Origin of the sequence: Citrobacter sp. Cc139 (assembly GCF_030334645.1) — a bacterium.
In the GTDB taxonomy this organism is placed as follows: domain Bacteria; phylum Pseudomonadota; class Gammaproteobacteria; order Enterobacterales; family Enterobacteriaceae; genus Citrobacter; species Citrobacter werkmanii.
The window spans coordinates 1-53,767 of sequence record NZ_JAOWDM010000084.1 but is presented as its reverse complement, the minus strand read 5'-3'; the positions used below and the strand labels follow the sequence as shown (position 1 = coordinate 53,767).

General features: G+C 52.2%; 67 protein-coding genes and 1 pseudogene (1 of these 68 cut by a window edge). 44 read left to right on the top strand and 24 right to left on the bottom strand.

Going from position 1 to position 53,767, the window contains the following annotated elements; genetic code table 11:
- Window positions 1-314 carry the 3' portion of a D-aminoacyl-tRNA deacylase gene (dtd, locus tag OGV69_RS15325; protein ID WP_003825289.1) on the top strand. It extends 124 nt beyond the left edge of the window, so the window shows 314 of its 438 coding nt (coding positions 125-438); its start codon lies beyond the left edge, outside the window; it ends in the stop codon at window positions 312-314.
- Between the two features lie 44 nt (window positions 315-358).
- Window positions 359-1,300, top strand: coding sequence for a fatty acid biosynthesis protein FabY (fabY, locus tag OGV69_RS15320; RefSeq protein ID WP_032940213.1), 942 nt, complete (start codon window positions 359-361; stop codon window positions 1,298-1,300).
- Between the two features lie 5 nt (window positions 1,301-1,305).
- Here fabY and OGV69_RS15315 read toward each other — a convergent pair.
- From OGV69_RS15315 to OGV69_RS15305, 3 genes and pseudogenes are all read right to left on the bottom strand, one after another.
- A pseudogene (locus OGV69_RS15315) lies at window positions 1,306-1,593 on the bottom strand (type II toxin-antitoxin system RelE/ParE family toxin).
- A complete protein-coding gene (locus tag OGV69_RS15310; RefSeq protein WP_069324888.1) occupies window positions 1,586-1,828 on the bottom strand; it encodes a type II toxin-antitoxin system ParD family antitoxin in 243 nt (80 codons plus the stop codon). The pseudogene OGV69_RS15315 and the gene OGV69_RS15310 overlap by 8 nt, the downstream one beginning before the upstream one ends.
- 64 nt (window positions 1,829-1,892) lie before the next feature.
- A complete protein-coding gene (locus tag OGV69_RS15305; RefSeq protein WP_069324887.1) occupies window positions 1,893-2,801 on the bottom strand; it encodes an alpha/beta hydrolase in 909 nt (302 codons plus the stop codon).
- 203 nt (window positions 2,802-3,004) lie between these two features.
- Between OGV69_RS15305 and OGV69_RS15300 the strand changes: the two genes are divergently transcribed.
- Window positions 3,005-3,247, top strand: coding sequence for a ribbon-helix-helix domain-containing protein (locus OGV69_RS15300; RefSeq protein ID WP_176722618.1), 243 nt, complete (start codon window positions 3,005-3,007; stop codon window positions 3,245-3,247).
- Entirely contained in the window at window positions 3,247-3,621 is a 375-nt protein-coding gene (locus OGV69_RS15295; protein WP_069324885.1) for a type II toxin-antitoxin system VapC family toxin, read from the top strand. The genes OGV69_RS15300 and OGV69_RS15295 overlap by 1 nt, the downstream gene beginning before the upstream one ends.
- 36 nt (window positions 3,622-3,657) lie before the next feature.
- On the opposite strand, the gene fdhE is transcribed toward OGV69_RS15295, so the two are convergent.
- The 4 genes from fdhE to fdnG are packed head-to-tail and all read right to left on the bottom strand — an operon-like array spanning window position 3,658 to window position 9,181.
- Complete coding sequence (fdhE, locus tag OGV69_RS15290; protein ID WP_006686145.1) at window positions 3,658-4,587, bottom strand: formate dehydrogenase accessory protein FdhE; 930 nt, start codon at window positions 4,585-4,587, stop codon at window positions 3,658-3,660.
- Window positions 4,584-5,219 (bottom strand): formate dehydrogenase cytochrome b556 subunit, encoded by a 636-nt coding sequence (fdoI, locus tag OGV69_RS15285; protein WP_038635897.1) that lies wholly within the window; start codon window positions 5,217-5,219, stop codon window positions 4,584-4,586. The genes fdhE and fdoI overlap by 4 nt, the downstream gene beginning before the upstream one ends.
- Complete coding sequence (fdoH, locus tag OGV69_RS15280) at window positions 5,216-6,118, bottom strand: formate dehydrogenase O subunit beta (protein WP_042313505.1); 903 nt, start codon at window positions 6,116-6,118, stop codon at window positions 5,216-5,218. Before fdoH ends, fdoI begins: the two co-directional genes overlap by 4 nt.
- 12 nt (window positions 6,119-6,130) lie before the next feature.
- On the bottom strand, window positions 6,131-9,181 hold the full coding sequence (gene fdnG, locus OGV69_RS15275; RefSeq protein WP_137350704.1) for a formate dehydrogenase-N subunit alpha: 3,051 nt from the start codon (window positions 9,179-9,181) through the stop codon (window positions 6,131-6,133).
- A 194-nt stretch (window positions 9,182-9,375) separates the two neighbouring features.
- Here fdnG and fdhD point away from each other — a divergent pair, with 194 nt between their 5' ends.
- A complete protein-coding gene (gene fdhD / locus OGV69_RS15270) occupies window positions 9,376-10,212 on the top strand; it encodes a formate dehydrogenase accessory sulfurtransferase FdhD (protein WP_074458536.1) in 837 nt (278 codons plus the stop codon).
- Here fdhD and OGV69_RS15265 read toward each other — a convergent pair.
- On the bottom strand, window positions 10,179-10,685 hold the full coding sequence (locus OGV69_RS15265) for a YgjV family protein (protein WP_069324882.1): 507 nt from the start codon (window positions 10,683-10,685) through the stop codon (window positions 10,179-10,181). The two genes, fdhD and OGV69_RS15265, sit on opposite strands and share 34 nt — an antisense overlap.
- Window positions 10,686-10,743: 58 nt before the next feature.
- A complete protein-coding gene (locus tag OGV69_RS15260; protein ID WP_069324881.1) occupies window positions 10,744-11,265 on the bottom strand; it encodes a Crp/Fnr family transcriptional regulator in 522 nt (173 codons plus the stop codon).
- 129 nt (window positions 11,266-11,394) lie between these two features.
- On the opposite strand from OGV69_RS15260, the gene OGV69_RS15255 reads away from it, so the two are divergent.
- Window positions 11,395-11,607 carry a YdgH/BhsA/McbA family protein gene (locus OGV69_RS15255; RefSeq protein ID WP_042313485.1) on the top strand — a complete coding sequence of 71 codons (213 nt, stop codon included), beginning with the start codon at window positions 11,395-11,397 and terminating at the stop codon, window positions 11,605-11,607.
- A gap of 42 nt (window positions 11,608-11,649) precedes the next feature.
- Here the strand turns inward: OGV69_RS15255 and OGV69_RS15250 are convergent, their stop codons facing one another.
- Window positions 11,650-11,973 (bottom strand): AzlD domain-containing protein, encoded by a 324-nt coding sequence (locus tag OGV69_RS15250; RefSeq protein ID WP_069324880.1) that lies wholly within the window; start codon window positions 11,971-11,973, stop codon window positions 11,650-11,652.
- Window positions 11,973-12,626: an AzlC family ABC transporter permease gene (locus tag OGV69_RS15245; RefSeq protein WP_069324879.1), complete on the bottom strand. Its 654-nt coding sequence runs from the start codon at window positions 12,624-12,626 to the stop codon at window positions 11,973-11,975. The genes OGV69_RS15250 and OGV69_RS15245 overlap by 1 nt, the downstream gene beginning before the upstream one ends.
- 101 nt (window positions 12,627-12,727) lie before the next feature.
- Between OGV69_RS15245 and OGV69_RS15240 the strand changes: the two genes are divergently transcribed.
- From OGV69_RS15240 to OGV69_RS15220, 5 genes are all read left to right on the top strand, one after another.
- Window positions 12,728-13,276: a helix-turn-helix domain-containing protein gene (locus OGV69_RS15240; protein WP_038635914.1), complete on the top strand. Its 549-nt coding sequence runs from the start codon at window positions 12,728-12,730 to the stop codon at window positions 13,274-13,276.
- A gap of 216 nt (window positions 13,277-13,492) precedes the next feature.
- Complete coding sequence (locus tag OGV69_RS15235) at window positions 13,493-14,704, top strand: PfkB family carbohydrate kinase (RefSeq protein ID WP_069324905.1); 1,212 nt, start codon at window positions 13,493-13,495, stop codon at window positions 14,702-14,704.
- A gap of 14 nt (window positions 14,705-14,718) precedes the next feature.
- The gene (locus OGV69_RS15230; protein WP_069324878.1) at window positions 14,719-15,642 is read left to right on the top strand and encodes a dihydrodipicolinate synthase family protein; all 924 of its coding nucleotides are present in this window, start codon (window positions 14,719-14,721) and stop codon (window positions 15,640-15,642) included.
- Between the two features lie 15 nt (window positions 15,643-15,657).
- Window positions 15,658-16,155, top strand: a complete 498-nt coding sequence (locus OGV69_RS15225; RefSeq protein WP_069324877.1) for a NanQ anomerase/TabA/YiaL family protein — start codon at window positions 15,658-15,660, stop codon at window positions 16,153-16,155.
- Window positions 16,152-17,417 (top strand): MFS transporter, encoded by a 1,266-nt coding sequence (locus OGV69_RS15220; RefSeq protein ID WP_069324876.1) that lies wholly within the window; start codon window positions 16,152-16,154, stop codon window positions 17,415-17,417. Before OGV69_RS15225 ends, OGV69_RS15220 begins: the two co-directional genes overlap by 4 nt.
- 61 nt (window positions 17,418-17,478) lie before the next feature.
- Here OGV69_RS15220 and rhaM read toward each other — a convergent pair whose 3' ends face one another.
- The 5 genes from rhaM to rhaB all read right to left on the bottom strand — a co-directional run bounded on the left by rhaM (window position 17,479) and on the right by rhaB (window position 22,643).
- The gene (rhaM, locus tag OGV69_RS15215) at window positions 17,479-17,793 is read right to left on the bottom strand and encodes an L-rhamnose mutarotase (protein WP_069324875.1); all 315 of its coding nucleotides are present in this window, start codon (window positions 17,791-17,793) and stop codon (window positions 17,479-17,481) included.
- Entirely contained in the window at window positions 17,790-18,938 is a 1,149-nt protein-coding gene (gene fucO, locus OGV69_RS15210) for a lactaldehyde reductase (protein WP_038635920.1), read from the bottom strand. Before fucO ends, rhaM begins: the two co-directional genes overlap by 4 nt.
- An 11-nt stretch (window positions 18,939-18,949) precedes the next feature.
- Window positions 18,950-19,774, bottom strand: a complete 825-nt coding sequence (gene rhaD / locus OGV69_RS15205; protein ID WP_069324874.1) for a rhamnulose-1-phosphate aldolase — start codon at window positions 19,772-19,774, stop codon at window positions 18,950-18,952.
- A gap of 143 nt (window positions 19,775-19,917) precedes the next feature.
- Entirely contained in the window at window positions 19,918-21,177 is a 1,260-nt protein-coding gene (gene rhaA / locus OGV69_RS15200; RefSeq protein ID WP_069324873.1) for an L-rhamnose isomerase, read from the bottom strand.
- Entirely contained in the window at window positions 21,174-22,643 is a 1,470-nt protein-coding gene (rhaB, locus tag OGV69_RS15195; protein WP_069324872.1) for a rhamnulokinase, read from the bottom strand. Before rhaB ends, rhaA begins: the two co-directional genes overlap by 4 nt.
- A 300-nt stretch (window positions 22,644-22,943) precedes the next feature.
- Here rhaB and rhaS point away from each other — a divergent pair, with 300 nt between their 5' ends.
- Window positions 22,944-23,792 (top strand): HTH-type transcriptional activator RhaS, encoded by an 849-nt coding sequence (gene rhaS / locus OGV69_RS15190; protein WP_038635932.1) that lies wholly within the window; start codon window positions 22,944-22,946, stop codon window positions 23,790-23,792.
- 79 nt (window positions 23,793-23,871) lie between these two features.
- A complete protein-coding gene (gene rhaR / locus OGV69_RS15185; RefSeq protein ID WP_069324871.1) occupies window positions 23,872-24,720 on the top strand; it encodes an HTH-type transcriptional activator RhaR in 849 nt (282 codons plus the stop codon).
- Here the strand turns inward: rhaR and rhaT are convergent.
- On the bottom strand, window positions 24,717-25,751 hold the full coding sequence (gene rhaT, locus OGV69_RS15180) for an L-rhamnose/proton symporter RhaT (RefSeq protein WP_069324870.1): 1,035 nt from the start codon (window positions 25,749-25,751) through the stop codon (window positions 24,717-24,719). The two genes, rhaR and rhaT, sit on opposite strands and share 4 nt — an antisense overlap.
- A 288-nt stretch (window positions 25,752-26,039) precedes the next feature.
- Between rhaT and sodA the strand changes: the two genes are divergently transcribed.
- Together sodA and kdgT are read left to right on the top strand one after the other, a co-directional pair.
- Complete coding sequence (gene sodA, locus OGV69_RS15175) at window positions 26,040-26,660, top strand: superoxide dismutase [Mn] (protein WP_038635943.1); 621 nt, start codon at window positions 26,040-26,042, stop codon at window positions 26,658-26,660.
- 236 nt (window positions 26,661-26,896) lie between these two features.
- The gene (gene kdgT / locus OGV69_RS15170) at window positions 26,897-27,880 is read left to right on the top strand and encodes a 2-keto-3-deoxygluconate transporter (RefSeq protein WP_038635946.1); all 984 of its coding nucleotides are present in this window, start codon (window positions 26,897-26,899) and stop codon (window positions 27,878-27,880) included.
- Between the two features lie 41 nt (window positions 27,881-27,921).
- Here the strand turns inward: kdgT and OGV69_RS15165 are convergent, their stop codons facing one another.
- Window positions 27,922-28,818 (bottom strand): dihydrodipicolinate synthase family protein, encoded by an 897-nt coding sequence (locus OGV69_RS15165; RefSeq protein ID WP_042313435.1) that lies wholly within the window; start codon window positions 28,816-28,818, stop codon window positions 27,922-27,924.
- A 152-nt stretch (window positions 28,819-28,970) separates the two neighbouring features.
- Between OGV69_RS15165 and yiiM the strand changes: the two genes are divergently transcribed.
- Both yiiM and OGV69_RS15155 read left to right on the top strand, forming a co-directional pair.
- Window positions 28,971-29,672: a 6-hydroxyaminopurine reductase gene (gene yiiM, locus OGV69_RS15160; RefSeq protein ID WP_069324869.1), complete on the top strand. Its 702-nt coding sequence runs from the start codon at window positions 28,971-28,973 to the stop codon at window positions 29,670-29,672.
- Window positions 29,672-30,073, top strand: a complete 402-nt coding sequence (locus OGV69_RS15155; RefSeq protein ID WP_069324868.1) for a nuclear transport factor 2 family protein — start codon at window positions 29,672-29,674, stop codon at window positions 30,071-30,073. Before yiiM ends, OGV69_RS15155 begins: the two co-directional genes overlap by 1 nt.
- A 64-nt stretch (window positions 30,074-30,137) precedes the next feature.
- Here OGV69_RS15155 and cpxA read toward each other — a convergent pair whose 3' ends face one another.
- Window positions 30,138-31,511 carry an envelope stress sensor histidine kinase CpxA gene (cpxA, locus tag OGV69_RS15150; RefSeq protein ID WP_038635957.1) on the bottom strand — a complete coding sequence of 458 codons (1,374 nt, stop codon included), beginning with the start codon at window positions 31,509-31,511 and terminating at the stop codon, window positions 30,138-30,140.
- Complete coding sequence (gene cpxR / locus OGV69_RS15145; protein WP_038635960.1) at window positions 31,508-32,206, bottom strand: envelope stress response regulator transcription factor CpxR; 699 nt, start codon at window positions 32,204-32,206, stop codon at window positions 31,508-31,510. Before cpxR ends, cpxA begins: the two co-directional genes overlap by 4 nt.
- Window positions 32,207-32,356: 150 nt before the next feature.
- Here cpxR and cpxP point away from each other — a divergent pair, with 150 nt between their 5' ends.
- Window positions 32,357-32,857, top strand: coding sequence for a cell-envelope stress modulator CpxP (gene cpxP / locus OGV69_RS15140; RefSeq protein WP_069324867.1), 501 nt, complete (start codon window positions 32,357-32,359; stop codon window positions 32,855-32,857).
- Between the two features lie 188 nt (window positions 32,858-33,045).
- Here the strand turns inward: cpxP and OGV69_RS15135 are convergent, their stop codons facing one another.
- Complete coding sequence (locus OGV69_RS15135) at window positions 33,046-34,026, bottom strand: phage integrase (RefSeq protein WP_286469392.1); 981 nt, start codon at window positions 34,024-34,026, stop codon at window positions 33,046-33,048.
- A gap of 142 nt (window positions 34,027-34,168) precedes the next feature.
- Window positions 34,169-34,462, bottom strand: coding sequence for a helix-turn-helix domain-containing protein (locus OGV69_RS15130; RefSeq protein WP_239043249.1), 294 nt, complete (start codon window positions 34,460-34,462; stop codon window positions 34,169-34,171).
- A 161-nt stretch (window positions 34,463-34,623) separates the two neighbouring features.
- Here OGV69_RS15130 and OGV69_RS15125 point away from each other — a divergent pair, with 161 nt between their 5' ends.
- The 10 genes from OGV69_RS15125 (at window position 34,624) to OGV69_RS15080 (ending at window position 41,179) form a co-directional block, all read left to right on the top strand.
- The gene (locus OGV69_RS15125) at window positions 34,624-34,896 is read left to right on the top strand and encodes a Cox family DNA-binding protein (RefSeq protein WP_181540194.1); all 273 of its coding nucleotides are present in this window, start codon (window positions 34,624-34,626) and stop codon (window positions 34,894-34,896) included.
- Between the two features lie 20 nt (window positions 34,897-34,916).
- The gene (locus OGV69_RS15120; RefSeq protein WP_233471372.1) at window positions 34,917-35,102 is read left to right on the top strand and encodes a DUF4761 domain-containing protein; all 186 of its coding nucleotides are present in this window, start codon (window positions 34,917-34,919) and stop codon (window positions 35,100-35,102) included.
- Window positions 35,102-35,383, top strand: a complete 282-nt coding sequence (locus tag OGV69_RS15115) for a hypothetical protein (RefSeq protein WP_239043250.1) — start codon at window positions 35,102-35,104, stop codon at window positions 35,381-35,383. The genes OGV69_RS15120 and OGV69_RS15115 overlap by 1 nt, the downstream gene beginning before the upstream one ends.
- Window positions 35,384-35,463: 80 nt before the next feature.
- The gene (locus tag OGV69_RS15110) at window positions 35,464-35,631 is read left to right on the top strand and encodes a hypothetical protein (protein ID WP_286469388.1); all 168 of its coding nucleotides are present in this window, start codon (window positions 35,464-35,466) and stop codon (window positions 35,629-35,631) included.
- A complete protein-coding gene (locus tag OGV69_RS15105; RefSeq protein WP_239043252.1) occupies window positions 35,624-36,607 on the top strand; it encodes a DNA adenine methylase in 984 nt (327 codons plus the stop codon). Before OGV69_RS15110 ends, OGV69_RS15105 begins: the two co-directional genes overlap by 8 nt.
- On the top strand, window positions 36,607-36,780 hold the full coding sequence (locus tag OGV69_RS15100) for a hypothetical protein (RefSeq protein WP_239043253.1): 174 nt from the start codon (window positions 36,607-36,609) through the stop codon (window positions 36,778-36,780). Before OGV69_RS15105 ends, OGV69_RS15100 begins: the two co-directional genes overlap by 1 nt.
- 9 nt (window positions 36,781-36,789) lie before the next feature.
- Window positions 36,790-39,369 carry a replication endonuclease gene (locus OGV69_RS15095; protein ID WP_286469385.1) on the top strand — a complete coding sequence of 860 codons (2,580 nt, stop codon included), beginning with the start codon at window positions 36,790-36,792 and terminating at the stop codon, window positions 39,367-39,369.
- Window positions 39,353-39,646: a hypothetical protein gene (locus OGV69_RS15090; protein ID WP_286469384.1), complete on the top strand. Its 294-nt coding sequence runs from the start codon at window positions 39,353-39,355 to the stop codon at window positions 39,644-39,646. Before OGV69_RS15095 ends, OGV69_RS15090 begins: the two co-directional genes overlap by 17 nt.
- Window positions 39,647-39,796: 150 nt before the next feature.
- Entirely contained in the window at window positions 39,797-40,705 is a 909-nt protein-coding gene (locus OGV69_RS15085) for an endonuclease/exonuclease/phosphatase family protein (protein ID WP_286469382.1), read from the top strand.
- Between the two features lie 3 nt (window positions 40,706-40,708).
- Window positions 40,709-41,179, top strand: coding sequence for a hypothetical protein (locus OGV69_RS15080; protein WP_286469381.1), 471 nt, complete (start codon window positions 40,709-40,711; stop codon window positions 41,177-41,179).
- A gap of 330 nt (window positions 41,180-41,509) precedes the next feature.
- Here OGV69_RS15080 and OGV69_RS15075 read toward each other — a convergent pair whose 3' ends face one another.
- Complete coding sequence (locus tag OGV69_RS15075; RefSeq protein ID WP_050487884.1) at window positions 41,510-42,571, bottom strand: phage portal protein; 1,062 nt, start codon at window positions 42,569-42,571, stop codon at window positions 41,510-41,512.
- Complete coding sequence (locus OGV69_RS15070) at window positions 42,571-44,295, bottom strand: terminase large subunit domain-containing protein (protein WP_032174429.1); 1,725 nt, start codon at window positions 44,293-44,295, stop codon at window positions 42,571-42,573. The genes OGV69_RS15075 and OGV69_RS15070 overlap by 1 nt, the downstream gene beginning before the upstream one ends.
- 156 nt (window positions 44,296-44,451) lie before the next feature.
- On the opposite strand from OGV69_RS15070, the gene OGV69_RS15065 reads away from it, so the two are divergent.
- The 16 genes from OGV69_RS15065 to OGV69_RS14995 all read left to right on the top strand — a co-directional run.
- Window positions 44,452-45,291, top strand: a complete 840-nt coding sequence (locus OGV69_RS15065) for a GPO family capsid scaffolding protein (protein ID WP_286469380.1) — start codon at window positions 44,452-44,454, stop codon at window positions 45,289-45,291.
- A 23-nt stretch (window positions 45,292-45,314) separates the two neighbouring features.
- A complete protein-coding gene (locus OGV69_RS15060; RefSeq protein ID WP_032174431.1) occupies window positions 45,315-46,400 on the top strand; it encodes a phage major capsid protein, P2 family in 1,086 nt (361 codons plus the stop codon).
- Window positions 46,401-46,443: 43 nt separating this feature from the next.
- Window positions 46,444-47,265: a phage terminase small subunit gene (gpM, locus tag OGV69_RS15055; protein ID WP_191226566.1), complete on the top strand. Its 822-nt coding sequence runs from the start codon at window positions 46,444-46,446 to the stop codon at window positions 47,263-47,265.
- Window positions 47,266-47,362: 97 nt separating this feature from the next.
- Entirely contained in the window at window positions 47,363-47,860 is a 498-nt protein-coding gene (locus OGV69_RS15050) for a head completion/stabilization protein (protein ID WP_286469379.1), read from the top strand.
- Window positions 47,860-48,060: a tail protein X gene (locus OGV69_RS15045; RefSeq protein WP_032174435.1), complete on the top strand. Its 201-nt coding sequence runs from the start codon at window positions 47,860-47,862 to the stop codon at window positions 48,058-48,060. The genes OGV69_RS15050 and OGV69_RS15045 overlap by 1 nt, the downstream gene beginning before the upstream one ends.
- Window positions 48,051-48,347 (top strand): hypothetical protein, encoded by a 297-nt coding sequence (locus tag OGV69_RS15040; RefSeq protein ID WP_032174436.1) that lies wholly within the window; start codon window positions 48,051-48,053, stop codon window positions 48,345-48,347. Before OGV69_RS15045 ends, OGV69_RS15040 begins: the two co-directional genes overlap by 10 nt.
- The gene (locus OGV69_RS15035) at window positions 48,331-48,873 is read left to right on the top strand and encodes a lysozyme (RefSeq protein ID WP_032174437.1); all 543 of its coding nucleotides are present in this window, start codon (window positions 48,331-48,333) and stop codon (window positions 48,871-48,873) included. Before OGV69_RS15040 ends, OGV69_RS15035 begins: the two co-directional genes overlap by 17 nt.
- Window positions 48,870-49,244: a DUF2570 domain-containing protein gene (locus OGV69_RS15030; RefSeq protein WP_050487750.1), complete on the top strand. Its 375-nt coding sequence runs from the start codon at window positions 48,870-48,872 to the stop codon at window positions 49,242-49,244. The genes OGV69_RS15035 and OGV69_RS15030 overlap by 4 nt, the downstream gene beginning before the upstream one ends.
- Window positions 49,129-49,416 (top strand): Rz1-like lysis system protein LysC, encoded by a 288-nt coding sequence (lysC, locus tag OGV69_RS25355; RefSeq protein WP_422615054.1) that lies wholly within the window; start codon window positions 49,129-49,131, stop codon window positions 49,414-49,416. The genes OGV69_RS15030 and lysC overlap by 116 nt, the downstream gene beginning before the upstream one ends.
- A complete protein-coding gene (locus OGV69_RS15025) occupies window positions 49,403-49,858 on the top strand; it encodes a phage tail protein (protein ID WP_032174438.1) in 456 nt (151 codons plus the stop codon). The genes lysC and OGV69_RS15025 overlap by 14 nt, the downstream gene beginning before the upstream one ends.
- Window positions 49,855-50,493, top strand: coding sequence for a phage virion morphogenesis protein (locus OGV69_RS15020; protein ID WP_032174439.1), 639 nt, complete (start codon window positions 49,855-49,857; stop codon window positions 50,491-50,493). The genes OGV69_RS15025 and OGV69_RS15020 overlap by 4 nt, the downstream gene beginning before the upstream one ends.
- Window positions 50,490-51,071, top strand: coding sequence for a phage baseplate assembly protein V (locus OGV69_RS15015; protein ID WP_032174440.1), 582 nt, complete (start codon window positions 50,490-50,492; stop codon window positions 51,069-51,071). Before OGV69_RS15020 ends, OGV69_RS15015 begins: the two co-directional genes overlap by 4 nt.
- Complete coding sequence (locus OGV69_RS15010) at window positions 51,068-51,436, top strand: GPW/gp25 family protein (protein WP_032174442.1); 369 nt, start codon at window positions 51,068-51,070, stop codon at window positions 51,434-51,436. The genes OGV69_RS15015 and OGV69_RS15010 overlap by 4 nt, the downstream gene beginning before the upstream one ends.
- Window positions 51,423-52,316 (top strand): baseplate assembly protein, encoded by an 894-nt coding sequence (locus OGV69_RS15005; RefSeq protein ID WP_032174443.1) that lies wholly within the window; start codon window positions 51,423-51,425, stop codon window positions 52,314-52,316. The genes OGV69_RS15010 and OGV69_RS15005 overlap by 14 nt, the downstream gene beginning before the upstream one ends.
- Entirely contained in the window at window positions 52,309-52,923 is a 615-nt protein-coding gene (locus OGV69_RS15000; protein WP_286469378.1) for a phage tail protein I, read from the top strand. The genes OGV69_RS15005 and OGV69_RS15000 overlap by 8 nt, the downstream gene beginning before the upstream one ends.
- Window positions 52,913-53,767: phage tail protein (locus tag OGV69_RS14995; protein WP_286469377.1), on the top strand; the 855-nt coding region annotated here is incomplete at its 3' end. The genes OGV69_RS15000 and OGV69_RS14995, both read left to right, overlap by 11 nt.

Genomic DNA, 53,767 nt, shown 5'->3' with positions numbered 1-53,767 from the left:
CGAACCGCCTGTGCGAACGCGTACTCGGCTATCGAATCTTTAGCGATGCCGAAGGCAAAATGAACCTGAATGTGCAGCAGTCAGGCGGCAGCGTGCTGGTGGTCTCGCAATTTACGTTGGCGGCAGATACTGAGCGCGGTATGCGCCCGGGTTTTTCAAAAGGCGCCGCGCCCGATCGGGCAGAAGCGCTGTATGAGTACTTTGTTGAGCGTTGCCGCCAACAGGAAATGAATACGCAAACCGGTCGATTCGCTGCGGATATGCAGGTTTCGCTGGTTAATGATGGCCCCGTGACGTTCTGGTTACAAGTATGAACCAGCTACCGGTGTGGCCGCGGGCAACAAGAGAGAGTACAGCTATGTATCACCTTCGAGTACCGCAAACAGAAGAAGAGTTGGAGCGTTACTACCAGTTTCGCTGGGAGATGCTGCGTAAACCGTTGCACCAGCCAAAAGGCTCCGAACGGGATGCCTGGGACGCAATGGCGCATCACCAGATGGTGGTGGACGAAGAGGGGAATCTGGTCGCGGTAGGACGTCTGTATATCAATGCGGATAACGAAGCCTCTATACGCTTTATGGCCGTTGACCCTTCCGTGCAGGAGAAAGGACTGGGTACGCTGATGGCGATGACCCTGGAATCTGTAGCGCGTCAGGAAGGGGTAAAGCGCGTAACCTGTAGCGCCCGTGAAGATGCGGTCGAATTTTTCGCCAAACTGGGGTTTGTGAGCCAGGGAGAGATCACCACACCGCAAACCACGCCGGTGCGCCACTTTTTGATGATTAAGCCCATCGCTACACTGGACGATATTCTCCATCGCGGCGACTGGTGCGGACAGTTACAGCAAGCCTGGTACGAACATATTCCCTTGAGTGAGAAAATGGGCGTGCGTATTCAACAGTATACCGGGCAGAAATTTATTACGACGATGCCCGAGACGGGGAATCAGAATCCGCACCATACTCTGTTTGCCGGGAGCCTGTTTTCTCTGGCCACGTTAACGGGGTGGGGGCTGATCTGGCTGATGCTGCGTGAACGTCATCTGGGGGGAACCATTATCCTTGCTGATGCACATATCCGCTACAGCAGGCCGATCACCGGGAAACCTACCGCCATCGCCGACCTGGGCTCGCTGAGTGGCGATCTCGACCGTCTGGCGAGAGGGCGTAAGGCGCGTGTGAAGATGCAGGTCGAGGTATTTGGCGATGACTCGCCAGGCGTCGTGTTTGAAGGCACGTATATTGTCCTACCCGCGAAACCGTTTGGCGCGTATGAAGAGGGCGGGAATGAGGAAGAGTAGCTCCTCTAGCTGAAATGTAATATTGGGTTCATTTGCTGATGTAAAATGCGGATTATGAGAATGCCATAATCCGCATTTTGATAAAAAATCGCATGTTGTCGATGATTGTATTGACGGGTACCTTCCTTAATCTCAGAACGGTTGCGCCCCATCAAAGCGTTTTTCTCTAACAGTAAAAAAAGCTGTTCCATCTCAGTAGTGTATTTATCTGCCTGTTAATAACCGAATTTTCTCCAGGTGTATTCATAGATAGATTCAAAGTCTTCGACTGCCTGATTAGAGAGTTTATACATTCAGACTGCGCTTTTTCCTTTGCGCGACCTCCTGTAGAGTCAGGTCGCTTGTGCCGCTGTGTATCCCATCCTCCAGCGCGTCGCGTAATGCGCTATTTCGCAATTCTTGTTCCTCCAGTAAACGTAATGCCGAACGGACAACTTCGCTGGTGGAACCATAGCGCCCACTTTCAATCATTTCGTTAACAAAACGATCGAGATGCTCGCCAATTGTAATGCTGGTAGTTCTGGGCATAGGTTTGTCCTCTGTGTTATCTATTCACACAAGATAGCACCCGTGGACGAAAATATGAACAAACTTACTGACCAAGCCGCCAGGCCATATCCCGCATGGCGCTTCGTGCCGCCTGGCTCACGCCTCCGAGCTGGAAAAAGCCATGAATGACACCGAGATAGCGCTGGCAAGTGCATTCCACACCCTGTTCCTGGAACCGTTGATACAGGGCCTCGCCTTCATCGCGCAGTGGGTCGAATTCGGCAGTAATGATGTGCGTGGGTGGCAGACCGGTGAAGTCTTCACGCCAGAGCGGACTGGCTTCAGGATGCAGTGGATCGGTTTGCGGCATATACATCTCGTAGCCTGAAAGCAGCGTGTCACGCGTGATAATGTAATCCTGCCCGTTACGGGCGTAGCTCTCAAATCTGGCGGTGGCGTCCAGCATGGGATAGATCAGCATCAGCTGTGCAGGTTGCCATTGACGGGCGGCTTTCAGGCGTAGCGCGGTGACAAGCGCCAGATGCCCGCCCGCGCTGTCACCGGCAAGCGTAATGTTCGCGCGGTCTATCCCCAGTTTATGGGCATATTTCCAGATAGTATTGGCTCCGGCTTCGGCATCGTTATGGGCTGCCGGGAAGGTGTGCTCTGGCGCAAGGCGGTACTGCACCGCAATTACGCGACAGCCGCTGTAAAAAGCTAACTGCCTTAGCTGGTTATCGTGAGTAGCAAAACCACCGCTGACAAAGCAGCCGCCGTGATAATAGATAACACAGGGTAGCTTTCCCATGGTGTCCCGTGGCGAAACCACGCGAAACGTCATGGCATCGAGTTCAATATCTTCAACCTGGACGCGGGTTTCTGTTTCCCCTGCCAGCATCGTACTGGCGATGTAGCCTGCTCTCCGGTCATCAATATTCTGCTTACGAGAAGAGGGGCGCCCCACCGCGATAAATTCCTCCACTAACTGCGCAATCCCGCTTTCCAGTGTCATTTTTATTCCCTTTCTCTGTATGGATATACAGTGTTATAGCCTGGTTTGGTACGAATGGAAATGGGAAAAGTGGGCTGAGTACGATTCTGGAAAGCGGCTCGCAAAAGCAAAAATCGTTCTTGTGAACGCTGTTTTCCCGCTTTTTTCAGGTGTATGTTGTATGGAAATTAATCATCAATGATATACTGGAGGTATATATGAGTATGATGGCTGGGATGGATATGGGCAGAATTTTACTCGATTTATCAGACGACGTGATTAAACGACTTGATGATCTCAAGGTGCAACGCAACCTACCTCGTGCAGAACTCTTGCGGGAGGCCGTTGAGCAGTATCTGGAAAGACAGGAGCGGGCTGAAACCACAATTTCGAAAGCATTGGGGCTCTGGCAAGGCTGTGAGGAAGATGGCGTTGAATACCAACGTAAACTTCGTGAGGAATGGTAATGGTCAAAGGGTCTGCGCTTTTTGATACCAATATCCTCATCGACCTGTTTAGCGGGCGAAGTGAAGCAAAACTGGCGATAGAAACATGGCCGCCACAGAACGCAATCAGTCTCATTACCTGGATGGAGGTGATGGTAGGCGCAAAAAAATACCATCAGGAGGCCCGTACTCGCATTGCGCTAGGCGCTTTTAACATTATTGGTGTTTCAAAGGATATTGCTGAGCGAAGCGTGAATATCAGGCAAGAATACGGGATGAAATTGCCGGATGCCATTATCCTGGCTACTGCGCAGATTCATCATCTGACACTGGTTACGCGTAATACCAAAGATTTTGCACGCATATCCGGTGTGGTCACACCGTATACGTTATAGTCCGGGCGACCAGCGTCGCCCGGCAGTACTGGGGTTTTACTCCCCTTCACCCGGGAATAAGAACGGGTTGATGGAGCTGCGGGCAAAGCCTTCTTGCTCCATGTGGGCGTCCAGCATCAGTGACGCGAGGTCGTCGGCCACGGCCTCGACTTTCGGGTCTTTTTCCTGGTAGAGAATCTTCAGGTAAGTCCCGCAGTCGCCGCAGCTTTCCGCTTTAATTGCCGCCTGCTCGTTATCCAGCGACCAGTAGTTCAAATCGCGGCTCTGTTCGCAGTTGCTGCACTTCACGCGCACCACGTGCCATTCGGTTTCGCACAGGTTGCAGTGCAAATAACGTAGTCCCTGCGTTGTGCCGATTTGCACCACGCTGGAGACCGGCATCGAACCGCATACCGGACAGAACTGGCGTTGTTCGCCGTACTCAGCGCGCGCTTTGCCGGGGATCAGGCTTGCCATCTGTGCCCAGTAGAGCGACAGCGCAGCCCAAATAAACGGGGCTTTGTCGCTGCTGACGGAGGCAAAATCTGAGGCAAACAGCGCGCTGGCCATCAGCTCCAGTTCCTGCTCAGAGGCTTTTTCCAGATTCTCAATTACGGCCAGTGCAGGGCCGCTCATCTCCGGCTTCAGCTCAGCAATTAGCGATTGCAGCAGTTTTTGCCAATGTTTGTCGCGTGGCAGGACGTGGATATCCAGCGGCGGCTTGCCCTGATCGTTCGCTTCTTTGATACGAGCGGTCAGATCCATCTGCAGCGGATGATCGTACAGCACCACTTCTTGTGCGTGGGCGATCAGCGCGGCAAAGCGCAGATAATCGCCCAGCGGGTTGTTTTCGGCCAGCTCGCGCAGACGTTCAGCACGGCGGTTATACAAATTTTTGAGTCTGGGGAACAATAACGGCGGAATCATATCCGCCGTGCGTTTCTCGCTCGAACCCAGCTCATCTTGCGGGATTATGCGAATACTCATTCAGATGATTTTTCCTGTTTCTGGCGGACTTCACGGTACCAGCGTGGATGATGTTTCTTCGCCCACGATTTAGTAACCCATCCCTCCACCATCGCGGTAATGGTGCCTTTCACCCAAAGGGCGGCGTAAATGTGCACCATGATAACCACAATTAACGCTACTGCGGCAAATGAATGCAGCATTAACGCGAATCGGATCACCGGGATTGAGAAAGCAGGCGCAAAATACGGACGCCAGATGATCACTCCGCTCACCAGTAACAGCACCAGGAAGATAATCGCCGCCCAGAATACGCATTTCTGGCCGAAGTTATAACGTCCCGTGTCACCTACTTCCTCGTTGACGACAATCTTACGAATATTCTTCGCCCAAAAGATATCATCCCGATTGATTAGATTGTGGTGCCAGTAACGGAAAAACATGATGATAAACGAGGCAAACATGATCACGCCGACAAACGGGTGCACAATTCGCGCCAGTTGCGGCGTGCCCATGATGTGCATCAGCCAGTTAAAAGACGGGAAGAGAAAACCCATCCCGCTCACTGCCGCCAGAATAAAGCAGAAGGCGGTTACCCAGTGGTTGATGCGTTCCGGCGCCGTGTAGCGCACGATGGTGTCACGTCGTTTCATTTGCGCACCTCGTCTTTCTCTTCATGCAGATTGTCTTCTTCCTCTTCCGCACGGTTTGGACCCACACCGACGTAGTGGAAGATACTGGCCGCAAACGTCGCTGCGAAGCCGACCGCTGCCAACGGTTTCCAGATGCCTTTCCAGAACTTCACGGTGGCGCTGATTTCCGGGTTCTCCGGCAGACCGTGGTACAGATTCGGCTTGTCGGCATGGTGCAATACGTACATTACGTGCGTACCGCCAACGCCTGCCGGATCGTACAGACCCGCGTTATCGTAACCACGCGTTTTCAGTTCCGCCACGCGCTCACCGGCCAGCGTTTTCATCGACTCTTTGGTGCCGAAATGAATCGCCCCGGTTGGGCAAGTTTTCACGCAGGCCGGTTCTTGCCCGACCACCACACGGTCGACGCACAGCGTACATTTGTAGACGCGGTTGTCTTCCGGGTTGAGGCGCGGCACATCGAACGGACAGCCAGCAATGCAGTAGCCGCAGCCGATGCACTGCTCGGACTGGAAGTCGACGATGCCGTTGGCATACTGAATGATTGCGCCTTCAGCCGGGCATGCCTTCAGGCAGCCTGGATCGGCGCAGTGCATACAGCCATCCTTGCGGATCAGCCACTCAAGTTTGTCGTTCTGTTCCACTTCCGAGAAGCGCATCACCGTCCAGGATTTGGCGGTCAAATCAGCCGGGTTATCGTACACCCCAACGTTGTTGCCCACTTCATCACGGATGTCGTTCCACTCGGAACACGCAACCTGACAGGCTTTACAGCCGATACAGGTCGTGACGTCGATAAGTTTCGCCACCTCTTCCTGGTGATCCCGCGCCTGAGGCGCGGGGGTGAAACCGTTAGTGGCGGATCGACGAATGATGTCTTGCGATTGATAAGCCATAGGTCGTCTCCGTTACACCTTTTCCACGTTCACGAGGAAGGACTTAAATTCCGGCGTCTGCGTGTTCGCATCACCGACGAATGGCGTTAACGTGTTAGCGATAAAGCCTTTTTTCGCCACACCTTCGTAGCCCCAGTGAATCGGAATACCGATGGTATCGATATCCTTACCGTTGGCCTGTAGCGTACGAATACGTTTGGTCACCACTGCTTTGGCCTTGATGTAGCCGCGGTTAGAGGAAACTTTAACGGTATCGCCATGGGAGATGCCGAGCTTATTCGCCAGCTTCTCGCCAATTTCCACAAACTGCTCCGGCTGGGCGATGGCGTTCAGCAACGCATGCTTGGTCCAGTAGTGGAAGTGCTCGGTCAGACGATAGGTTGTACCGACATACGGGAACTTATCCGCTTTACCCAGCGCTTCCGCGTCACCTTTAAAGATACGCGCGGCAGGGTTAGAGATAACGTTCGGGTGCAGCGGGTTAGTGCCGAGCGGCGTTTCAAACGGCTCGTAGTGTTCCGGGAACGGTCCTTCCGCCATCTTATCAATAGCAAACAGGCGTCCCATCCCTTCCGGCTGCATGATGAACGGCCCGACGTCAGTACCCGGTGCGGCGGCGCTATAGTCTGGAATATCCATCCCGCTCCATTTCGCGCCATCCCATTTCAGGATCTGACGTTTTGGATCCCACGGATTCCCCTGCGGGTCTGCGGAAGCACGGTTATAAAGAATGCGGCGGTTAAGCGGCCATGCCCAGGCCCAACCCAGCGTATTGCCAAGGCCCGACGGGTCGGCGTTATCGCGTCGCGCCATCATATTACCTTCCGGCGTCCAGCTACCGGCAAAAATCCAGCAGCCGCTGGAGGTCGTGCCGTCATCGCGCAGTTGGGCGAACGAGCTGAGCTGTTGGCCTTTCTTGACGATTACCGCGCCGGTTGCCGGGTCGATAATATCAGCCAGCGCTTTCCCGTTGCTCTCCATCGCCACTTCTTCCGAAGCCGGTTCATGCGGTGTAGAGTAGTTCCAGGTCATGCTCAGCACCTGTTCCGGGTTCGCGCCACCTTGTTCGGCATACATCTTGCGCAGACGCAGGAAGATACCGGCGAGGATTTCGCCATCGGTTGCGGCAATCCCTGGGGCATCCGCGCCTTTCCAGTGCCACTGCAGCCAGCGACCAGAGTTGACGATCGAACCGTTCTCTTCGGCAAAGCAGGTGGACGGCAGACGGAATACTTCGGTCTGGATTTTCGACGGATCAACATCGTTCGACTCACCATGGTTCTGCCAGAAGGTGGAGGTTTCGGTGTTGAGCGGGTCGATAGTGATCAGATACTTCAGTTTGGACAGTGAAGCCACGACCTTGTTTTTGTTCGGGAATGAGGCGACCGGGTTAAAGCCCTGGCAGATATAGCCATTCACTTTGCCCTGGTTCATCATCTCGAAGTACTGCAGGACGTCGTACCCTTTATCCCACTTCGGCAGCCAGTCGAAGCCCCAGCTGTTTTCCGCTGTCGCTTTATCGCCAAAGAAGGCTTTCATCATCGAAACGAAGAATTTCGGGTAATTGCCCCAATAGTTTACCTGGCCTTCCAGCAGCGGTTTTGGCGTGTTGGCGGCAAGGTAGGTTTGCAGGTCGGTCTGTTTTTCGCTTGGCAGCGTCAGATAACCCGGCAGACTCTGTGACAGCAGACCAAGGTCGGTCAGTCCCTGAATGTTGGAGTGACCACGCAGGGCGTTAACGCCGCCGCCGGCCATGCCCATGTTGCCGAGGAGCAACTGGATCATCGCCATCGTACGGATGTTTTGCGCACCCACGGAGTGTTGCGTCCAGCCCAGCGCGTACAGGAACGATGCGGTTTTGTCTTTGGCGCTGGTTTCTGCGATGTATTCACAGACCTTCAGGAAATCGGCCTTCGGCGTACCGCAGATATTCTCTACGACCTCCGGCGTATAGCGGGAGACGTGCTGTTTGAGCAGGTTCCATACACAGCGCGGATGTTGCAGAGTCACATCGCGTTTGGCGAAGCCGTTTTCATCCAGCTCATAGTTCCAACTGGTTTTGTCATACTTGCGTTTGTCCGCGTCGTAGCCGGTAAACAGGCCATCTTCGAAGCCATAATCCTCACGCACGATCAGGCTGGCGTTGGTATAGGCCTCGGTATATTCGCGGTTGAATTTTTCGTTATTCAGCAGGTACAGCATGACGCCTGACAGGAAGGCAATGTCAGTACCGGAACGAATGGGGGCATAGAAATCAGCCACCGCTGCGGTGCGCGTAAAGCGAGGATCAATGACAATCAGCTTGGCGCCGTTGTGAATTTTCGCTTCCATCGCCCAGCGGAACCCGACCGGGTGAGCTTCAGCGGCGTTACCGCCCATCACCACAACGAGGTTGGCGTTTTTAATGTCGACCCAGTGGTTGGTCATCGCACCGCGACCAAATGTTGGAGCAAGACTTGCTACCGTTGGTCCGTGTCAGACACGCGCCTGGTTGTCGACCGCGAGCATACCCAGCGCGCGGGAGAATTTTTGCGTCAAATAGCCGGTTTCGTTACTGGAAGCGGATGCACACAGCATCCCGGTGGAAAGCCAGCGGTTAACGGTTACGCCTTCGGCGTTTTGTGCAACGTAGTTAGCGTCGCGGTCTTCTTTCATCAGCTTAGCGATGCGGTCGAATGCCTCATCCCAGCTAATTTGCTGCCACTTATCTGAGCCTGGTGCGCGGTATTCCGGGAATTTCAAACGGCTTTCAGAGTGGATGAAGTCCACAAGACCTGCGCCTTTCGGGCACAGCGCGCCGCGGTTCACCGGGTGATCCGGGTCCCCTTCAATATGGAAGATGGATGCTTTGGCGTTTTTTGCTCCGTCACCGAGGCTGTACATTAACAGCCCACAGCCAACGGAACAGTAGGTGCAGGTGTTACGGGTTTCGCGGGTGCGCAGCAGTTTATATTGCCGTGTTTCCGCTAGCGCTACACCGGGTGCAAAGCCCAGTGCCGCAGCCGTGGTGCCTGCCATACCGCCAGCGCAGATCTTAAAGAACTGCCTTCTGCTGACCTGCATGGTTTGCTCCTTGTTTCGACATTGTCACATTCCCTTCGCATTTCTGCCATGCCAACGCGTGGGAAGTGGTTGTTATTTTTCTTTGCGGACGGGACCGCAAAGGTCCAGAATTGGGTGAATTTCCCTCCGTCCAGGAGGGATTTGTAAAGAATACCACAATGTTGGTATGCGTGTTCCAATATGGTTAAAAGAAAGTGAATAAGATTATTCAAGAAAACATTAAGAATGTGACATCTCCGACAGGATCGCGCCAATTGATGCTCTGGAAGCGCGAGGATTTGCAACATCCTCAGCCTGATGAGGTCGCTGAAGAAGTGCCTGTTGCGCTGGTCTATAACGGAATTTCACATGTGGTGATGATGGCGTCACCGAAAGATCTTGAGCATTTCGCGATGGGTTTTTCACTTTCTGAAGGCATTATTGAGTCCCCGCAAGATATTTACGGGATGGACGTGGTTCCTTCCTGCAACGGATTAGAAGTTCAGATTGAGCTATCCAGCCGCCGTTTTATGGGGTTGAAGGAGCGTCGTCGCGCACTGGCTGGTCGCACCGGCTGCGGTGTGTGTGGCGTGGAGCAGCTCAATGACATCGGCAAACCGGTCCAGCCTCTGGCATTTACCCAGACATTTGATCTGGCGCTCCTCGATAACGCCTTAAGGCATCTCCATGATTACCAGCCCGTGGGGCAACTGACCGGCTGTACGCACGCGGCGGCATGGGTACAGCTTTCAGGTCATCTGGCAGGTGGACATGAAGACGTTGGGCGTCATGTCGCGCTGGATAAACTGCTGGGGCGTCGGGCGCTCGAAGGGGAAACCTGGCAACAGGGCGCGGTATTAGTTTCCAGCCGCGCCAGCTACGAGATGGTGCAGAAGTCGGCAATGTGCGGCGTGGAGATTTTGTTTGCCGTTTCTGCGGCGACAACGCTTGCTGTGGAAGTTGCCGAACGCTGTAACCTGACGCTGGTAGGTTTTTGTAAACCGGGCAGGGCGACGATCTATACGCATCCGGAGCGTCTGATCGCGAAGTGACGCCACCAGGCGGCCAGGATACTGCCTGAAAATGCCAGTTCCATTATTACGGCAACGGGCGAGCCGACAATCACATTGTTCAGTAGCCAACACAGACTGCCGCACAATGTGTATCCGCGTAGTTTCCCACTGCGTTTTTGAAACGACGCAAAGGTCATCAGCAGGCTTCCCATCAGCGGCAAAATGCTCGACAGGTTTTGCCAAAGATAAACGCTACACAGCAGCGACCCCAGCATAAATCCCCACATAGCCCAGCGGTGAAACGTGACGATGGCCGTCGCGTAGCGGCATGCGGCGATGCCCATTAACCCAGCCGCAGCATCTTGATCCAAAAGGGAGAAATGGATAGCGAGCAGGGAAGTGGAGGTGGTGAGCAGAGATAAGGTGATGGCCCGGCGTTGAAAATGAAAAGCGGAAATATCCAGCAAGAAGCTGATACCGGCCAGAATCTGAGAGAGAAGAAATGCGTTCATAATGTGCGCCAACCGTTGCAGAGTGGCGGGACAATACTCGACGCATTCACATAAGGCGTTAGCTTTTGTTAAGACGCTGGCGAATACGAGACAGGCTAACGGGATTAATACCGATATAGTTGGCGAGATCGCGCTGAGTGAGCTGCGACTCCCAGTCCGGGAAGTGTTTTTGTACATACCGGTAGCGCTGCTCTGGGGTATTGAGCAGCAGCATTTGCTCTTTTTTCTCTTTGTAGATCAATTGCTGAATCAGTAGCTGGGTCTTAATATCCTGATTTTCCGGCGCATCCAGCAAGGCCAAAGAAATTTCGCTGGTTTCTCCTGCGGTAATCATTTGCAGACTGTAATCAGCAGGTGTTTTGGTCAGCCAGTTCAGGTACAGAAAGCAGTACTCCCCGGCAAAGTAGAACTCTTTAACCCGTTCTGAGCCATGTGGAGAGTGGTAAACCGCGCGAGCAACGCCTTGATGCAGAACGTATATCTTGTTTTGAGGCTCACCCTGGCGATGCAACCAGGCACCCGCGGGTTGTCGCTTTTTTCGATGGCCTGGCAACAATGTTTGCTTGTGTTCAATTGACATTTTATCACTCAAATAATTTGAATAAGACAGGCAAATCCTTCCGCTTTTAGTTGTGTGATGAGATGGCTATTATTTATCACATCAAGGCACGGTGCCTTACTCAAACAACTAAGTTAAAGGGTTTATATCATGAAAAGCATCAAAACTTTTGTCGCAGTTATCGCTCTGGCTACTTCTTTCGGTTCATTCGCTGCTCAGACTGTTACCGCAACGGGTTCTACGCTGGAAAGTGCTGAAGCAAACATTGCCGCTCAGGCTGAACGTGCAGGCGCCAGCGATTATAAAATCACCCAGGCTTACACCGGTAACCGCGTGCACATGACCGCTGAACTGCTGAAATAAGATACCTCAGTACTGTAGAAAGAGCGCCTTTGAGGCGCTTTTTTAGTTTATGCCCGCCATCCTCAACAGCGCGGTCACCACAGCGGCGGCAACGATCACCACGATCAGCGGCATTTTGCGCCAGGCGAGAAAGACCGCGAAGCCAACCCCAAGAACACGCGCCATTCCAGCAAAGTGTTCACCTTCATAAAAGGTGGTTGCCAGCGCGACGGAAAACAGCAATACCGTTGCGGCATCAGAAAGCAGGGCCTGCGAGCGTTCCGAGAACGCTAAACGACTCCCCAGTTTTGCTCCGCCTAAACGCATTAAATACGTTCCCAGAGATAATATGGCGATACTAACGATAAACAGCGTCATGTTGCCCATTATTTTTTCCTCGTCAGTAAACCAAACAGTGAGAGCAGTACCGGCAGGCCCACCGGCGCGAAAGGTATAGATGCGAGCGACAGCGCGGCACCGCTACAGGCGCGGATCAGCGTGGTCCGATTTTTAAAGGCCGGAACCACTAACGCCAGCAAAATAGCCGGGAAAACGGCATCCAGACCGATGGTTTCCGGGGCCGGGAGCAGTTTGCCGACACCTGCGCCAATCAGCGTGCCAATTGGCCAGAAAATGGCGACGCCCAGGCCGCATAGCCAGTAGGCGGCTTTACGCTGTTCCGGCGTTTTTTGCGACAGGCCGAACACTACGCTTTCGTCGTTCATGATATGGCAGCCGAGGAAACTGGCGGCCCGGGAGCCCACCAGGTCACGCACCGTGACGCCAAACGGCACGTGCCGGGCGTTCACCAGTAAACCGGCAGCCGCCAGGGGGTTACCGCCGCTGGCGACGATGCCGATAAACATAAACTCGGACGCGCCGGCCAGTACCGTAATAGAAAGCACAAACGGTACCCACAGCGGGAAACCGTAAGCCATCGCCAGCGAGCCATATGACATGCCGACAACGCCGACGGCCAGACAGACGAGAAATATTGCTTTCAGCGTGTCGCCTTTGAGACAGGAAAAATAATGTTTCATACCATTTTAGCCATATCGAACGAATTTCCATTATAATGAACGCAACCCTTTAGCTTTACAAGTCGAACGATTTGTTCGATATAAAAAACATGGAGTCGTGAATGACCCAGCCCATCAGTATGATTGCGAAAAGCCTGGTGCGTGAACGTCAGCGCACCGGTTTGTCACTGGCAGAGATTGCCCGCCGCGCGGGGATTGCAAAATCGACGCTCTCACAGTTGGAAGCAGGAAATGGCAACCCTAGCCTGGAAACGCTGTGGTCGCTGTGTGTGGCGTTGGATATCCCTTTTGCGCGCCTGCTGGAGCCGCAAGAGCAAAAAACGCAGGTGATTCGCCGCGGCGAAGGGACAAAAGTGGTGGCGGAACAGGCCCACTACCAAGCTATTTTACTGGCCGCCTGCCCACCGGGCGCGCGGCGGGATATCTATTTGCTGCTGACGCAGCCGGGCGCGGATCGTATTTCACAGCCGCATCCACCGGGATCGGTTGAACATATTATCGTGACGCAAGGTAAGGCGATGGTGGGATTGACGGAAGCGCCGGAGGAGTTAAGCGAGGGCGACTACATTTGTTACCCCGCCGATCGGGCGCATATCTTTAAAGCGCTGGAGCCGGATACTCAGGCGATTCTGGTTTCTGAGCAGAACTAGACCCAATAATATTCTGCGCATAGGCAGTCTATGCGCTGGATATTTTATATATTTACCAAACATATAATTTATTCTTTTTTATCTATTCCTCTCACTTCTTTCTTTTCACGTTTTGTGATTTTTGTTTACTTTTGTTTTACCTGGAAACATGAGATTGATATCACTCTTCCACTCCCTGGTGGCTCGTATACTGAAATGGTGATTTCGGAGTTAATTATGTTTCTCGAAGAGCGCAGAAAGCATATTCTGCAATATATAAATGAGCATGAAAAAGGGTTTGTTAATTATTTCTCTACTTATTTTAATGTAACAAAAGAAACGATTCGTAGTGATTTGAATATCTTGGCAAGAATGGGGTTAGTGCAACGCTGCCATGGCGGGGCAATTATTTTACGTCGTAGTTTGCAAGCTGAACTTATTTCTGAAACCGGTGATAGTTTTGAGGTTTTGTTACAACCCATAAATCATCGTAAATCACAAAGTAATGGCCAGCAGAAAGGAAAATTTATGCAGGGTAAGGTATGTGTATTTGGCTCATTTAATGTCGATATTGTTGCTAAAGTCGAACGTTTTCCTCGCGGCGGCGAATCGCTAATGGCGCTGAATAGCAGTCTCGGACCCGGGGGGAAAGGCGCTAATCAGGCAACGGCAGCCAGCAAAGCAGGCGCAGAAGTACATTTTGTTGCTAAAGTCGGAAAAGATCAATTTAGTAACCTGGCTGCAGAACACTTAACTCGCTCAGAAATTCACTCTTACACGCTTTATCAATCAGAGAGTGAACCAACCGGTAATGCAATTATTTATGTATCGCAGGAAAATGGTGAAAACATGATTGCCATTTACTCTGGTGCGAACACGACTGTTACTCATAATGAAATTCAGGCCATCATTCCAGAATTATCTTCATCTGATGTTTTATTAGTTCAGCTAGAGAATAATTTTGATGCTACCCTCTCACTCATTAAGATTGCTCATAAATTGGGAAAGCGAGTGATTTTAAATCCGGCACCGTATTCTGCTGCGATTATTTCTGGAATTCCTTATGTCGATGTGATTACACCAAACGAAACAGAAGCATCCTTATTATCGGGTATTGATATCAAAGATCTTAATACTGCCAAAGAAGCCGCTTTGCGTATTGCTGAATTAGGCGCAAAAAAAGTATTGATTACAATGGGGGCTCGTGGCGCATTGCTGCTGGATAACCGTCAGTTTAGCCATATTCGCGCATTCCCAGCGGTCTCTGTTGATACTACTGGCGCTGGCGATGCCTTTAACGGAGCGTTAGCCGCCTCTCTTGCTGCAGGGAATAGTCTGGTTCAGGCCGCAACCTGGGCTTCTGCCTTTGCCTCTCTGGCTGTCGAGCTGGAAGGGGCATCCAATATGCCTGATTTTGAACAGGCAAACATACGACTCCGTAACCTCTGACTCAGGAAAATAAAATGAAAGCGATCAACGGTATTGTTCCAGTAATGCTGACCCCGTTCACGGCAGATGAAAAAATAGATTATCTGGCGTTGGCTAAATTAATCGACTGGTACCTCGAGAAAGGAGTCGATGCTCTTTTTGCCGTTTGCCAGTCGAGTGAGATGCAATTTCTTTCACTACAAGAACGCGTCGAGTTGGCTCGTTTTGTGGTACAGCGGGTTGATGGACGAATTCCGGTTATCGCCTCTGGTCATATTAGTGACGATATTGACGAGCAACAAGCTGAACTTCAGGCGATGGCGCAGACCGGTATTGATGCTTTGGTGCTGGTGACCAACCACCTCGATCCGCGTAATGAAGGTAGTGAAGTCTTTTACGCAACGCTGAACACGCTGTTGGAAACTCTACCTACCTCGTTACCGCTCGGTCTTTACGAGTGTCCAGCGCCGTACCGCCGTCTGCTGAGCGATGATGAATTTACCTGGTGTGCTAACAGCGGTCGCTTCGTTGTTTTGAAGGATGTGAGCTGCTGCCTGGCAACTGTTGAACGTCGCGTACGCCTGGCGCAGGGTACGCCACTCAACGTCATTAACGCCAACGCCGCGATTGCCTGGCCTGCTATTCTGGCGGGTTCGCAGGGTTTCAGTGGCGTGTTCACCAACTTTCATCCTGAACTGTACAGTTGGCTGTGGCGAGAAGGGAAAAACCAGCGTGCGTTAGCTGATGAACTGGCTATTTTCCTTTCTCTGGGAGCGGTGACCGAAACGCTGGGTTATCCGAAAAACGCCAAAATTTATCATCAGCGCTTGGGTACCTTTGACGGTATCACCTGCCGGGTTAACAAGGATGATGTGCTGGATAAGTTTTGGGGGTTGACGGTGATTCTCGACCAGATTCGAGTCGGAAGCGAACAATGGCGTCAGCGTATCGCAGGTTAAGCAGAGGATGCCAATATGATTGTTACCAGTCTTAAGGCATGGGCAGCACAGGAATCAGCCTACCATCCGGTGATTCGTCAGGCGCTGGCTTTTCTTGTGCAGAATGATTTTCAGAATTTCGCACCGGGCAGAATCGACCTGATCCCCGGCAAGTTGTTCTGCCTGTTGCAGGAGATGGACAGCGTACCTTTTGAAGAGGCGCGCCCGGAATCACACCGCCAGTTTATCGATATCCAGTATCTGATTTCAGGCCATGAGCGAATGGGCGTTAGCCGTGTGGAAAGCGGCTTACATACCATCGTTGATGACCGTACACCGCAGCAGGACATCATGTTTTGGCAGGTGGCTGAAGAAGAGACTCAGGTGGTATTAACAGCGGGAATGTTCGCTATTTTTTTTCCACAAGATATCCATCGTCCGTGCTGCCATCCGCAGAATGGTAATGGTGGGGTAAATCATCTACGTAAGGCGGTCATGAAAATCGATCGTGCATTACTGGAGGAGAGGGTATGAGCTCAGTAAATCCAATTACCGCCACGGCCATTGCGCCGCCGAAGCTCTCCCGTCTCCGCTGGGGGATTATTTTAATTCTTCTGCTGGCTGCTGTGGTGAACTACCTTGACCGCGCCAACCTGAGTATCGCTAATACTACCATTTCGAAGGAGTTTGGCTTTTCTGGTACCGAAATGGGCTTGTTGCTATCCGCGTTCCTTTGGCCTTACGCGTTGGCGAATCTGCCAGCCGGCTGGCTGGTCGACCGTTTTGGTCCGAAAAAGATGTTCACTGGAGCGCTGATGCTATGGTCTGCTGTGACCTTCCTGATGGGGTTTGTGAACACCTATAGCTTTTTCTATGGTCTGCGGGTGCTGCTGGGGGTTGCTGAGTCGCCGTTCTTTACCTCAGGTATCAAGATCACCCAAAGCTGGTTTTCGGATAAAGAGCGTGGCTTGCCGACATCGATCATCAATACCGGATCGCAAATTGCTAACGCCATTGCGCCGCCACTACTGACCATTCTGTTACTGTGGGTTGGCTGGCGGGGGATGTTTATTGCTGTGGGGCTGCTGGGGATTCCATTGATCCTGTCATGGCTGAAGTTTTATCGCGATCCGGATGCGCGCGAAGCGATGCTAATCCATACCGGTAAGGTTGAGATGGCTACGGCGGGTAAACCACAAGTAAGCTGGGGTGAGTTGTTTCGTAACAAAACCACCTGGTTCATGATCACCGGTAACTTCTGCATCATGTTTACTATCTGGGTTTATCTGACGTGGCTACCGGGATATCTGGAAACATCACTGGGTTTTAGCCTCAAGCAGACCGGTTTTATCGCTTCAATTCCGTTCTTTGCGGGTATTCTTGGTGTACTGTGCGGTGGAATGCTGTCTGATCGCCTGGTGCGCAGAGGCGTTAATGCGGTAACCGCGCGGAAGGTACCTATCGTGTTGGGTGCGGCAATGGCGGCCTGTTTTGTGATGCCAATTCCTTTTGTCAGCAACAGCGGTACCGCGATTACGCTATTGACGCTGGGTTATTTCTGTTCGCAAATGCCGTCTGGAGTTATCTGGGCACTGGCAGCGGATATGGCACCAAAAGAGCAGGTTGCTTCGTTGGGGGCGATCCAAAACTTTGGCGGTTTCCTCGGGGCTGCGCTGGCACCAGTAATCACCGGGATTATCCTTGATGCGACCGGGCAGTTCACCAACGTCTTCATTCTCGGTGGCTGTCTGCTGTTTCTTGGTGCTTGTCTGTATGGTTTTTTTGTACGCAAATAAGAATAGAGCTAATTAAAATAGCAAGTTATACCCGGTATGACTTACCGGGTATAACGGTTCATTACAACAGATAAAACACTTCTTTTAGCTCTGTGCTGACCGGGCTGTTGTCCGGGTTGGCTGGCATAACGTCGCGCATATGTTTCCACCAACGCTGGCAAACGTCGGTGCTGGCAACGGCATTCCAGCGCTCCTCGGACTCAATCTCCACGGTGGCGAACAGCAGATTACGCTCCTGATCGAGATAAATCGCGTAGTGATGCGCGCCGTGTTGTTTCAGTACTGATTCCAGTTCTGGCCAGATGGGATTGTGCCGACGCTGGTACTCAACGTGCGCGTCGGCATTCACCTGCATCACAAACGCTTTGCGGATCATAACGCCTCCAGATACAGCTCGCGGACTTCATCGCGGCTGGCGATGCGCGGGTTACACGGCGCGCATGGATCGGCCAACGCTTTATCTAACCAGCCTTCAATATCCTCTTTGGTCACGCCAAGCTGGCTGAAACCGGCTGGAATACCTACCCGCTTGCTCAGGGCGCGAATGGCGTTGATGGCTTCCATGCTTGCCGCTTTATCGCTCATGCCGCGGGTATCGACGCCCATCGCCTGCGCCACGCGGGCAAAGCGAGCCTCGGCGTTCGGTCGGTTAAAATTTTCGATTATCGGCAGCAGGATGGCGTTGCAGACGCCGTGCGGCAGGTTGTGGGTTGCGCCCGGCTGGTGCGCCAGCGCATGCACCAGACCAAGACCGGCGCTGTTAAATGCCATACCCGCCAGATACTGACCAAATGCCATTTGCTCACGGGCTTCGAGGTTGTGGCCATCATCGACCGCTTTCGGTAGCCACAGATTAATCAGGCGAATGGCCTCCAGCGCATTGGCGTCAGTGAGTGGGTGCGCGCCGACGGAAACATAGGCTTCCACCGCGTGAGTCAGGGCGTCCATGCCGGTTGCGGCGGTAACGGAAGCCGGGATTTCCAGCATCACGCTGGCATCATCCACGGCGATATCCGGGATGATATTCGGGTCGATGATCACCTCTTTAACCTTGCGAGCAGAGTCGATAATCACCGCATTGCTGGTCATTTCTGCAGCAGTGCCGGCGGTGGTATTGATGGCGACCAGCGGAACGCCGGCATTTTTCACTTTGCCCACGCCGGAGTATGCGGTAGAAGGGCCTGGGTTGGCGGTCAGGATTTTCACCGCTTTAGCGGTATCGATCGGACTGCCGCCGCCGAAGGCGATAATGTAGTCACATTCTGCGCTCTGATACGTCGCAAAACCTTTCTGCACCAGCTCTTCTGTCGGGTTTGGGAACACCTCATCAAACAGGTGGTAAGACATTTGATGTTCATCCAGCGCGCTAAACAGACTATCCAGCAGGCCCAGTTTCACCAATTGACCATCGGTAACAATCAGCGCTTTGCCCCATTGCTTATTCGCCACGAGGTTCACCATATCGGCAATCGCTCCAGCGCCATGCAGGCTAATTTTGGGTAGTGCCAACATAAAGCTCATCACTATTCTCCTTATAATGCTAGTGCGCTTGCCAGCGGAGTCACGCCAAAACGTTTGCCGAGTGCGACCAGTTCTTCACGCGTGATGGTCTGCTTCATACCGCCCATCGAATAGATTTTGACTAAAACCTCAGCGGATTTCTCAGCGGTATCGATCAAACCGAATGCTTCATCGAGGGAGGGGCCGCTGCCGAACACACCATGAAACGGCCACAGAACAAGCGAATGCTTCTGCATTTCCTGCGCGGTCGCCTGGCCGATTTCATCCGTACCCGGCACCATCCACGGCAAAATGCCGACGCCATCCGGGAACACCACCAGGCACTCGGTGCTGCCTTCCCACAGTTTGCGGGTGATCAGCGCGGTGTTGTTTTCCAGCACATAGGTCAGGGCGATCAGGTTGGTGGCGTGGCAGTGCATGATCACGCGATCTTTGCCGTTCGTCGCTTTAATGCGTTCGCAGTGAGAGAGGAAGTGGGCTGGCAATTCGGAGGTTGGCACCGCTTCGTGGGTCAGGCCCCAAAGGATGTGATAGCCCGCACCGTCGCTGTCCACTTTCACTACGCCTAAATTTGCCGCCGGATCGAGCTGAACGTTACGGAAAAATTTACCCGAGCCGGTGACGATAAATGGCGTATTCGCCAGCAATGGCATGGGTTGACTCAGCGCGATATAGCGCGGATTTTCGTGGAAATTGCCGCTAAATGGCGTGATATCTGCTTCATCCAGGCGCAGCGTCAGGTTGCCGCCGTTACGTTCATCCCAGCCTTTCAGCCACGCATCGGATGTGGCTTTGATCATTCCCTGGACAAACCAGGAATGAGTAATGTTCTGCATGTTCGGTGCTCCCATTTATTGCCCGAAGGTTATCGGGTCTTACGTAGGCCGGATAAGCGCATCGCCATCCGGCAATCGTGTTTTATTTATTGCCGGATGGCGACGCGGGGCGTCTTATCCGGCCTACAGATCAGGTGTCGCTATTAGCTACGTTTGCTCAGGATCTCTTTTTCATAGGCGCGAACGCTATCCAGCCACTGGCTGCCCGCTGGTGTGTCGTGGCGCTGACAATACATTTCCCAGACGGCCTGCCACGGCAGTGATTTTTGTTCTTCCAGCAGGGCCAGACGTGCGGTGTAGTCGCCGCTGGTTTCGAGCTGACGCAGTTGCTCGGTTGGTTCTAACAGCGCGCGCAGCAGGGCTTTTTTCATATTGCGGGTGCCGATAACCCATGCCGCGATGCGGTTAATGGAAGCGTCGAAGAAGTCGAGACCGATGTGTACGCGATCAAACAGGTTGTGACGGACGATTTCGCTGGCAATCGCCTGAGTTTCATCATCCAGCAGCACCACGTGATCGCTGTCCCAGCGCACCGGACGACTGACGTGCAGCAGCAGGCGCGGTACAAACAGCATGGCGGCGGAGATTTTGTCGGAAATCACTTCAGTCGGATGGAAGTGTCCCGCATCCAGGCACAGCGCGGTCTGGCGGCTGGTGGCGTAGCCCATATAGAACTCGTTGGAGCCGACGGTGTAGCTTTCGGCGCCGATGCCAAACAGCTTGCTCTCAACGGCGTCAATATGGTGCGCCGGGTTGAGTTTCTCGCTGATCACTTCGTCCAGTGCTTCCAGCAGGCGCTGGCGCGGCGCTAAACGGTCAACGGTGATATCTTTCATACCGTCCGGGATCCAGATGTTCATTACCGACGGCGTACCCAACTGTTCGCCAAAATACGCCGAGACGCGACGGCTGGCTTTGCAGTGGTCAATCCAGAACTGGCGAATGTGGTCATCGGCATGGGCCAGCGTGAAGCCGTCGGCACTCAGCGGATGAGAAAAGCAGGACGGGTTGAAATCCAGCCCTAACTGGTTTGCTTTCGCCCACTCAACCCAGTTTTTGAAGTGTTCCGGTTTGATTTGGTCGCGGGCAACCGGCGTATCGGATTCCAGATAGATCGCATGCAGATTCAGGCGTTTTGGACCCGGTATCAGGCTCAGCGCCTGCTCCAGATCGGCACGCAGTTCGGTCGCGTTGCGCGCTTTGCCCGGATAATTGCCGGTAGCCTGAATTCCGCCTGTGAGCGAGCCTTCCGGGTTTTCGAAACCGGCGACGTCATCGCCTTGCCAGCAGTGCATGGAGACCGGCAGACGATCGAGCTGGCGTAGGGCCGCCTCGACATCAATGCCTACTGCGGCGAAACGCAGTTTTGCCAGTTCCCAGGCTTGTTCAAGTTGAGTGGTCATGCGCAAAGCTCCTTTGTCTGTCGTAGTGATTGAAACTGCGCCTGGTAGCGGGCAATTTCACTTTCCGGATTGGGAATGAAGGTGGTCAGGTCGTAGTTGGCGCGCACTACCTGACGGAAATCATCGACGTTGTTAAGCTCGTCCAGCGTCATCAACTGGATGCCGATGTTGCCGAGCGTGGAGGCCTCAATCGGCCCGGACATAACGCGAATACCGCAGGCATCCGCGCACAGCTGATTCAGTAACGCGTTCTGGCAACCGCCACCAACAATGTGCAATTGGCTAAACGCTGCACCACGCAGGTCCGCCAGCTCTTGCAGAATGTCGGCATACAGCAGCGCCAGGCTGTCGAAGATACAGCGCGCCAGTTCGGCGTTTTGCAGAGGAACAGGTTGGCCCGATTCACGACAGGCCGCCTGAATTTCCGCACTCATATCGTCGGGGTTGATAAAGCGATCGTCGTTCGGGTTTATCAGGAACTGGCAAGCCGGCAGCGCTTGCGTTTCGGCGATAAGCGTTGGCAGGTCGTCGATCTGACGCTCTTTTAATACGCGCTGGAGCAGCCACAGCCCCATAATATTTTTCAGTACCCGGTAGCGCCCTTCCGCGCCGCCTTCGTTGGTAATATTCGCCGTCAACGCCGCATCGTTGGTATACGGCGTTCTGCTCTCAAACCCCATCAGCGACCAGGTGCCGGAAGAGAGATACGCGCTGTTTTTATCGGCGAGCGGCGAAGCAATGACCGCGCTGGCCGTGTCGTGACTGGCAACCGCCACGACCGGAATTTGATTTTTCTGCGGGCAAATCCAGTGGCCAATGACGTTCCCCGGATGCGTCGGGCGACCAAACCAGGCTTTGTCTGCCCCGGTCCACGCCAGCAGCGTGTCATCCCAGTCGTCGGTATTGATATTGACTAACTGGGTGGTGGTGGCATTGGTGTATTCCCAGTTCATTTCACCGGTCAGGCGAAAACTGAAGTAGTCGGGGATCAGCAGGGCATGCGCCACCTGCGGGAGCAATTCTGGTTGCTGTTCAACCAGCGCGCGCAACTGATACAGGGTGTTAAAGGGGAGAAATTGAATACCGCTACGCCGGTAAATCTCGTTTTTACCCGGTTGCACCATCGCCTGCGACATAATGCCTGTCGTGCGATTATCACGGTAAGAGATCGGCAGACCGACGCGCTGACCGGCGTTATCGACCAGCACGTAATCCACACCCCAGGTATCAATGCCGATGCTGTCTATCAGAATGCCTTCATCGCAGACTTTCTTCAGACCCAGACGAATGTCGTTTTCCAGGCTGTCGATGTCCCAGGTGTCAAAACCGTCCGTTTTTTGTAGACAGTTAACGAAGCGGTGGATTTCACGCAGCGTCAGGGTGCGGTGTTCACTGTCGTAACGCGCCAGCATTACGCGCCCGCTGGATGCGCCGAGATCGACAGCGACACAATGGCGAAAAGTCATAGCGAGGTCCTTCTGAGTTTTATTGCACTCAGTCTAAGAACCCCCGATAAGACGTACCTTCTTAACAGTGACAGGCACAATTAGCGGCTGGCAACATGGCAAAGGTGAACGTGATGATGTTCACAGTTTCTACTCATGGGGCGGATTCGGGCAGATGTGACGCCTTCCGCAATTCCCGATCTTTCCCACCGTATCTTGAAGAATTGACCATGTTTACGCACTTTGGCGTCAAAAATTTAAGGTGAGGGTAGTAACCCTTAATTACTATTCAGCCATATTCGCTAAACAGGGGGAGCCGTCATGACTGTACTGCATTGCGTAGACTTTTTTCCGACAGGTAAAGCGCCAGTGGCTATTGAACCGCGGCTTCCTCAACCCGCGTTTCCTGAACATCATCATGATTTTCATGAAATTGTGGTGGTCGAGCATGGTACGGGGATCCACGTGTTCAACGGGCAACCGTATGCCATCAGCGGTGGTACGGTGTGTTTCGTCCGCGATCATGACCGGCATTTATATGAACATACTGACAATTTGTGTCTGACCAATGTCCTGTATCGCTCCCCGGATGCGTTTCAATTTTTAGCCGGGCTGAATCAGCTTTTACCTCAGGAACAGAATGGGCAGTATCCATCCCATTGGCGGGTAAACCAGGGGGTATTACAGCAGGTCCGACAGTTGGTGGGGCAAATGGAAGCGCTCGGTGAAGGAATGGATACGCCGACGGCGGCAAATCGTGAAATTCTGTTTATGCAGCTACTGGTCGTGTTGCGTAAAAGCAGCCTGATGGCAGCGGCAACCGATAACGACGCGCGGCTTAACCTTCTGATGGCGTGGCTGGAAGATAACTTTGCTGACGAGGTGTGTTGGGAGGCGCTGGCCGAAAAGTTTTCGCTCTCTTTGCGTACACTGCACCGCCAGCTTAAACAACAAACGGGATTGACGCCCCAGCGCTACCTTAACCGCCTGAGGCTTATTAAAGCGAGACATCTGCTTCGTCATAGTGAGGACAGCGTGACGGATATCGCGTATCTCTGCGGTTTCGGCGACAGTAATCACTTTTCGACGCTTTTTCGCCGGGAGTTTAATTGGTCGCCACGCGATATTCGTCAGGGGCGCGATCTCATTGCGGGAAGCAGCCTGCAGTAACGCGAAAGCTATCAACGTTTTTTACCGCCGAATCTCAGATAATCATGTTCCTTAACGCCGGATGGCAGGGAATATTGTGATGGCGAATCAGCTAATCCTTCTGACATCAGACTTTTTCGCGCATGAACAGCAGGCTGTCGCCGTGGCTGACCGTTATCCGCAGGATGTCTTTGCGGAACATACCCATGAATTTTGCGAGCTGGTCCTGGTCTGGCGCGGCAATGGTCTGCATGTTCTTAACGATCGTCCGTACCGGATAACCCGTGGCGATCTGTTTTACATTCGCGCTGAAGACAAACATTCCTACACTTCCGTAAATGACCTAGTTTTGCAAAATATCATCTACTGCCCGGAGCGGTTAACGCTGAATGTTGACTGGGAAGGGGCGATCCCCGGATTTAACGGTACGCCACGGCAGCCGCACTGGCGACTCGGCAGCGTTGGCATGACTCAGGCCAGGCAGGTGATAAGCCAGCTTGAGCATGAAAGCAATCAACGCGATGCGCAGGCTTTTAACATGGCGGAACTGCTGTTCGGGCAACTGGTGACCCTCCTTAAACGCCATCGTTATGCGACAGATACGCTCCCGGCAACGTCGAGTGAAACGCTGTTGGATAAACTCATTACCGCATTAGCCGGGAGTCATGAGCATGCTTTCGAACTGGATAAATTTTGCGAGCGCGAACAGTGCAGCGAACGCGTTTTGCGCCAGCAGTTTCGCAGCCAGACCGGGATGACCATCAACCAGTATCTCCGCCAGGTGCGGGTTTGCCATGCTCAGTATCTGCTCAAGCACAGCCGGTTAATGATTAGTGAGATTTCCATGCGCTGTGGCTTTGAGGACAGTAACTACTTTTCGGTGGTGTTTACGCGGGAAACCGGGATGACGCCGAGCCAGTGGCGTCATCTCAGTACCCAGCATGCTTAGCTGGCCATTCCCAGACCAACAATGTTTGCCGCGACAATAATTACCACGCAGCCAAGACTCAGTACGCTGACCGGACGTCGACCCGCGTTTTTCCACTCTTTCAATACCAGACCAACAATCCCGCCGCACAGGACATAGAAACTCATGTGCAGCATCCAGCTTACATAGTCATACTGTGCCGGAATACGCGCGTGGCCCCAGGCGTAGAAGAAAAATTGCAGATACCACATTAAGCCACCGAGCGCGGAGAGTAGCACGTTGCTGATGATCAGCGGTTTTGCCAGCGAGAAGTCGGCTTTTATCGACAAGTTCCTCACTTTTGCCAGACGAATAAAGCAAAAACCCAGGTTGACAAGCGCACCACCGCCCATGATAACCACATAGCTGGGCAGAGCGACATACAGCGGGTCCACACCCAATGCGGCGGCGGCATCGTGCATCGGTTTCGCGGCGTTCATCGCAAATGACATCCCCGCGGAGAAAATGCCGCACATGACCGCCAGAACCAACCCTTTTTTCAGGTTGAACTCTTCGGCTTTGATGCCCATTTTGCGTTCTTTTAATTGACCCGCACGGGTAACAATGCCCACGCCAATCAGTGCGACCAACACGCCAAGCAGCGTCATGCGTCCGCCGGAGGTGTTGATCAGCACATCAAAGTTGCCGTTGATAATCGGGGTCATCAGCGTGCCGACAATCAGCGTAATACCTATCGCAATGCCGATACCCATCGACATACCGAGATAGCGCATGGTCAGGCCATAGTTAATGTTGCCAATCCCCCACATCGCCCCGAAAAGAAATACCGGGGCCAGTGTGGAAAGGCTGAAGGAGCTGAAGTAGGCCCAGAAATTGGGAAGTAACATAGCGCTGATAGTCCACGGAAGGATAAGCCAGGAGACGATCCCGCCTACCGACCACATCGTTTCCCATGACCAATGTTTGACCTGCTTGAACGGGGCATAGAAACAAGCTGCACTGGCTGCGCCTATCAAATGCCAAAAGATACCCATCGTAATCGCGTTACTCATGACTTAATCCTCGTTATTTTTTATCGTCGGTAATGACCCCTCCGACCTGACGAGTTTAAAAATTACGCAGGGTATTAACCTTTTAACGCTTGCCGCCATTTTGCGCATGTTGGCAATCATCACGTTAAGTGGGTGATTCGGTTCACATCTTTTACAATAAACTGATCGATTAAAACCTTGTAAAAAGTACGGCATTGATAATCATTTTCAATATCATTTAATTAACTATAATGACCCAACTGCTTACGCGGCGTTAACACTGGCCGCCCGACAACACTGGAGATGATTATGAGTTATACACTGCCATCCCTGCCGTACGCTTATGATGCCCTTGAACCGCACTTCGATAAGCAGACGATGGAAATTCACCATACCAAACACCACCAGACTTACGTAAACAACGCAAACGCTGCGCTGGAAAGTCTGCCTGAATTCGCCAGCCTGTCGGCTGAAGAGCTGATCACCAAACTGGATCAACTGCCAGCGGACAAGAAAACCGTACTGCGTAACAACGCCGGCGGCCACGCTAACCACAGCCTGTTCTGGAAAGGCCTGAAAACCGGCACTACGCTGCAGGGCGACCTGAAAGCGGCTATCGAACGTGACTTCGGCTCTGTTGACAACTTCAAAGCTGAATTTGAAAAAGCAGCGGCCACCCGTTTCGGCTCCGGCTGGGCGTGGCTGGTTCTGCAAGGTGACAAACTGGCTGTTGTTTCCACCGCTAACCAGGATTCCCCGCTGATGGGTGAAGCAATTTCTGGCGCTTCTGGCTTCCCTATCGTCGGTCTGGACGTTTGGGAACACGCTTACTACCTGAAATTCCAGAACCGTCGTCCGGACTACATTAAAGAGTTCTGGAACGTGGTTAACTGGGACGAAGCAGCAGCGCGTTTCGCCGCTAAAAAATAAGTTCTACGCTTAAATAATGCCCCTGCAAGCGCTGCTTGTGGGGGCTTTTTTGTGATCAAAATCAACGTGGGAACGATGATCCATTTAAATTGAAACAATGTTTTATTGTGCGGGTGGGATCACTTTTATAATTCCTCTGAATGTCTATCTTCTGTTCATCAAGACGGGCGCATCTCAAAAGCAAGATGCAATCGCCCATAAAAATTGCCCCATTTTTATGTCTACAGGTGATGGAAATGCAGATCAAACGAACGATAGAGAGAATCCCTGGCGGGATGATGCTGGTGCCGCTTTTCCTCGGCGCGTTATGTCACACCTTTTCACCCGGCGCCGGGAAATATTTCGGCTCATTTACCAACGGTATGATCACCGGTACGGTGCCTATTCTGGCGGTCTGGTTTTTTTGTATGGGCGCGTCGATTAAGCTAAGTGCAACGGGCACCGTGCTGCGTAAATCCGGCACGCTGGTCATCACCAAAATTTTGGTGGCGTGGGTGGTGGCGGCAATTGCCTCACGCATCCTGCCGGAACACGGTGTGGAAGTCGGGTTCTTCGCCGGGTTGTCCACGTTGGCGCTGGTGGCCGCCATGGATATGACCAACGGTGGGCTGTACGCCTCGATTATGCAGCAGTATGGCACCAAAGAAGAGGCCGGGGCATTTGTCCTGATGTCTCTGGAATCAGGCCCGCTGATGACCATGGTTATTCTGGGAACCGCCGGGATTGCTTCGTTTGAACCGCACGTGTTTGTGGGGGCTGTATTACCATTCCTGATTGGCTTTGCGCTGGGTAATCTGGACCCTGAACTGCGGGAGTTCTTCAGCAAAGCGGTGCAGACGCTGATCCCGTTCTTCGCCTTCGCGCTGGGTAACACCATTGATTTGAGCGTGATTGCGCAGACCGGCGTGCTGGGGATTCTGCTGGGCGTGGCGGTGATTATCATCACCGGGATCCCATTGATTATCGCCGATAAACTGATTGGCGGCGGCGATGGAACGGCGGGGATTGCCGCTTCCAGTTCAGCGGGTGCGGCGGTTGCCACGCCGGTACTGATTGCTGAAATGGTTCCGGCATTTAAACCGATGGCGCCAGCGGCAACCTCTCTGGTGGCGACCTCGGTGATTGTGACCTCCATTCTGGTACCGATTATCACATCCATCTGGTCGAAAAAGGTCAAAGCCAGGGCGGCGGAAATTGATCTTCGTGGTACCGTGAAGTAAGCCTCTTTTGCCGGATGGTCTGCGCCATCCGGCTTAGTCAGTTAACCTTTGACGACGAACACCTCATCAATAGTCCGACATTCCCCCTCATTCAACTCTCCGCCAGCATTACGTGACACGCCGGTGCAGTAGCCAAACTTACGCGATACCACGGTTTTGATGGTGGTGACAAAATCTTCGCCAATGGCGTAGATGGACATATAGGTGCCAATCTGGTCCTGAATATCGCGAAGCGTCGCCAGGTCGCCCTGCTTAAACGCCTCCCGCGCGCTGACAAACAGTTCCGGCATAACGTTGTTCAACCCTGAAATAATCCCCGCCCCGCCTGCCAGCAGGTTAGGAATGTAGTATTCGTCATAACCGGACAGTACGGCAAAATCTTCCCGCACGGCGCGCGTTGTCTGAATCATACTGCGGGTATGTGACTGACAGTCGACGGTATCTTTGATGCCGGCGAAATTTGGGAACTCGGCAGCGAGAGTGGCAACCAGCTCCGGCGTTAAATCACAGCCGGTACGCGCCGGGAAATTATAGGCAAACCATTTACCGCTGAGTTTCTGTCCCAACTGGCGGAAGTAGCTCAGCAGCTGTTTCGCCGTTTGTCCGTAGTAGTAAGGCGGCAGGATCATCACGGCATCATAACCTGCGCGATATGCTTCCTGCGCCATCAACAGAACATCATTCTGGCAGGTGGATGAGACGTTGGCGACCATCTTCAGCGAGCTCATGGCCCGGGCTTCACGGATCAGCAGCAGACGTTCTTCGAGCGTAAAGGAAGCAAACTCCCCGATGCTGCCCATCAGCAAAATCACGTCGATTTTGGCCTCGGTTAAACGTTTGAGATGCTGGCTCAGACCGTTGAGATCGATCTTGCCGTCATTATCCATTGGCGTAATGGAAGGGCACCAGACGCCAGCAAATTGCGATTGACCAGTCACGTAGTCGACTCCTTATTTGAAATGATGTTTCAAAACCAGCTTACATTGATAGCATGTGTCCCTAAGCTTCATGTGAACCGTGCTCTCATTTTGAGCGACTGGGATAAAATAAATATGGTGTAATGGGGGAAATTTATCGGGAGAGGGAACAGATGCGATATCCGGTCGATGTTTTTACAGGCAAGATTCGGGACTACACGGGAAGCCGTCCCAGCGCGATTGCTAAAGTTCAGGTCGATGGTGAGCTGATGCTGACCGAACTGGGCCTGACGGGGGATGAACAGGCGGAAACGAAAATTCACGGCGGGCCGGATCGCGCGCTGTGCCACTATCCGCGTGAACACTATCAGCACTGGAGACAAGAGTTTCCGGAGCAGGCGGAGTTGTTTGTCGCGCCCGCTTTCGGCGAAAACCTCTCCACTGAGGGGCTGACGGAAGAGAATGTGTATATTGGCGACATTTTCCAGTGGGGAGACGCGCTGATTCAGGTCACACAGCCGCGCTCGCCGTGCTTTAAGCTGAATTTCCATTTTGGCATTAGCGATATGGCCAGCCAGATGCAGAATGCGGGCAAGACGGGCTGGCTATGCAGCGTCATCGCTCCCGGTCAGGTTTCGGCGGACGCGCCGTTGATCCTGGCGTCACGCGTCAGCGACGTCAGCGTGCGCGAGGCGATTGCCATTGCCTGGCATATGCCGTTTGATGACTCGCAGTATCACCGTTTACTGTCGGCTGCCGGGTTATCGAAGAGCTGGACCAGAACGATGCAAAAGCGCCGTTTAAGCGGCAAGATCGAAGATAATGCCAGAAGACTATGGGGCGGCAATCCCCCTCAGGAACGAAAGGAAGTGTAATGACTGAATCTGAAAATGCGGTGGCGATCGTTAAAGAATTTTTGATTGCTTCTATGATCCCAGACGCTGAACGCGCTGCGACGTTTATGCACCCAGCGGTAAAAATTACCTTTACCGGGCGGCGTGAAATGGCGGGTGCCGCAGATATTGTTCTCTTTAACGGCGAACGCTATAAGCGGGTAAAAAAATTGTTGGGCGAATTCGATGCGGTAATGCGCGAAGACTGTGTGGTCGTTTATTCTAACGGCACGCTGTATGGCGAGTGGCCGGATGGACGTGCATTTGCGGGTAATCGTTATATCGATCGTTTTGAAGTCCGAGGCGGTAAAATTACCCATATGGATGTTTGGAACGACAGCGCTGAGTGGATCCTCGCACCGGAAATTTCCCGTCAGGCATAAAGCCCACAGTTCGCTTGTGTAAGATAATTAAAAAATTGGCCTACATAACGTAGGCCGATAGCTGTTAAGCACGTTTGTACAGCGGTAACCAAATCACCAGCCGTAAACCACCCAGCGGGCTGTCTTCGGCCTTCACCCAGCCACGATGCTGCTGGATCGCGGTTTCCACAATCGCCAGACCCAGCCCCGTTCCGCCAGACTCGCGATCGCGCGCCTCATCGGTACGATAGAACGGACGGAAAATCTGCTCCCGGTCTTCAGGGCTAACGCCCGGGCCATCGTCGTCCACGGTGATGGTGATCCCGTCTTTATCCACCGCGAAGCCCACTTCAATCTGCGTGTGTGAATAGCGCAGGGCGTTGCGCACAATGTTTTCCAGTGCGCTTTCCAGCGCATTTGGGTTACCGTACAGCGGCCACGGACCTGGCGGGAAATTCACCGTGAGCGATTTACCCATCTGCTCGGCTTCAAAGGCGGCGTTATCCAGCACTTCGCCCCATAGCTGATTGGCTTTCACCGTTTCACTGACCAGCGCGTTTTTCTGCTGATTACGTGACATCACCAGCAGGTCGTTGATCATGCTGTCCAGCCGGTGCGCTTCTGTTTCAATGCGCTCCAGCTCCTTGCTCTCGCCATTACGACGACGCAGCAGGGCAGTGCCCAGTTGCAGACGCGTCAACGGCGTTCTCAACTCGTGAGAGATGTCCGACAGCAGGCGTTGCTGCGTGGTCATCATCCGCTCCAGCGCCGTCACCATTTGGTTAAAGCTGGCGCCCGCCGCCAGAAACTCCTGCGGACCGGCTTCCAGTTCCGGATGCTGGCGCAGGTTGCCCTGGGCCACTTCATCTGCCGCGTTTTTCAACTTACGCGCCGGTTTCGCCAGACTCCAGGCAAGCCAGAGCAATAACGGAGAGCTGACTAACATGGTGACGATCAGCAACAACAGCGGTCGGTCGAACAGCAGGTTGATAAAGTCAGATTGCGAGCTGCTGGCAGGTCGAATGAGATACAACTGGTAGTTATCTTCACCGTCTCTGACGGAAAAAGGCCCGACCATCTCAACGCGACCGTATTTTTTCTTTTGCGGATGGTCGGCGTTATCGGCCTGACCAATAAAGTTACGAATGATCTGCATTTCGTTGCGTTCTGCGCCGATCACGCGTCCTTCCGTGGTAACAAGTAATAACCGCTGCCCTGGCGGCGCCCACTTGTCTATCGCCCGAAACAAGCGACGCCACCACATCAAATCGTTGGGTGGATCGTTCGCCAGTTCAGCTTCAACGTGTTGCTCAATCATCAACCCCTGGCGCTGCTCGCTGTCCAGTAGCTCGGTCATTTGACGTGAGTCGAGCTTGGGTAGCATCAGTACCAACATCAACACCAGTGCCAGCGTCAACCAGAAGATGGCAAAGATGCGTGCGGTTAAACTCCCTATCATGAAGCGGAGACCATCAGGTAGCCGCGACCACGCAGCGTTTTAAACCACGGATGCCCATCTTTACGCTCTGGCAGCTTACGACGCAGGTTCGAGATATGCATGTCGATCGCGCGATCGAAAGGCGTCAGGCGTTTGCCCAGCACTTCCTGGCTCAGATGTTCACGCGAAACCACCTGGCCGAGATGCTGCGCCAGCAAATAGAGCAGGGTGAATTCGGTGCCGGTTAGCTCCAGAGTTTGCCCGTCGAAGCTGGCTTCCTGGCGACCAGGGTTGAGGCTTAACGCATCCACTTCCAGAGTCGGCGAACCGTTGTCGCTGCTCTGCTGCTGTTCGCTCCAGTGCGAGCGACGCAGAATAGCGCGGATGCGCGCGACCAGTTCGCGGTCGTTAAACGGTTTCGGTAAATAGTCGTCCGCGCCCAGTTCAAGGCCGAGAACGCGATCCAATTCGCTGCCGCGAGCGGTCAGCATGATTACGGGGGTCTGGTGTGTCTGGCGAAGCGCTTTCAGTGTATCGATGCCGTTTTTCTTCGGCATCATGACGTCGAGCAAAAGTAAATCGATGCTGTCATCCAGAAGCTCGAGCGCCTGTTCCCCATCATGGGCAACCAGCACATCGAAACCTTCCATTTCGAGCAACTCCTTTAACAGGGAAGTCAGCTCTCGGTCATCATCAACTAACAGGATTTTATTCATTGTTTACGTACCTCCGAGGCAGAAATTACGTCATCAGGCGTCGCTAATCTATGACTTTACGTTGTTTTACACCCCCTGACGCATGTTTGCAGCCCGAATCGTAAACTGTCTCTCGTTGAATCGCGACAGAAAAGATTTTGGGAGCAAGTGATGGGCAAAGTTACCGCTGCCGTCATGGCCTCAACGCTGGCATTCAGTACCTTAAGCCATGCAGCTGAAGTCGTCACAGGCGATCACTGGCACCTGGGTGAAGGCTCCGCGCAACGCAGCGTACAGAGCCACATGTTTGACGGTATCAGTTTAACCGAACATCAACGTCAACAGATGCGAGATTTAATGCAGCAGGCAAGACACGAACAGCCTCCTGTTAATGTTAGCGAAATGGAGACAATGCATCGCCTTGTCACCGCAGAGAAATTTGATGAAAGCGCTGTGCGCGCTCAGGCAGAAAGAATGGCGCAAGAACAGGTTGCCCGCCAGGTTGAAATAGCCAGGATTCGCAACCAGATGTATCGCCTGTTAACGCCCGAGCAGCAAGCGGTTTTAAATGAGAAACATGAACAACGAATGGAGCAACTGCGCGACGTCGCGCACTGGCAAAAAAGCTCATCGTTGAATTTATTGAGTAGTAGCAACTCACGTTCCCAGTAGTAACCCTGTTTTCCTTGCCATAGACACCATCCCTGTCTTCCCCCACATGATGTGGGGGTTTTTTTTATCAATAACTTACGTATAACCACAAGTAAAAACAGCCACTTATAAAAGGCTGGAGCCAGCCTGGGCCGTTTTGAATTTCCCAGAGTGTGGACGGAATGTGGACACTCTGGGTCACTCTTATCTCAAAGCGATACGCCACCTGCAAGCGGATTTAGTGAGACAGCATTTTGCAGATAGTCTGGCGAAAGATGCGCATAAACCATCGTTTGCTGAATGCTGGCATGTCCTAAAATCTGCTGTAACGCGATAATGTTTCCTCCGTTCATCATGAAATGACTTGCGAAGGTATGACGCAGAATATGTGTTGCCTGGTTCGGCGGAATGTCAGCTTTTACCGCCTTAAGCGTCAGACAAAATTTTTCATAGTCCACTTTAAACAGTTTCGCACTTGCCTCCTTTTTGATCAGCTTTTCCAGTTCCGCAGAAATTGGAACTGTGCGCTTTTTCCCGTTTTTGGTCTTCAGGAAAGTCACGCGGCAATTGACTATCTGAGAAGGCTTTAACGTTGCCAACTCAGACCATCGCGCGCCGGTACTGACGCCAAGAAGGGCAATCAATCTTGCATCGCCGGTTAAGGCATTTAGTAAGCTTCTGATCTCTTCCTTTTCCAGAAATGTCATTTCTGGGTTTTCTTCTGCCAGTGGTGGGAGTCCATGCACTGGATGTGCGCCGGAAAACTCTTCCAACTGAATCAACTTGGTGAACATGCCTGAAAAACGGTACATATCACGGTTAATTGTTGATGCCTTGATACCGTCACGAAGTCGCACAGAACGGTAGTCCATCAGTAGCCGTTTGCTCACGCGGCTAACGGGTATGTCACCGATGCCGCCGATCGTCTTCGTGAGGTGGTTAAATTCCTTCTCACCGTGTTCATGGTTTTGACCGTGATACTTCCACCAGGCATCCAGTAATTCAGATAGAGATCTGCGATCTGTTCTCTGGCCCGCCCATTCCTTCTGGTTAGCGTTCGCTAATGTGTAGCGCTCAAAGGCAACAGCTTCAGCCTTTCTCTCAAATTTCCGGCGGATGCGACGTCCTTCACGCCCGCGCGGTCTGATATCCACTTCATAACGCCCATCATCGAGTCTTTTGATAGTCATAAGACCCTCCGAATAGAGCTTTCAAATTTGCCCGGATTAGTAGTAACAGTCCGAGGTTTCTTACTTACTTCTTTGTAACGCCTGAAATTATATTTCCTTACAAGTAAACAACTTATGTAATAAATATAGTCCCGGTTAATCGTTAGCCAGTTTTGCGGCCTGATGGTGACGAGGTTGTTTCGTCTTGCCCAGAGTGTGCGACGGCCGGGGAAATCTGCCCGGCTTCTGGTGCTGTCTTATCGGTCATTAACCACAGGGTGTATTTTTCAAAATGCGCCGTGTTAGTTACCTGCATGATCACTTGTATGCCTGGCTCTTGATGCCCTCCTTCGTAATTCTTCAGCGTTCCTAACGCTATCCCGCTGATTTCACAGAATTTAGACTGTGTTAGCCCTTCTGCCTTCCTGATCGCTCGTAATTTTTGAGCAAGATTCATTTGATTTGGTCCTGACTTAATGACTATACTCACCCGAAAAGGTCATTGACTCAGAACCTTTTTGGGCGTGAGTCCAGCCGCTCAGGAACCCTCCTGAGCCGTTTTAAAGCCGCTGGATCTTACAAGGTTAGCATGTAACCAAATGAGAATGGAGATAGTTTATGGAAGCTGCTGATTACGTTATTCAGTACCCGCTTGATGCGGTACATCCTGATAAGTTCGCGGAATTGTTAGGTAAACCACGCACAGCCGTACAAACCATGATTGAAAAAAATAAGCTGCCGGTTATTGAGTTTCGTGATCCGTCGAAGCCAAAAGCGCGCGCGGGAGAAAAGCTGGTCTTTGTTCCTGAGTTCAATCGCGGGGTACGTGAGGCGTTTTATAACCGCCCTGTAGAACAGCGCGATGCCTGGTTGCTCTGGATGGGCCTCTAATAGCTCAAGCGAAGGGATTGATGATGCTTATCCAAATCAATAGCAAGACAGCAATCTATCGCGGCTTCACCATCGTGAAGCTACCGCGTAAAAAACCATATTCGCGCCAGCGCTACCAAATCACCAAAGGCGGGAATTATCTGGGGCTGGACTTCGGTCTGTCTCAGGCCCGCCAGACGATTGATCAGCTTCATCGGGGGAAATAATGACTACTTCAACCGCAGCAATTCTGAACGCTCGCCAGAGCGTCAACGCTTCCCGACAGGATGGAACTAGAACGCCGTCCCGTAGTGGTTATGGTCCAAATCACCAACACAGCAAGTCGCGTAATGTTGTTCAGGGAATGGCACTGTCTGATATAGCGAGAAATGGTTTTGAGGTGCGATGTAAAGAGACGGGCATTCAATTTTCTATTCTTCCGGGCGGCTCTATTTGTGATGCCTTCAGTGTTGAATTAGAAAAATACTGGAATAGCGGCGCTCGCTAATTAAATAACTGCAATCTGAATCTGTTTATTTACGGCATTTCTGCCGGGGCTTCGCTTTATCTTTTTTCAGGGGGTTGATTATGACAATTCAAACAAATGAACGCGCGCACCTGCTTGGGTTGTTACGTATCAAATTAACCTTGCTGAAAAAAGAAAAGCTGTCCACCAATGAAATTTATCGCAGCCTGGAAGACTGGATCTACAACAGAGAACAGGTCGCAGAAATCAAGGAGAAAAAAAATGGTTAACTCCCCTCTGATCTGGGCGGGCGGCAAGTCTCGCGCGATGCCTCATGTACTGGAGGCTTTGCCAAAGGGTGAATGTCTCGTTGAGCCTTTTGTAGGTAGTGGTAGCGTCTTTCTGAACACTGACTATAAAACCTATATTCTGTGTGATAGCAACGCAGCGCTTATGAACTTCTATTCAATATTGAAGAGCAATACTGAATCATTTTTAGATGTCGCTGCTAGTCTATTTGATGGCGGTAATAATGAAGAGGTATATTATAAATACCGCAGTGAATTTAATGATTTTAATCGTGATTTTCCCCAGCATAATAAAAAAAATTCTGATGGAAAGGTTTATTATCAGAGTGAGCTTGTAAAGTTTGCAGCATTATTCCTTTATCTAAACCGTCATTGCTATAACGGTTTATACCGAGTGAATGGGAAGAATGAATTTAACGTTCCATTTGGTCGTCGCCGCAAGCCAATTTTCCCTGTTGCAGAGATCCAGCACTTTGCAAAACGAGCATATGAAAAAGGTGCTCAGTTTCTTTGCGCTGATTTCCGTTACACCATCCCTGTTGCTAGCCGCATATTTGAGCACACAGTAATTTATTGTGATCCGCCTTACCTGCCAGCGAGTAAAACGGCTGATTTTACCGCGTACGGTAAACCCTTCACTGTCGATGATCACCGTGACCTGGTTGAGTCGTTGATTACCGCTCATAACAACGAAGGATGCCAGTCTGTTTTTTCCGGTAGCGATACCCCGGAAACCCGCAAAATTTACTACCCGTTCACCCTTAAACCATTCGAAATCCGTCGATCTGTAGGGGCCAAATCTCGCAACTTGGCTGGCGAGGTGATCGGCTCTCTACGCGTCTGTGATTGTTGTGGGCGTACTGGCGGCGGTTGTCCTGATTGCGGTGCTGCGATGGGTGATGCGACCTATTCAGAAATGGTTGCCTCTGGTGCTTTTGATGATCGGGAGGTGTTCTGATGAATCCCGTTGAGGTCGTTGTGACAAAGGTGCTGGATGTGCTTCCGCGCCGTAATTACTGGATAACTCGTGTTGAGGTTCTGGGCGAAGGGGGTTACAGCAATACAGATTTGATCACCTATTCAGAACGTGACGCCAGAGCAATACAGCCAGGCGACACGATTTCCATCTAAGGCGGATTGATGACTTCAGTTCGCCGCGCCCATAGCATGAACGCCATGCCGGGAGGCTCGGTTGAGCCAGCCCGGTATGCTTACGCCTGGAATGAGCCTAAACAGGCTATTTTCGTTGATAAGGCTCCTGCTGTTGATCTATTTGAATTGGGTCAAGAGCAGGAGTTTTTGGCGTGGGTAGAAGATACCCTCAAGCCGTTACCTACTTTCATTCGCCGCCGCATTGCCTCTTACATAAATACCGTTCACGAGGACAAGGGCCGTCATATCGCAAAACTAAAGCTGCGCGATATCGTGAAGCGTGAGCTTCCGCACGTCCGAAACGTCACGAAGCAATATGCGGTGCCGACAGACAATGATTGGATCATTTTCTCTGAACTAAACCCACTATTTCACACGTTTGAAAATCTGCGTGATCTGGCGCGCCGCTTCAATCATCTGGCTGATAGCACCGACGAAGACATTGATTTGTTGGCACAGGACATCGCCATTTATGCCAATACCGTTTTGGCTGAAGTAAGTGAAGGCGCGAGAGTGTTTAGTGATGCTGAGTACGGCAAACGTATGGTGCGTGAAGGCTCTAGGCTGATTGCGTATTTCAGGTTGGTGCCGCCCTGGGCGAAGAAGCGCCAGATGGCGCTTGACGAAGCTGCGGCGGCAATACAAAAAACCACGCATGATCGCTTTTGGTCACGCCTTCTGCGCAAATACGCGCGCCGCTGGCGTGAACATTTGCATATTGCTTATGGTGATGTGCGCCGCGATGTTTCACCGTATTGCAGCAAACACCACGTCACACAGTGGGATTCCCGCCGTAAGCGTAGCCGCGCAATCATGAGCCGCCTTGAACTTGAAGATCAGGTAACTGGTGAGCGTATTTCGCTGATTGAGCAGATTGATAAAAGCATTTCTAACCCTGAAAAGCGCCGCGTTGAGTTGATGACGCGTATTGGTGGCTTTGAGAAGGTGGCAACAGAAAGCGGCTTTGCTGGTAGCTTTTTCACACTGACTGCGCCGTCTAAATATCATGCGTTTACAGCATTCGGGCATCGTAACCATAAATGGAACGGAGCAAGCCCGCGCAAGACGCAAAACTACCTTAATCACGTCTGGCAGCTGATCCGCGCGGAGCTTGCGCGCCGTGAGATTCCAGTTTTTGGCCTTCGCGTTGCGGAGTCTCACCATGATGCTACCCCGCATTGGCATGGCCTTCTGTTCACTGCCCCGGAACATACCGGCGAGTTGCTGGAAGTGATGGAAGACTACGCCACGCGTGAAGATGCAGACGAGCTAACCGGCAAGACTGGCAAGCAACCCCGCTTTGAGCTTAAGCCTATAGATCCGGCTTTGGGGAGTGCGACTGGTTATGTCGTTAAGTACATATCTAAAAATATTGATGGCTATGCGCTGGATAATGAAAGCGACGATGAAAGCGGGCGCCCACTGAAGGAAACAGCAAAACACGCTACCGCCTGGGCTTCATGCTGGGGCATTCGTCAGTTTCAGTTTTTGGGTGGTGCGCCGGTGTCTGTCTGGCGCGAGTTGCGCCGCCTGAAGAATCAGGAAATGGCAGATCGTATCAGTCCGGTTTTCGGTGAGTTACACCGCGCCGCCCATGCGGGGAACTGGCAGGACTACATAACTTTGCAGGGTGGCCCGTTCGTGACACGAAATAGGCTTGTGTTGCGCGCCTGGTATCAATACCGGGATGAGCCAAGCAGCTACGGTGAGTTTCAGAGAGTCATTAAAGGCGTAGTCATGCCAGCATCGACTATTCCTCCGGTTGAAACTCGTCTCCATTCTTATCGTATTGTCAAAATGAAGCCAAAAGCTGACAACGACGCCGGTCGAGGTTTTGACCTTAAGGGCGCGCCTGCGCCCTCTTGGACTCGTGTCAATAACTGTACTAAGTACAAAAAACATACAAATCGAGAGACGAGAAATATACCACCTGAAGATCCGGAGCAGTATGAAATTGGTCAAATGAGCCGTGAACAGAAAAAGCGACTTAATGAGAGCATCAGAAACTACAAACCAGAACGGCAGAAATCACCTGCTGATGTATTTGAGTCGCTTGCAAATGCTATTACCGCTTCAGATTGCGATAAGGTAGATCTGGTGCGCGCTGAAAATTACATGAAAGTGGCGGCGGCAATCCGTGATGAAGCGGCAATCAGGTGCCTTAGTGTTGTTAAGGCAGTACCTGTGACGGATCACCTTCGCTACCAGCTTTCCGTCAGGGGTATAACTTCTAAGCCTGATATTCATGCTTTGTGTAGTGGTGCAAAAATTTCTTTTGGTGATCGACTGGTTTACCTCGATGATGGTTATTTGAAAGAAAAAACTAAACCGTTTTATTGTAGGGCGAAGGCTTGTAATGCGGAGTTAACTCAGGATGATAAGGCCTATGGTGACGAAGGGTTATGCTTGGTATGTACATCGAAGGTTAGCGGTGCAGAAGTCATTGAACAACGCCGCAATGATGCCGAGCAAAAGCGAAAAACTGAAATAAAACAGGAAAATGATGCACTTCTGGAAAGGCTTAGGGTTGCACTAATTAAAGGAGGTTCGCGTGGGCAAGTACTTTGATGACGATGAACGGGAAGCTGACTATCAAAACTGGCTCTATTATCGTGAGTCTTCTCATGAGGAACGTGAGTCGAAAAACCAGTATGTCCGCTCCCAAGAGGGGACAAAAGAGAATGTGACTAAACCAGTGGTCCAACAAGCTGAATGGGCAGTAGTAGACGTGTTTCGTGATTACCCTGAACACAGAGCTAGGATCGCTGCGGCGGAAAAAAAATTTTTTAAGGATAAGATGAAATCTTGCCCTTCAGAAGATGATGAAAGTATTAATTGTGACTAGCGTTGAGAGATTGCGCCCTTCTGTAGCAATTTATGGAGGTTCATTCTATTATCGCTATCAATTGATTACATAGGTACTTTGCGAGACAGGATATGGAAAAATCCGTGTGTCATTACAGCACCAGAATTGGTATTTTGTTCAGAGGTATCGATGAGTAATTCAGTTTCCATTGCTTGGTGGAATACCGGGTTATCACCTGCAGCTGCTAGAGGCAGGGCGTCTGATAGTGATTATCAACTAGCTGTATCTGTGATACTTAAAATTATTTCTGAATATAACGTTGATATACTATGTCTTGGGGAAATATCACCACAGGAAATACAAAAAATACAGCCTATCGTCAGCCTCTTTGGTTTTTTTGTTTATGACGGGACTTATACCGAGGGAAGAATAAAACACGATTTATGTGCAATCATCAGACTTAGTCAATTCGTTATGATTTCAAACAGGAGCGTAATAGAGCAAACGCCAATTGGTCAAGTTAGAGCTGGGCAGGAACTAGAGCTAATTCATGTGAATAGTGGCGATGTGTTTTTTCTATATATATCTCACTGGCCGAGCAGAAATTATGATCACGGTGAGGGCATGCCGCAAAGAGATCAGCTAGGTCGAACTCTTAAGCAAGCAATAGAACGTTGTAAAGAGGAAAAACAAGGTAGATATTTCATATTGGTTGGTGATTATAACGATGAGCCATTTGATACATCTCTTACTCATGCTCTTTACGCAACGCGAGATAGAAATGTTGTTCTGAAAAATAACGGTTTTTTCTATAATCCTTTCTGGCGTTATCTTGGTTTTGGCGCAAAGTTAGAATCTGACGATGAAGCGGATGATAGATGTACATATGGGACTTACTACTATAAGACCGGGAAAATCACGAAATGGCATACTTTTGATCAGATTATGTTCTCATCTTCATTCCTGAAGGGGGGAGATTGGACATTGATAGAAGATAAAGTGAATATAGTTAATAGTGATGATTTGCGTAATTTAATATTGAGTAATGAAACCAAATTTGATCACCTGCCTGTTGTGGCATCGATTAAGAGGGGATAAGAGATGGATTTTAAAAAATATCTGAGTAGCGGCCTTGAAGCAGCTAAAGTTGCAAGGAAAAACAAAAATGAAATTCAAGGTGTTATTAGTGATTTAAGCGATGTAATTAAAGAGCATAGTGGTGGTCTAGTTACTTTAATTATCTCTAATGAGCAACGGATGTCTAAAAATGTTAACAGTTTTGGTATCGGTGCGGCTGCGGCTGCTGCTGCTGCTGGTTTAGGTTTAAGTCCATACATTGATTATAAAGCACTATCTTTAGTACTAACAAAAGATAAGGTGATTAAAAGGGAACAAATTGCCGAGTGGCGAATGAATGAAAGTGATGGATATCCTTGCGTTATTTCTTATAACGGAAGGGACATTAATTGCGGGTCTAAAGAAATGCTTGAAAAAGCATTGGGGGGGCTTATTTCGAATGCCTCTACAGGTGAGCGGTTACTTCAACTCATAGCTGAAGGGAGTAAAGAGTAGCTTTGCACAACCCTGCGCGAAAATGCACAATTAAATCTGGCATTTTTTTAGACGACAACGGCAGGATCTGCGGTGGTTGGCGGAGGATCTGCAAGTGCACAAAAACACGCGTGTTTGTCGCGCGCAGGTGACGGGGGGAAAGCCCGCGCGGCGGGGTGGGAAGGGGTATACCTCAAATATAGGGAAATTGGCGCAATTCTGGCGCGCTGCTGCGTTCTGTGTGTTGTGTGCGGGTAATGGCGTGTTTAGATTATGGGGCGCTTAGAATGGCGCTGGCGTGCCGTGTATTGATGTGATGCGGAGAGCGCCGCCGGGATGGCGGCGGGTTGGTTATTTCATGGTTTCCAGCAGGGCGTAAGGTTTAAAGCGGATCACTTCTTCCCCCAGCCAGTCGTTGACGTGCTTCAGCGCTTCCATTGCTGGCATTAGTTCGTTGATGGCAAACACGCGCGCGGCCTTCTCCACATCACCGAATGAGCCGTTGCCGTCCGGCATGGCCCCCATCAGTTGCGGTGGTACGCGGTGAGCCGCCAGAATGTCATCGCGTGTCGCTGATTTAATATTTAAAAACTCATCCTTTGCTGATATCTGGCTGAAGGGCATCAGTTGTACCCCGTCTTTACCGCCGCCTGGCGCGTGGATCACTACGTTCTTAAATGCCCCTTTGTTTCTGGCTCCCGCCAGTGTTTGCTGTATGACTTTTACGCCAGCGTCGTCCACCTGTGATGTGCCGATATACAGAATGCATCCGGCATGAGATCCGTTTTCGTAATACATCTTGCGGAACATGTCCGCCGAGTGTGACAGGCTGGCTGACAATAGCGCGCCCATGTACTCCGGCATCCCGTAGATCTCCTGATGAATGTCAGGGTTCAACACATGGCAGACAGAGCCGGTTTTAAAAGCTGATTCGTCTTTCCACTGCCTGATAAACCAGTATGTATCCAGGTCAATGCCACGCCGGGTGTATTTCGCCGGGGAATGGCGGAGCGGTAGCAGCCCGCCTAGTCGGTTATTTCGTTCTTCCAGGTAGAAGTTGCCAAACACAAACCAGTCAAGCGCCAGGGCGGAGAACGTCTGGCGAGACAGTAGCGGGTGTGGGATGAAGCAACCCGCCAGCGCGTTGCGCTTGAAGTACAGCGCTGACTGGTGCCAGGACGCCTTGCCGAATGAGCGCGCAAGCCCGTACCAGTCCACCGGTGTTTCGTAATATCTGCCGTTATCGGCGCAATACATATTGTCGAGCAGGTCGTAAGCGTCAGCGACCTGGTATGGCCCATCAAAGGTGAAAGCGCTAAGGGCTGGATCGCGCTTCAGTGCTTCACCAATATCATGTTGCTGTGTACCGTCAGTAAGCATAGTCAGGCCGCTTTCGTGTGTTGTTGTGTTCATTAAAACTCTCTTACGGAACCGCCGCCGCTGCCGTTCTCGCGTCCAAGTGGCTCGTTGATGATTGCCAGCATATTTGCCCAAGCTAAGTCGCCATGACTGACGCCGCGCGCGCGATCGGTGTCATAGGTAATTTGTCCACCGGCGGTGGTGATTTTCCTGACGGCGTTGAATGCTGACACTAACGCCTGTTCACTACGGTCATACTCCCAGCGGCCCGCGCGGATCACCTGCTGCATTTTGAGTACCAGAGTGCGCTTTGATGACAGCGACATGATGAAACAGACCGCCGCCGGGAAGAATTTCTTGACCAGTTGCCAGACCGCTTCACCAATGCCGGTACCGTCAATTGCGATGTGCCGGACGTTGTATTTAATGGTCAGGTCTTCGATCACTTTGGCCTGTTCTTCAAACTCCATCCCGCGTAGCTGGCGCGTCTCTATCGTGCGGAACTTGCCGCCACTGACCAGGGGAGGGGTAACCACGGAAACAGCGCCGCTGTCACCGTTGCCACTGCCGCCGTTGGCGTCGTAGCCTATCCAGACTTCACGATCGCCAAGCGGGCGGGGGGCGTAGGGTTTCCAGTCCTGCCAGTCGTCGTAGCCGTCCGCGCCGCACGTCAGTAGCTGATTAAGTGAGAAAACGGATTCGCCTTCTTTGACGAACTCACACATGTACAGGTTGGTGTATTCATCCGGGGTATTTTCGTCCTGAATTTCTTCCAGATCGGTGAACTCCCAGCCGTGGTCGATCACGTCCTTCAGGGTGACAATCTGCCGCCAGGTTTTGTCCGGGCACAACAGGCCGCTGTTGAGTGTCTTCCAGCTTGTGTCGAAGTCTACCCGGCTGGATTTGGCCCGCTTCTCATTCCAGCGCTTGCCCGTCCAGAACGGGTAGGCTTCATGGTTTTCGCTCGATGGCGTTGAAAAGTAAGTGCGCGTAAGCCCTTTCAGGGTTGCCATAGCTCCAGCTACTTTGCGAAGGTTTGCAAAGTTACCTACCCAGAAAAACTCATCAAAAAACAGGTTGCCGGTGTAGCTCTGCGCGGTAGCGGCAGACGTGCCGAGAAAATGCAATTCAGCGCCGTTCGACAATAGAATTTTGTCACCGCCTTTTAGTTCTACGTCTACCTCTTCGGCAATCTTCTGGATGAAGCCACGGAACTGGTGCGCCTGGCGACGCGACGCTGATAGAAAAATCTGGTTGCGCTGATATCCGTGCTTAATGTCATCTCGCAGCGCCTGTAATAGTGCCTCGCGGGCAAAGTACCAGGTTGCGCCAATCTGGCGGCTTTTCAGGATCATGCGGTTTCGTTGCTGGCGCTGTTCAAACCATCCCTGCTGATGCCAGGCCAGAGAGTCCTGAATCTTTTCCCGTAGCGCGGCGATCTGCGCTTCGGTGAAGTGGTTTTTCTTCTTGCTCGCGCGCGCCTTCTTGAAGGGTTGCGCCGGTTGCCCTTCTGCCAGTTTCTTCACCTGGCGCGTGAGCGCGTCGATTTCTTTCAGATCGCTGCCGGTCTTCGTTGGTTTCATCGCGATTTGGCATAACCGGGCATCAATAGATTGCGTGACGCGCTGAATTGCGGGCGTTTCGTCCCATTCGTCGCGTTTCTTCCACGAATAAACCGTGTTTGAACTGATACCCATCAGGCGTGAAATCTCTGCTGGCGGGTAGCCCTGCCAGTAAAGCTGCTTTGCTCTCTGTCTTACAAATGCGTCCTGGATCATGCGGTGTCCTCTCGTTTCGATGGAGAGATTAACCCGCGCGCGTGGGCCGTTCCCGCTGTTTGGGTTGTGGGCTTTCTCTGACAACTAAAACGCGTTGAGACAATGACTTACCAACTGACATCATGGAAAAACAGAAACCAACCGGCAGGAAAGAACATGAGTGAAACCAGCAAACCTACCCGGAAGAAATTCCGCGTTGCCGTCTCCGGTGCCACCGTTGACGGGCGCGAAATTCGACCAGATCACCTCCGTGATGCTGCCGCGAGCTATAGCCAGGACGTTTACGGCGCTCGCGTGAATGTTGAGCATTATCTCTCGCCTTATCCAGGCAGTGATTTTGGCGCGATGGGGGATGTTACGGCGCTTAGCGCTGAGGACATTACCGAAGGCCCGCTAGCGGGGCGCACTGCGTTATATGCGGAAATTGAACCTTCAGCGCAAATGAAGGCGCTGACAGATGCCGGTAAGAAAGTCTATTCCAGTATCGAATTGCACCCGCAATTTGCACTAAACGGTAAGGCCTACATTGTCGGCTTGGCGATGACTGATACCCCGGCAAGCTTGGGCACTGAGCGTCTGAAGTTTGCGGCCCAGCAGCGTCAGCAGGTACAGGCGTTCAATCAGCAGCAGGGCGAAAGCGCGATGTTCTCTGATGCCATTGAAGCTGAAACGATCGAACTGGCAGGGCAGCGAAGCGATGAAGGTAGCAAGTGGTTTAGCCGCATGAAGGAACTTCTGACCAAAAACCATAAAACAGATGGCGAGCAATTCAGCCAGGTGCGCGAAGTGGTTGAAGGTGTTGCCACGTCTCAGGCGGGCCTTATCGATCAAGTTGCGGAACTGACAAGCCAGCGCGCTGACGACGCTAAGGAAATCCAGAAGCTGAACAGTGAGCTGACCGACCTGAAAACCACGCTGGCAAAGCAGGACGCCAACACCTTCAGCCGCCAGCCCGCACAGGGCGGTAACACCGGCGTTGAACAGGCCGATTACTAACCACGCAAGCGAGAACAAAACACATGGAAAACAGTACCCGCGTACTTTTTAACGGCTATATCGATCGCCAGGCCAATTTAAGTGGCGTTCGTTCAGATGATGTCGCCAAGTCCTTCAGCGTTGAGCCGTCTGTGCAACAGCGCATGGAAAAGGCATCAATGGAAAGTGATGATTTTCTGAAGAAAATTAACGTCTTTCCGGTAAAAGCCCAGGAAGGTCAGAAAATCCAGATCGGTAGCAAAGGCCCGATTGCGAGCACCAGTAACAGCAGCGACGGCAACTCCCGCCGCAATCCGGTAGACAATCACTCTAAAGAGCCGAGCACCTACCGCTGCCGTAAGACCAACTACGACTCAGCCGTAAGCTATTCGCAGTTAGACGCCTGGTCTATGCAGCCTAATTTTCAGTCACTGATCAGCGAGGCAAACGCCCGACAGGTTGCGCTCGACCGTATCATGATCGGTTTCAACGGTACGTCATACGCTGAAAAATCTGATCGTGCCGCCAACCCGATGTTACAGGATTGTGGCGTTGGCTGGCTTCAGAAAATCCGCAACGATGCCCCGCACCGCATTATCAGTAAGGTCACTCTGACTGCGCGTGATGAAGATAACAAAATTGTCGCCAAAGGCACCTATGGCAACCTCGACGCGGCTGTGTTCGACGCCAAAAACACGTTGATGGATAAATGGCAACGTAAAGCGCCGGATCTGGTCGTGATTCTGTCGGCTGACCTGCTTACCAGTAGCTATTTCCCGAAACTGAACGCGCTGAGCCAGACCAATCCGAACAGCGAACTGATCGCGGCACAGTTGATTGTGTCCAGTGAAAAAGTTGGCGGTCTGCCGGTGGTCTTCGCGCCGTATATGCCTGATGACTGCGTGCTGATCACGTCACTGAAAAACCTGTCTGTGTATTACCAGTTGGGTGCGCTTCGCCGAACCATCAAAGAAGAACCGGAATATGACCGCGTGGCTAACTACCAGTCCTCAAACGATGACTTCGTTGTAGAAGACTACGGCAAATGCGCATTCATTGACGGGATCACCTTCGCGGAGGCCGCCCCGGAAACGCAGTCCGCAGAACCTGAAGAGAACGCGGGCGCGTAACTGAAATTGCGGGCGTATATGCGCCCGCCACCAGGAGACTCAAATGTTAACCCCAGCGCAAAAACACTTTCAGAAAGTGATGGCTGATCGACGCGGAGACAGCGCCGCACAGCATGGCGTTGTTCGCACCGCGCATGAGCAAATTTTGCATCGTCTACGCCTCGATCAGGCATCTCTTAAGGCGGTGCAATCTACTGAAACAAAAGCTGTGATGAAGCGTGACATGTTGCCGAATTACCAGGGCTGGATTGATGGAACTCTGGAGGGCGACAGCGGGCGGCAGGACGAAGTGATTACCACGATGATGCTGTGGGCGATCGACTGCCAGGACTACCCGCAAGCGCTGAAGATTGGGCGCTATGTGGTGAAGCATGACCTGTCTATGCGTGACGATTTCAAGCGTACCGCGCCGGTGATGCTGGCTGAAGAAATCAGCAACCAGGCGCTGAACGTCGCGACGACTGACGCTGAGGCGGATATGTCGGCTTATGTCACCGTGCTCGATGACCTGGCGGAGATTGTCGCCGGGGCTGATATGCCGGACGAAGTGCAATCCAAGCTTTGCAAGGCCCGCGCTTTCTCACGCCGTGGAACGGCTGACAATGAGACAAAAGGCGAAGCGCTAAAACTGTTTCGACGTGCGACGGAACTGAACCCCGCAGCGGGTGTGAAACGTGAAATGCAGTCTATTTCACGCGAACTGAAGAAGCTGGCGGCGCAACCGGAAGCGACAGCACAACCGGAGCCTGTGCCGGTTGTCGTAGAGAAGAAAACCGTACGTAAGCCGCGCGAGGCTAAAGCTGCGAAACCGGCAGCAAAAGCCCGCGCACCACGTAAAACGGCGAAAGTTAAAAAAGAATCTTAACGACTTCGGCCCCGACCGACAGGAGGCACGCGCGGAGATCTGCCCGTAACTGGTCTTTTCACCGCGTGTCCACCTCCTGACTTTTTAAGGAGCGCTCATGAGTAGCCTGATAGCGACAAAAACGCCGTTTCCGGCTGGCAGTGACGTAACTGATGTTGATGACGGAGATTCCACGGTAACGGCGGGAAGTTTCTGGCCTGTCATTAACCTGAAGGATTTACGCCTTGCCGCGCGTATTACCGGCGGCGTCACTACTTCGCGACTGATGCACGTCACTACCGAGGCTGTGGGACACGTCATCGAACAGCTTGAAGAGTGGCAGATCAATCAGCAGGGGCTGGGCTATGAGGCGCTGAAGAACGTGCCCGCCGTGGAGATAAACGGCGAGAGCGTGAAGGTGTATCGCTACCGTCGTGCGGTTTATTCCATTGCCCGCGCCCTGGTGATTGAAGGTTACCGGGACGTTGATACCACGCCAAAAGGCGACAAAGACGCCGCCGCGCTGGATTTGCAGAGTGAAGATCTCTGGCGTGATGCTCGCTGGGGTATTGCAGACATCCAGCGCAAGCCGCGCGTTTATGCGGAGTTGTGCTGATGAAGGTCACGGCGTTACAGGGCGATACGCTGGATCAGCTATGCCACCGGTACTACGGAAAAACCAAAGGCGTTACTGAAGAAGTGTTGACCGCCAATCCGGGGCTGAGTGGGCAAGTTTTTTTAAACGCAGGGCAGATGGTTGAAATGCCGGACATTGATACCCAGCCCGCACAGGAAATGGTGCAGTTATGGAGTTGAATTCGTTTCACCGGCTATGGGACTGGGTTACCTGGGTTTCTTCATCCATCAGCGTTGGTGTTGGTGTGATGACGTGGAATGAAAAGCTGGGGGTTGCCGGTCTGGTTTTGGGTGTCCTGTCTGGCTGGCGCGCCTGGGTGCATCGTGCGCGGGTGGAGAAGGCACAGGCCCGCCGAAACTCACTGATTGAGCAAATTCTTGATCAGGCCGAGCGCCGGGGGCTTACCGATTTTGAGCGGGTGAAGCTGGCGCAATTCCAGGCGGGTGACGATGAAGACGGTTATTAAGCGTTGCTCTATCGCCGTGATTGTTGCCCTGGGCTTATCAATGTCGCCCGATGCGCTGAGAACGTCGCCGGAAGCACAGCAAAAAATAGCCTCCTGGGAAGACTGCCGTAACACGCCTTATTACTGCACCGCCGGAGTGTTGACCGTGGGGATCGGTTCCACCGGCAATGTGGAAAAACGCGAGTACAGCAACGCTGAAGTAGCGCGCCGGTGGGTTAGTGATATGCAGCATGCTGAACGCTGCGTAAATCAGAACTTCAACGGCGAAGCGATGCCGCAAAAGGTATTCGAAAGCATGGTTGATGGTGGGCTGAATGTGGGTTGTACGGGCCTGATGTGGTTTACCGATAAGCGGGGCCACAAACAGCGAACAACCATCTGGAAAAACGCCCAGGCGCATGACTGGCACGGCGTCTGTGATCGCTTAACTGACTTTGTGAACAGTGCCGGTAAACGCTCACAAGGGCTGGTCAATCGGCGCACTGACTTTCAGGCATGGTGCAGGATGGATGCGGGGGCGCAATGAAATCAATTTTATGGGGCTTGGTGCTGGCTGTAGTGGCTCACGTATCAGGGTATTACCAGGGATATAAGAGCGGTGTAGCGGATGACAACGAACAAAAGTTACAGCGCATGTTTGATGAAAGCGAAGCCGTGATAGGTGAAATGCGCGATCTGTCTGCTGACGCGCGCGCGGTGCTGGCTGAGGCCAGGAAGACCGAACAGGCCCGCAATACTGAAGGCGAACAACGCCGCGAAAAGATAACAGAGGGGATGCGTGATGATTCGTGTGCCGGTGCTCTTGCTCCTGCTGCTGTCACTGATGGGCTGCTCCGAAAAAGTCAGAGTGCAAACGCGGCTGATTCACGAGCCGATACCGGAAAGCCTCACAAATGAAACGCCCACGCCAGCACTGAAAACGCCGGTGACGTGGGGGGGTATTGCAATTTGGGCCGATCAGTTACATGACGCCCTTGATACCTGCAATGCGGATAAAAGTGATATCCGGGCGTTAAATCTTTTGCGCCTGGCGCGCCAGAAAGGAGTGAAACCACATGCTGAAAATTAACTCGTTACGTAAAGCGCTCACTGACTCTAATCAGTGGTGTCGTGCAAACCCTGAAGCCTTCAGCGTTTTTATTGAATCAGGGCATGTTGAGACGACCGGCGAAACGGCTGATTTTGTTTACGCCTATACGCTGTGTCTCTTTGTGATGAATTTTGCCGGTGATCTGGATGATTTCACGTTACCGCTGATGGCCTGGTTGTGGCAGGAACAGCCACAACTGTTATTGAACCCGGATAAGAACAAAGAAATTAAGTTTACAACCGCAATCAATAACGACGACACCGCCGATTTGTTTTTTGAACTGCCCATCAGCGAGCGTGTGATCGTAATGCGCAATGACGATGGCACGTTAAAGGCAAATCACAAGCCAGAGCCTCGCCCACGTATACCGCCGGAATGGAGTGGAATTATTGAGGACGTTACCTGGAGTGCGTCCCTATGAGTACCGAAGATATTCACGTACTGGATCAGTATTTCTCTGACATCCTGACGGGGGTATCACCTGCCGGGCGAGCCAGGACGGCGCGCGAAGTTGGGAAGATGCTGCGTATCAGCCAACAGCAGCGTATACGCGCACAGCGCAATCCGGATGGAAGCCAGTACCCGTCGCGTCGCCGTAAAACGCTGCGTACCCAGCAAGGGATCGCTTTTATCTGGGAAGGGCAGTTAAGGCGGCTGAAGAACTGGCACAGCGGGCGCGGCAAATACGGGCGAACCATTACCGGATTTGATGAAGACCGAAACGAGATCCGCACGTTCTACCGCGCCGATATTGAGCGTTATACGGAAATCAATACCCGCGCGGGCCAGCGTTCAAAAATGGTCAAGGCTCCGATGTTCGTGAAGCTGAGAACCGCCCGATTTATGAAAGTTAAGGCATCCAGTGAGGGGGCCGAGGTGGGTTACAGCGGCATGGCAGCCCGTATTGCGCGCATTCATCAGTACGGGTTGCGTGAACAGGTCGGGCCGGGGGCGTTTGCGAAGTATGCGCCGCGTGTCCTGCTGGGTATTTCTAAGGCCGATGAAGCGCTGATCCGTAGTGCGGTGATTAACAGCTTGGGGAGTGCTGGGGCATGAGTGCCGAATTGTTGCGCCTCCTGTCTAACATGCTCCGTGTGGGCGTGGTTTTTGCCATATCGGAAGACGGTAAGAGTGTACGGGTGCAGAGCGATGATTTGCAGACAACCTGGCTTCGCTGGACGACGACGCGCGCCGGTGCTTTTAAATTCTGGTGCCCGCCATCGCTGGGCGAACAAGTTTTGTTGGGATGTATCGGCGGCAATCCTGAAACAGCCGTTTTGCTGGGCAGCCTCTACAGCAGCGAAAACGACGCCCCCGCCAGTAGTCTGATGCAGATGATGATCACCGCACCTGATGGGGCTGAATTTAGCTATGACGCAAAGGCGGGCGCGCTGAGTGCTGGCGGCATGAAAACAGCCACTATTCAGGCAAAGACAAAAATCACACTGGATACGCCAGAGGTGGAATGCACCAACCATCTGAAGGCGAAAACCTTTGATTTCTCTGAGGGCGGCGCGCTGACCGGCAATGTAACTCACAGCGGCGGTGCACTTACGTCAAACGGCGTCCAGGCTGACGACCATGATCATGGTGGTGTTCAGAGTGGTAATAGCAGGACTAAGGGGACGGCATGACGGCGAAATATACGGGAATGAACCAGGGCGGTACAGGGACGGTTTCGGATAGCGATCACCTGTGGCAATCCATGAAAGATATCTTACTGACGCCGCTGGGGTCGCGCGTGATGCGCCGTACGTATGGCAGCCTGTTACCTGACTTGCTGGACGCCCCGAAAAACGAAACAACGCGCCTTCAGCTAATGAGCGCCACGGTGATTGCGCTGACGCAATGGGAACCACGGATAGCACTTAACCAGGTCGATATTACGTATTCAGACGCCGGGGCAGTGACGGTTGAGTTAAGTGGATTGGTTACTTCAACGATGCAGCCGGTAAGAGGCGCGGTAAAAGTGAAGGAGTCAGGCAATGGCGACCGTTGATTTATCAGAACTCCCACCACCGGAGATTATCGCGACGCTGGATTATGAAACCATTCTGAGTGAAGTGAAAGTGGTGATCATTGCTGCGTACCCGGAAGACATGCAACCGGCAATAGCAGCGGCAATGGCGCTGGAGTCAGAACCCCTGAATGTGATCGCTCAGGTGATTGCGTATCGTGAATTGATGTTGCGACAGGTCATTAATGATGGCGCTGCGGCTTGCATGTTAAGCCATGCCACAGGCAACGATCTGGATAACCTGGCGGCAAATAACGACACAGAGCGCCTGACCGTTATTGAAGAAACAGATACAACGGATGCGGTAATGGAAAGTGATGCCGCGCTACGTATGCGTGCGCAATCCGCATTTGAAGGGTTAAGCGTTGCCGGGCCAACCGGTGCTTACGAGTACTTCGCAAAAAGCGCGTCGGGAAAGGTTGCTGATGTTAAGGCATCAAGTCCGGCACCGGCTGAAGTTGTCGTTTCGGTGCTCTCTGCTGAGGGTGACGGAACGGCTTCAGACGAGCTGATCGCAACGGTCAACGCAAAGCTATCAGACGAGAGTGTCCGCCCCGTTGGTGACCGGCTGACAGTCCAGAGCGCTGAGATTATCAGTTATGACATCAATGTAACGCTGTATCTCTACCCAGGCCCAGAGTCAGAACCCATTGTGAACGCTGCTGAGGCGTCATTGCAGAAGTGGCTCAAAAGCCAGTGGCGAATCGGGCTTGATGTTGCCAGGTCTGCAATTATGGCGGCGTTACACGTGCAGGGTGTGCAGCGAGTGGAACTGGATCTACCTGAACGGCTGATTATCAGCGATACACAGGCGGCGCGGTGTGCTTCGGTCACCATCACGAGAGGTGGAACCGATGAATAACAGTCTGTTGCCACCTTCAGCCAGTGATTTTATGCGCGGTGCAGAGGCCGCAACATGGCGCGTGAGTGATTTACCCGTAGGCCTGAAAACGTTGTGGAACCCTGATGAATGCCCGGTTGCTTTACTGCCTTATCTGGCTTGGGCGTTATCGGTTGATCGCTGGGATAAAGGCTGGTCAGAACAGACAAAGCGACAGGTGATTAAATCCGCCTGGCTGGTACACAGGCAAAAGGGAACTATCGCGGCGCTGCGCCGTGTCGTTGAGCCGTTCGGCTTCCTGATAAAGGTCGTTGAATGGTGGCAGAACGGAGGCGAGCGGGGAACATTTCAACTTGAAATTGGTGTTTCTGATTCAGGGATTACAGAAGAAACCTATCTCGAGCTTGAGCGTCTGATCGCTGATGCAAAACCATGCTCACGGCACCTGACCGGCCTTGCTATCAGTCTGCAGACTAAGGGGGCAGCATATGCGCATGCCGGATGTTATAGCGGCGACGTGATGACAATTTTTCCCTATATGCCTGAAGCCGTAGAAGTCAGTGGCGGGTATTTTTCAGGTGGCGCAATTCACATTATTGATACGTTAGAGGTAACAAATGGCGGCTAAATTCTTTGCCCTGCTGACTAATCAGGGGGCGGCAAAATTATCAAATATGGCTGCATTGGGTGAGAAGTTAGAAATCACCTCGCTCGCAGTTGGTGATGGCGGCGGTACATCACCAACACCAAATCAGGCACAGACAAGGCTGGTTAATGAGGTACGCCGTGCCCAGATTAACTCACTGTCAGTGGACGAAAAAAACGATAGTCAGATTATTGCTGAACAGATTATTCCTGAATCCGTTGGCGGGTGGTGGATTCGGGAGATCGGACTCTTTGACGCTGATGGCATCTTGATTGCTGTAGCCAACTGCCCGGAAACCTATAAAGCGACAACAGAGGAAGGGTCGGGGCGTACACAGGTTATCAGAATGATGCTGACGGTATCGAGTACAGACGCCGTTACCCTTAAAGTTGATCCTTCAATTGTGCTGGCAACCCGCCAGTATGTTGATAACGCTGTCATTGAAGTGAAGAACTACGCTGATGGACTCATGCGCAGCCACGAACAGTCGCGCAACCATCCTGATGCAACCACTACGGCTAAAGGTTTTACGCAGCTTAACAGCAGTGTGACGGATGACCGCGATACACAATCGGCAACCCCGAAAGCCGTAAAAATTGCGATGGATAACGCGAATGCGCGGTTGGCTAAAGATCGCAATCTCGCCGATTTACCTAACCCGGCACTGGCGCGCCAGAATATGCAATTAGGTGATAGCTCGACGAAAAACACCGGTACAACTGCCAATACTGTTGCAGCGGGTGATGATGCACGTATCACCGGATCGATGCAGAAAAGCCAAAACGGTGCGGATATTCCAGACGTGGCGAAGTTTCTCCAAAACCTT

What these genes read in the sequence shown, in the direction of transcription:
- fabY (WP_032940213.1), top strand. Translation starts at nt 359, where the DNA reads ATGTATCACCTTCGAGTACCGCAAACAGAAGAAGAGTTGGAGCGTTAC.
- OGV69_RS15310 (WP_069324888.1), bottom strand. Translation starts at nt 1,828, where the DNA reads ATGCCCAGAACTACCAGCATTACAATTGGCGAGCATCTCGATCGTTTT.
- OGV69_RS15305 (WP_069324887.1), bottom strand. Translation starts at nt 2,801, where the DNA reads ATGACACTGGAAAGCGGGATTGCGCAGTTAGTGGAGGAATTTATCGCG.
- OGV69_RS15300 (WP_176722618.1), top strand. Translation starts at nt 3,005, where the DNA reads ATGATGGCTGGGATGGATATGGGCAGAATTTTACTCGATTTATCAGAC.
- OGV69_RS15295 (WP_069324885.1), top strand. Translation starts at nt 3,247, where the DNA reads ATGGTCAAAGGGTCTGCGCTTTTTGATACCAATATCCTCATCGACCTG.
- fdhE (WP_006686145.1), bottom strand. Translation starts at nt 4,587, where the DNA reads ATGAGTATTCGCATAATCCCGCAAGATGAGCTGGGTTCGAGCGAGAAA.
- fdoI (WP_038635897.1), bottom strand. Translation starts at nt 5,219, where the DNA reads ATGAAACGACGTGACACCATCGTGCGCTACACGGCGCCGGAACGCATC.
- fdoH (WP_042313505.1), bottom strand. Translation starts at nt 6,118, where the DNA reads ATGGCTTATCAATCGCAAGACATCATTCGTCGATCCGCCACTAACGGT.
- OGV69_RS15265 (WP_069324882.1), bottom strand. Translation starts at nt 10,685, where the DNA reads ATGAACGCATTTCTTCTCTCTCAGATTCTGGCCGGTATCAGCTTCTTG.
- OGV69_RS15260 (WP_069324881.1), bottom strand. Translation starts at nt 11,265, where the DNA reads ATGTCAATTGAACACAAGCAAACATTGTTGCCAGGCCATCGAAAAAAG.
- OGV69_RS15255 (WP_042313485.1), top strand. Translation starts at nt 11,395, where the DNA reads ATGAAAAGCATCAAAACTTTTGTCGCAGTTATCGCTCTGGCTACTTCT.
- OGV69_RS15250 (WP_069324880.1), bottom strand. Translation starts at nt 11,973, where the DNA reads ATGGGCAACATGACGCTGTTTATCGTTAGTATCGCCATATTATCTCTG.
- OGV69_RS15245 (WP_069324879.1), bottom strand. Translation starts at nt 12,626, where the DNA reads ATGAAACATTATTTTTCCTGTCTCAAAGGCGACACGCTGAAAGCAATA.
- OGV69_RS15240 (WP_038635914.1), top strand. Translation starts at nt 12,728, where the DNA reads ATGACCCAGCCCATCAGTATGATTGCGAAAAGCCTGGTGCGTGAACGT.
- OGV69_RS15235 (WP_069324905.1), top strand. Translation starts at nt 13,493, where the DNA reads ATGTTTCTCGAAGAGCGCAGAAAGCATATTCTGCAATATATAAATGAG.
- OGV69_RS15230 (WP_069324878.1), top strand. Translation starts at nt 14,719, where the DNA reads ATGAAAGCGATCAACGGTATTGTTCCAGTAATGCTGACCCCGTTCACG.
- OGV69_RS15225 (WP_069324877.1), top strand. Translation starts at nt 15,658, where the DNA reads ATGATTGTTACCAGTCTTAAGGCATGGGCAGCACAGGAATCAGCCTAC.
- OGV69_RS15220 (WP_069324876.1), top strand. Translation starts at nt 16,152, where the DNA reads ATGAGCTCAGTAAATCCAATTACCGCCACGGCCATTGCGCCGCCGAAG.
- rhaM (WP_069324875.1), bottom strand. Translation starts at nt 17,793, where the DNA reads ATGATCCGCAAAGCGTTTGTGATGCAGGTGAATGCCGACGCGCACGTT.
- fucO (WP_038635920.1), bottom strand. Translation starts at nt 18,938, where the DNA reads ATGAGCTTTATGTTGGCACTACCCAAAATTAGCCTGCATGGCGCTGGA.
- rhaD (WP_069324874.1), bottom strand. Translation starts at nt 19,774, where the DNA reads ATGCAGAACATTACTCATTCCTGGTTTGTCCAGGGAATGATCAAAGCC.
- rhaA (WP_069324873.1), bottom strand. Translation starts at nt 21,177, where the DNA reads ATGACCACTCAACTTGAACAAGCCTGGGAACTGGCAAAACTGCGTTTC.
- rhaB (WP_069324872.1), bottom strand. Translation starts at nt 22,643, where the DNA reads ATGACTTTTCGCCATTGTGTCGCTGTCGATCTCGGCGCATCCAGCGGG.
- rhaS (WP_038635932.1), top strand. Translation starts at nt 22,944, where the DNA reads ATGACTGTACTGCATTGCGTAGACTTTTTTCCGACAGGTAAAGCGCCA.
- rhaR (WP_069324871.1), top strand. Translation starts at nt 23,872, where the DNA reads ATGGCGAATCAGCTAATCCTTCTGACATCAGACTTTTTCGCGCATGAA.
- rhaT (WP_069324870.1), bottom strand. Translation starts at nt 25,751, where the DNA reads ATGAGTAACGCGATTACGATGGGTATCTTTTGGCATTTGATAGGCGCA.
- sodA (WP_038635943.1), top strand. Translation starts at nt 26,040, where the DNA reads ATGAGTTATACACTGCCATCCCTGCCGTACGCTTATGATGCCCTTGAA.
- kdgT (WP_038635946.1), top strand. Translation starts at nt 26,897, where the DNA reads ATGCAGATCAAACGAACGATAGAGAGAATCCCTGGCGGGATGATGCTG.
- yiiM (WP_069324869.1), top strand. Translation starts at nt 28,971, where the DNA reads ATGCGATATCCGGTCGATGTTTTTACAGGCAAGATTCGGGACTACACG.
- OGV69_RS15155 (WP_069324868.1), top strand. Translation starts at nt 29,672, where the DNA reads ATGACTGAATCTGAAAATGCGGTGGCGATCGTTAAAGAATTTTTGATT.
- cpxA (WP_038635957.1), bottom strand. Translation starts at nt 31,511, where the DNA reads ATGATAGGGAGTTTAACCGCACGCATCTTTGCCATCTTCTGGTTGACG.
- cpxR (WP_038635960.1), bottom strand. Translation starts at nt 32,206, where the DNA reads ATGAATAAAATCCTGTTAGTTGATGATGACCGAGAGCTGACTTCCCTG.
- cpxP (WP_069324867.1), top strand. Translation starts at nt 32,357, where the DNA reads ATGGGCAAAGTTACCGCTGCCGTCATGGCCTCAACGCTGGCATTCAGT.
- OGV69_RS15135 (WP_286469392.1), bottom strand. Translation starts at nt 34,026, where the DNA reads ATGACTATCAAAAGACTCGATGATGGGCGTTATGAAGTGGATATCAGA.
- OGV69_RS15130 (WP_239043249.1), bottom strand. Translation starts at nt 34,462, where the DNA reads ATGAATCTTGCTCAAAAATTACGAGCGATCAGGAAGGCAGAAGGGCTA.
- OGV69_RS15125 (WP_181540194.1), top strand. Translation starts at nt 34,624, where the DNA reads ATGGAAGCTGCTGATTACGTTATTCAGTACCCGCTTGATGCGGTACAT.
- OGV69_RS15120 (WP_233471372.1), top strand. Translation starts at nt 34,917, where the DNA reads ATGATGCTTATCCAAATCAATAGCAAGACAGCAATCTATCGCGGCTTC.
- OGV69_RS15115 (WP_239043250.1), top strand. Translation starts at nt 35,102, where the DNA reads ATGACTACTTCAACCGCAGCAATTCTGAACGCTCGCCAGAGCGTCAAC.
- OGV69_RS15110 (WP_286469388.1), top strand. Translation starts at nt 35,464, where the DNA reads ATGACAATTCAAACAAATGAACGCGCGCACCTGCTTGGGTTGTTACGT.
- OGV69_RS15105 (WP_239043252.1), top strand. Translation starts at nt 35,624, where the DNA reads ATGGTTAACTCCCCTCTGATCTGGGCGGGCGGCAAGTCTCGCGCGATG.
- OGV69_RS15100 (WP_239043253.1), top strand. Translation starts at nt 36,607, where the DNA reads ATGAATCCCGTTGAGGTCGTTGTGACAAAGGTGCTGGATGTGCTTCCG.
- OGV69_RS15095 (WP_286469385.1), top strand. Translation starts at nt 36,790, where the DNA reads ATGACTTCAGTTCGCCGCGCCCATAGCATGAACGCCATGCCGGGAGGC.
- OGV69_RS15085 (WP_286469382.1), top strand. Translation starts at nt 39,797, where the DNA reads ATGAGTAATTCAGTTTCCATTGCTTGGTGGAATACCGGGTTATCACCT.
- OGV69_RS15080 (WP_286469381.1), top strand. Translation starts at nt 40,709, where the DNA reads ATGGATTTTAAAAAATATCTGAGTAGCGGCCTTGAAGCAGCTAAAGTT.
- OGV69_RS15075 (WP_050487884.1), bottom strand. Translation starts at nt 42,571, where the DNA reads ATGAACACAACAACACACGAAAGCGGCCTGACTATGCTTACTGACGGT.
- OGV69_RS15070 (WP_032174429.1), bottom strand. Translation starts at nt 44,295, where the DNA reads ATGATCCAGGACGCATTTGTAAGACAGAGAGCAAAGCAGCTTTACTGG.
- OGV69_RS15065 (WP_286469380.1), top strand. Translation starts at nt 44,452, where the DNA reads ATGAGTGAAACCAGCAAACCTACCCGGAAGAAATTCCGCGTTGCCGTC.
- OGV69_RS15060 (WP_032174431.1), top strand. Translation starts at nt 45,315, where the DNA reads ATGGAAAACAGTACCCGCGTACTTTTTAACGGCTATATCGATCGCCAG.
- gpM (WP_191226566.1), top strand. Translation starts at nt 46,444, where the DNA reads ATGTTAACCCCAGCGCAAAAACACTTTCAGAAAGTGATGGCTGATCGA.
- OGV69_RS15050 (WP_286469379.1), top strand. Translation starts at nt 47,363, where the DNA reads ATGAGTAGCCTGATAGCGACAAAAACGCCGTTTCCGGCTGGCAGTGAC.
- OGV69_RS15045 (WP_032174435.1), top strand. Translation starts at nt 47,860, where the DNA reads ATGAAGGTCACGGCGTTACAGGGCGATACGCTGGATCAGCTATGCCAC.
- OGV69_RS15040 (WP_032174436.1), top strand. Translation starts at nt 48,051, where the DNA reads ATGGAGTTGAATTCGTTTCACCGGCTATGGGACTGGGTTACCTGGGTT.
- OGV69_RS15035 (WP_032174437.1), top strand. Translation starts at nt 48,331, where the DNA reads ATGAAGACGGTTATTAAGCGTTGCTCTATCGCCGTGATTGTTGCCCTG.
- OGV69_RS15030 (WP_050487750.1), top strand. Translation starts at nt 48,870, where the DNA reads ATGAAATCAATTTTATGGGGCTTGGTGCTGGCTGTAGTGGCTCACGTA.
- lysC (WP_422615054.1), top strand. Translation starts at nt 49,129, where the DNA reads ATGATTCGTGTGCCGGTGCTCTTGCTCCTGCTGCTGTCACTGATGGGC.
- OGV69_RS15025 (WP_032174438.1), top strand. Translation starts at nt 49,403, where the DNA reads ATGCTGAAAATTAACTCGTTACGTAAAGCGCTCACTGACTCTAATCAG.
- OGV69_RS15020 (WP_032174439.1), top strand. Translation starts at nt 49,855, where the DNA reads ATGAGTACCGAAGATATTCACGTACTGGATCAGTATTTCTCTGACATC.
- OGV69_RS15015 (WP_032174440.1), top strand. Translation starts at nt 50,490, where the DNA reads ATGAGTGCCGAATTGTTGCGCCTCCTGTCTAACATGCTCCGTGTGGGC.
- OGV69_RS15010 (WP_032174442.1), top strand. Translation starts at nt 51,068, where the DNA reads ATGACGGCGAAATATACGGGAATGAACCAGGGCGGTACAGGGACGGTT.
- OGV69_RS15005 (WP_032174443.1), top strand. Translation starts at nt 51,423, where the DNA reads ATGGCGACCGTTGATTTATCAGAACTCCCACCACCGGAGATTATCGCG.
- OGV69_RS15000 (WP_286469378.1), top strand. Translation starts at nt 52,309, where the DNA reads ATGAATAACAGTCTGTTGCCACCTTCAGCCAGTGATTTTATGCGCGGT.